Raw genomic sequence first — 57,671 nt, 5'->3', positions numbered from 1 at the left:
TCATGGCAAAGCCATCTGCGGTGTCTATACCGCTGAAGTCGCCGAAACCAAGGTGGCAATGGTGAACCAGTATGCAAGGGAGAACGAGCATCCGTTGCTGTGTACGCTGGAAAAAGCCTGAATAAGGCAATGAAAATTGGGGGAGGTGCCTATGCTCAATCAAGAACTGGAACTCAGTTTAAACATGGCTTTCGCCAGAGCGCGTGAGCACCGACATGAGTTTATGACGGTCGAGCACCTGCTGCTTGCACTGCTCAGTAACCCATCCGCCCGCGAAGCGCTTGAAGCCTGCTCCGTGGATCTGGTGGCGCTGCGTCAGGAACTTGAAGCCTTCATCGAACAGACCACACCTGTACTGCCCGTCAGTGAAGAGGAGCGCGACACGCAACCGACGCTCAGCTTCCAGCGTGTACTCCAGCGTGCGGTATTTCACGTCCAGTCCTCCGGACGTAGCGAAGTCACCGGTGCAAACGTGCTGGTTGCCATCTTCAGCGAGCAGGAGTCGCAAGCCGCCTACCTGCTGCGCAAACACGAAGTCAGCCGCCTCGATGTGGTGAACTTTATCTCTCACGGAACGCGCAAAGACGAATCGAATCCGTCTTCGGATTCCAGCCATCAGGTCAACAGCGAAGAGCAGGCAGGCGGGGAGGAACGTATGGAAAACTTCACCACCAATCTTAACCAGCTTGCCCGTGTTGGCGGTATCGACCCGCTGATAGGCCGCGATAAAGAGCTGGAACGGGCGATTCAGGTGCTGTGCCGCCGCCGCAAGAATAACCCACTGCTGGTGGGGGAGTCTGGCGTCGGTAAAACCGCCATTGCCGAAGGGCTGGCCTGGCGCATCGTGCAGGGCGACGTCCCGGAAGTGATCGCCGACTGCACCATCTATTCGCTGGATATCGGTTCCCTGTTGGCCGGCACCAAATACCGCGGTGATTTTGAAAAACGTTTCAAAGCGCTGCTGAAACAGCTGGAGCAGGATACCAACAGCATCCTGTTTATCGACGAGATCCATACCATCATCGGCGCCGGTGCGGCATCGGGTGGTCAGGTGGATGCCGCTAACCTGATTAAACCGCTGCTCTCCAGCGGCAAGATCCGGGTAATGGGTTCAACCACCTATCAGGAGTTCAGCAATATTTTCGAAAAAGATCGTGCCCTGGCGCGTCGCTTCCAGAAAATCGATATTACTGAACCGTCGGTAGAAGAAACGGTGCAGATCATCAACGGCCTGAAGCCGAAGTACGAGGCGCACCATGATGTGCGTTATACCGCGAAAGCGGTGCGTGCGGCGGTGGAGCTGGCGGTGAAATACATTAACGATCGCCACCTGCCGGATAAAGCGATTGATGTGATCGACGAAGCGGGCGCGCGTGCGCGTCTGATGCCGGTCAGCAAGCGTAAGAAAACGGTCAACGTGGCGGATATCGAATCCGTGGTGGCCCGCATCGCGCGTATCCCTGAGAAGAGTGTTTCTCAGAGCGACCGCGATACGCTGAAAAACCTTGGCGATCGCCTGAAAATGCTGGTCTTTGGGCAGGATAAAGCCATTGAGGCCTTAACCGAAGCCATTAAGATGGCCCGCGCCGGGCTGGGGCATGAGCACAAACCTGTCGGTTCTTTCCTGTTCGCCGGCCCGACCGGGGTGGGGAAAACCGAGGTGACGGTTCAGCTCTCCAAAGCGCTGGGCATCGAGCTACTGCGCTTCGATATGTCCGAGTATATGGAGCGCCACACCGTCAGCCGTCTGATCGGTGCGCCTCCAGGCTATGTGGGCTTTGACCAGGGCGGCCTGCTCACCGACGCGGTGATCAAGCATCCGCACGCGGTACTGCTGCTCGATGAGATCGAGAAAGCGCACCCGGACGTGTTCAACATCCTGCTGCAGGTGATGGATAACGGGACGCTGACCGATAACAACGGGCGCAAGGCGGACTTCCGCAACGTAGTGCTGGTGATGACCACCAACGCCGGGGTGCGTGAAACCGAGCGTAAATCCATCGGCCTGATCCACCAGGATAACAGCACCGATGCGATGGAAGAGATCAAGAAGGTCTTTACGCCGGAGTTCCGTAACCGTCTGGACAACATTATCTGGTTCGATCATCTCTCTACCGAGGTGATTCATCAGGTGGTGGATAAGTTCATCGTCGAGCTGCAGGTTCAGCTGGATCAGAAAGGGGTCTCTCTGGAAGTGAGTCAGGAAGCCCGCAACTGGCTGGCAGAGAAAGGCTACGATCGTGCGATGGGTGCCCGTCCGATGGCGCGTGTGATTCAGGACAACCTGAAGAAACCGTTGGCTAACGAGCTGCTGTTTGGTTCGCTTGTGGACGGCGGCCAGGTGACAGTGGCGCTGGATCAGGCGAAGAATGAGCTGACGTATGATTTCCAGAGTGCGGCGAAACATAAGCCGGAGGCGGCTCACTAACGCTGTTATGTGATGATAAAAACCGGGCAAATGCCCGGTTTTTTTTATGGTTTTTTAGTCGTTGTAGGCCCGTGCAAGCGCAGCGCCGCAGGGCGATGCACGGTGGGTGAGAACATGTGGCGGCTGTGATGGTTCCGTTCACCTTGCGTTCGCTGCTTCTCTGTAAACCACGTCACCGGTGAACGTGTCAGGGGGGCTCGCCGCCGCCCCCTGACCACCCCGGCTCCCGGCCAGGAAAATCGCCGCTTCGCGGTCCCCTCGGCTTTTTCCCTTCGGCTTTCGGGTCGGGCCATGCGCCCCGCCCCGGCCTGCGGTCAACGCCTCAGCGATTTTCAGCCGGACCAGGGTGCCGCTGTGAGTAGAGGGTCTGTCTCTGGCTTTTGTGTTGCTGTAGGGGGGGATGAAAATTTTGCGAGGCGTTATCCAGAATTTAATTATGGGTATTGCTGGATAAAACCACAGTAATAGAATGGCGATGCACCTGCAAAATCAGGTGCCAGGATTGGCGTCCTGAACAAACTTCGGAAATGATGTTGCATGCGCAACATTAGCGGTTTCGTTCACTCTTTTGAAAGCTGCGGATATAATCCGCATGCTCAGATTATGGTGGGCTGGGCCAGGGCTTCTTTGAAGCGCCGATTTTTCCGAGGGTAGTCGGTACGCCAACCTGGTTCAGTCCACCGCCTGAGTTGGCGTTCGGGTGGTCAGCAAAAAATTACTTTCGGAGATTATGATTATGGATAATAACACCATCACCCAGCTTTACAGCGAACTTGAACTAAGCAACCCCGATCTCTCCACCCTTGCCGCGCGCTGCAACCTGCTCACCGAAATCCTGGTCGATTGCGACTCGCTGCCGCAAACGCAGCCTGTCTGCCGCTGCCTGGCGGCCTACCTTGATGCATTCAGCGCTGAGCTGGCAAAATCCATGACCGATTTTCGCGTGCTGGATGAGAACGACATCCCGCCCGTGCACAAACAGGAGTGGCTGCTGGACAGCACCGAAGCCCAGTGCGATTACTGCCGGGCCTTAAACCATGTGCTGCTGGTGTCGCATTTCGACCGCGAGATGCTCCCGCACCTTACCGGGCTGCTGCATGATATTGCGCATACCATGCTGGCGGATCTGACCGTAGTGCGTATCCACTGATACGGGCGGGGCATAAAAAAAGGCCGGGATAACCCGGCCTTTATTATTCTTTGTACGCCATTGCAGGCGAAATACTCTTAGCGACTACGGAAGACAATGCGGCCTTTGCTCAGGTCGTACGGGGTCAGCTCAACAGTCACTTTGTCGCCCGTCAGAATACGGATATAGTTCTTACGCATTTTACCGGAGATATGCGCGGTAACGACGTGACCGTTTTCCAGTTCTACGCGAAACATGGTGTTAGGCAACGTTTCCAGAACGGTACCCTGCATTTCAATATTGTCTTCTTTGGCCATCTAATCCTCTGGGGTATCACTACCAAGTTTTGAACCGGCAAGATAATGCCGAAATTCCTCAATTAAGTAAAGATTTGTGCGTTTAAAACGCAACAAAGCAGTTTCAGCGTATTGCCCGGACGTCACGGTTCAACCGTACGAAAAGCGCATACGTAAAGGGGAGGTGGCAGGATAAACGATAGGGCGTTATCGGATGCGAACTATTCCCAAACGGCGGCGGGGCAACAGGCAGAACCTACTCTGCGGCAGAATTATAGCACCTTGAGGAAAAATATGCGGAAAACATTTATCCCTGAGGCGTAAATAACGTCGTCGGCACCCAGAAATTTTGCGGTAATTTTTGCATGCGCAGGGTCGCCAGCTGCGCCAGATATTCATGGCGCGAGATCTCCACGACACCCAGAGAGGCGGTATGTTCGTTCAGCACCTGGCAGTCAACTAACTTGCCGCCGCTACAGGCAAAGCGTTCGCAGAAGACCAGCAACGCGGTTTTCGAGGCGTTAACCGCGCGGCTGAACATCGACTCGCCGCAAAACAGCGTGCCCTGCGCCACGCCGTACATGCCGCCCACCAGTTCATCCTTATCATCCCATACCTCAATCGAATGGGCGTAGCCCAGCTCGTGCAGGCGATGGTAGGCGACGATCACCTCGGGCGTGATCCAGGTTCCTTCAAAGCGATCGCTGGCGCAGCCCTCGATCACCTGACCAAACGCATGGTTGAGGGTGACGCGATAAGGGGAGCGAGCGTGAAAACGCTTCATGCTGCGGCTGATATGAAACTCCGCAGGCCAGAGAACGGCGCGGGGGTCGGGCGACCACCATAAGATGGGATCGCCGGGAGAGAACCACGGAAAAATCCCCCGCTGGTAGGCCATCAGTAAACGCGACGGACTCAGATCGCCGCCCAGGGCCAGCAAACCATTAGGTTCACGCAGCGCCCCTTCCGGAGAAGGGAACGCAAGAGAGTGACGAGAGAGCTGGACCAGGCGCATGACAACAAAACTCCAGTACGCAAAGTGGGGATCGGTTCAAATATAGACTACAGACGTTGTTTGAACTGGTAGTAGCGGCCCTGTTTTGCCAACAGTTCAGCGTGATTACCTTGCTCAATAATTTGTCCGTTGTCCATCACAATAATTTGATCGAAATCCGCCAGGCCGCGCAGACGGTGCGTCACCATCAGCACGGTTTTGTCCTGCATCTCTTTTTTCAGTAAATCAAGGATTTGCCGCTCGGTAGTGGCGTCCAGCCCTTCGGTTGGCTCATCCAGCAGCATCAGCGGCGCATTGTGAAGCAGCGCACGCGCAATGGCCAGGCGGCGCAGCTCGCCGCCGGATAACTGACGGCCACCTTCGCCAAGCCAGCTGTTGAGCCCTTCATCTTCCAGTAGCTTGTGCAGACCTACTTTTTCCAGCATCCCGCGTAATGCTTCATCGGCAGCGCCGGGCGCGGCTAACAGCAGGTTATCGCGCAGGGTGGCGCTGAAAAGATGAACCCGCTGGGGCACCACGCTTACCTTTTTGCGCAGCGCAGTCTCGCTCATCTGCACCAGAGGCGTGTCGTTAAACAGGATCTGACCCTGCGCCGGGTCCCATGCTCTGGTCAGCAGCTGCAGCAGTGTCGATTTACCGCAGCCTGTGCGACCCAGCACCGCCACATGGGCGCCCGCGGGGATCGTCAGGTTAATGTGGTCCAGCGCGGGCTGCGCCTGACCTTCATAGGCAAAACTGACATCCGAAAGGCACAGGGCCAGCTGCTCAGGGACCGCTGATGCGGTCGTACTGAACTGCACTTCCGGCTGCTGGCCGGTAATCTGGGTGATACGCAGCGCGGAGGCCACCACCTGGCCCAGGTGCTGAAAGGCACCGGTCACCGGCGCCAGGGCTTCAAACGCCGCCAGCGCACAGAAGACAAACAGGGCGATTAACGGGCCTGGCTGCGCGTTATCGCCCACGCCGCCGGAAGCCATCCACAGCATCGCCATGACTGCGCCTCCGCCAATTAACAGCATCAGCGCCTGGGAGAGGGCCGTGAGTTCCGACTGTTTGCGCTGGGCTTCGTGCCAGTTCAGCTCGGTATTTTCCATCTGCGCGCGGTAGCGGCGGCTGGCACCAAAGATCGTCAGCTCCGCCTGACCCTGTAGCCAGCCCGTCAGCTGCTGGCGATACTCGCCCCGCAGACGCGTCAGCTTTTCACCGGTCGGTTTTCCGGCGCGGTAAAACAGCGGGGGTAAGATAAAGAGCGTTGCGAGCATGATCCCGCCGAGCACCAGCGCAATGTGAACGTCCAGCAGGCACAGCCCCAGGGTGACCACCACAATGACCACCAGGGCGCCCACCAGCGGAGAGATCACGCGCAAATAGAGGTGATCGAGGGTATCCACGTCGGCGACGACGCGGTTAAGCAGTTCCCCCTGGCGATAGCGTGCCAGTCCGGCAGGGGAGAGGGGGAGCAGCTTGCTGAAGGTGGTAACGCGCAGGTGTTGCAGCACGCGGAAGGTCGCGTCATGGCTGACCAGACGTTCAAAGTAGCGCCCGGCGGTACGGGTGATGGCCGTACCGCGCACCCCGGCGGCGGGCAACATATAGTTGAAGCTGTAGAGCCCGGCAAAACCGGCGACCGCCGAGGCAGAGAGGAACCAGCCGGAGAGCGTCAACAGGCCGATACTCGCCAGCAGGGTGACGATCGCCAGCACCACGCCCAGCGTCAACATCCATTTGTGGCGCATATAAAGCGCCAGATAAGGCAGTAAAGCGCGCATCAAATCTCCTCCTGACGGTTTGCCAGCAGGGCCGCAAACGGCCCCTGTGCCGCCGCGAGCGTGGCGTAATCGCCCTGCTCAACAAGCTGACCATTGTCCATGACCCAGATCTGATCCCACCGGGAGATGCCCACCAGCTGGTGCGTCACCATCAGCGTGGTTTGCTGCTGCGAGGCGGCATCCAGCGCCATCATCACACGCTGTTCACTGTGCGCATCCAGGCTGGCGGCAGGCTCATCCAGAAGTAAAAGCTGACACGGGTTAAGCAGGGCGCGGGCCACGGCAATGCGCTGCGCCTGGCCGACGGAAAGCCCCGCCGACTGATCGCCCACCACCGTGTCCACGCCGTTCGGCAGCAGGGGCAGGAATTCGCTAACCCAGGCACGGTCGAGCACCGACTGCAGCTCCTCTTCGCTGGCATCCGGGCGCGCCAGCAGCACGTTTTCCCGCAGCGTGGCCGCAGGGAGCTGCGGGTTCTGTCCTACCCAGCTTAAGTGGGTGCGCCACTCGTCAGGATCGAGCGCTGAGAGCTCGGCCTGGTTGATCCGCAGCGAGCCGCTGTAGGCCATAAAGCCAGATAATGCATTCAGCAGGGAGCTTTTACCGGAGCCGCTGGTGCCAACCAGCACCACGCGCTGGCCTGCCGCGAGGGTGAAGGTTAATGGCCCCGCCAGCACCTTACCTTCCGGCGACAGTACGCAGAAATTCTCTGCTTCAATACTGACTGGTCGGGTGGTGTTCAGGGTCACGTCGCCACGCTGCGGATGAGCCAGCGGCGTTTCAAGGAAGGTTTTCAGGCTGTCGGCGGCGCCCACGGCCTGCGCTTTCGCATGATAGAAAGTGCCCAGATCGCGCAGCGGCTGGAAAAATTCCGGCGCCAGAATTAACGCCAGAAAGCCTGCAAAAAGGGTCACGGCGGTACCGTAATGACCGAAATCAAGGGCGCCCAGGTAGGAGAAACCGAAATAGACGGCAACCAGCGCAATCGACAGTGAGGTGAAGAACTCCAGCACCCCGGAGGATAAAAATGCCAGGCGTAACACTTCCATGGTGCGCTGACGGAAATCCTGGGAGGCGTGGCGGATGTTGTCGGTTTCGGCTTCACCGCGACCAAAAATACGCAGCGTTTCCATGCCGCGCAGACGGTCAAGGAAGTGGCCGCTGAGACGTCCGAGCGCCAGGAAATTGCGGCGGTTGGCGTCGGCAGCCCCCATACCGACCATCGCCATAAAGAGCGGGATCAGCGGGGCGGTACCCAGCAGGATCAGCGCGGCGACCCAGTTATAAGGAAAAATCGCGAGCACGATCAGCAGGGGAACGAAAGCCGCCAGCGCCATCTGGGGCAGATAGCGGGCGTAGTAGTCGTGCATGTCATCGATCTGTTCGAGGATCAGCGTCGCCCAGCTTCCGGCGGGCTTGCCCTGGATCCAGGCAGGTCCGGCCTCCTGTAGCCTGTCCAGCACCTGGCGGCGAATTTCATAGCGAATGTTCTGCCCGGCGTGGAAGCCCACGCGCTCGCGCAACCAGACCACCCAGGCACGCAGAATAAAGACCAGAATCAACACAATGAAAGGCAGTAACAGCGCCTCGCGCGGGATATTTTCCATAATCATATGGTTAAGAATGCGGGCCAGAAGCCATGCCTGGCAGACAATCAACAGTCCGCTGATAAACCCTAAAAGACGGGAAATATTCAGCCAGCGGCGGGAAATAACGCTTTGCTTTTTCAGCCAGCGAGTTAACTCTTGTTGACGGGTTTTTTCCATTGCGTGCTTTGCAGGTGATGTTATTAGGTATTGGGCACGGCAATGTTACAACGCAGAGACGATAAAGGCGACTTATCGCCGCCTTTTTTACGTTTGTTGCTGATTTGTAAAAATTATTTACTCTGATCGGCCAGTCCGTCGAGATATCGTTCTGCATCCAGCGCGGCCATACAACCGGTGCCCGCAGAGGTGATCGCCTGACGATAAATGTGGTCCATCACGTCGCCCGCAGCGAACACGCCCGGGATGCTGGTCTGGGTAGCGTTGCCGTGAATACCTGACTGCACTTTGATGTAGCCGTTCTCCAGCTCAAGCTGGCCGTCGAAGATAGCGGTGTTCGGGCTGTGGCCGATGGCAACAAACAGACCTGCCACTTCCAGCGTTTCAACGTTGTCAGTGTTCTGGGTGTCACGGATACGCAGGCCCGCCACGCCCATCTGATCGCCGGTCACTTCTTCCAGCGTGCGGTGGGTGTGCAGCACGATGTTGCCGCTGGCCACTTTGTCCATCAGACGTTTGATCAGGATCTTTTCCGCGCGGAAAGTATCACGGCGGTGAATGAGGTGCACTTCAGAGGCGATATTCGCCAGATAGAGTGCCTCTTCAACCGCGGTATTGCCACCGCCGATGACCGCCACCTTCTGGTTGCGATAGAAGAAACCGTCGCAGGTTGCACAGGCAGATACGCCGCGACCTTTGAACTCCTCTTCTGAAGGCAGACCCAGATAGCGGGCAGAGGCGCCGGTAGCGATGATCAGCGCGTCGCAGGTGTACTCCGCGTTGTCACCGGTCAGGCGGAACGGACGGTTTTGCAGATCGACCTTGTTGATGTGGTCAAAAATGATTTCGGTATCAAATTTGGCGGCATGCTCGTGCATGCGCTCCATCAGCAGCGGCCCGGTCAGGCCTTCAGGATCGCCTGGCCAGTTTTCTACTTCGGTGGTGGTGGTCAGCTGACCGCCTTTTTCCATGCCCGTAATCAGTACCGGTTGCAGGTTAGCGCGTGCAGCGTAGACCGCTGCGGTGTATCCCGCAGGTCCAGAACCAAGAATTAGCAGCTTACTGTGTTTGGCCGTGCCCATGAGATCCTCATTGTTGTTGGCAGACATTTTCCTGGATTGTAGGGAATTTGTTGGCGTAAAAAAAGGGCGCAGCGATTTTGTTAACGATGTGTGTGATAGAAAGGGCCAATCAACGAGAGGTAAGAAAAGGTGATTTTATAACAATAATCATAGGTAATCGGTCGAAACGACGGCGATAAAATGAGGATTAATCGCCGGACGTAATGAATATCCGGCATGTTGTACTAAAAATCGATGTTTTGCTTTGACAATCCCCTGCGCTTTTGCGAAAACATTCAAGGAAGAAAAAAAATGGTCTTTGTGTAACGCATAGTCATGCACAAAATCACCATTTTTACCGGGTCAGCGAAATCTACGCATGGTGTGGACAGATGCCATACGTGATGTTGATGGCCGCCTCTGGGCAACGGTCTTCATACCACATAACCCCAATCGGATCGCGCAAACTATAAAACAGGCGATGCGATTAACCGCGGGGAAAGACTCTGAACAGTGAAGTGCACAGGGTCCTGGCAGGAGTTAGGGAAGGAATACAGAGAGACAATAATAATGGTAGATAGCAAGAAGCGCCCTGGCAAAGATCTCGACCGCATCGATCGTAACATTCTTAATGAACTGCAAAAGGATGGGCGTATTTCCAACGTCGAGCTTTCAAAACGTGTGGGACTTTCCCCGACGCCATGCCTTGAGCGTGTGCGCCGACTGGAAAGACAGGGTTTTATTCAGGGCTATACAGCGCTGCTGAACCCGCATTATCTGGATGCCTCACTTCTGGTATTTGTTGAGATTACTCTGAATCGTGGTGCGCCGGATGTGTTTGAGCAATTTAATGCCGCCGTACAAAAACTTGAAGAAATTCAAGAGTGTCATCTGGTTTCCGGGGATTTCGACTACCTGTTGAAAACCCGCGTGCCTGATATGTCCGCCTACCGTAAGCTGCTGGGCGAAACCCTGCTGCGACTGCCTGGTGTGAACGACACCCGTACCTATGTGGTAATGGAAGAAGTCAAACAGAGCAATCGTCTGGTTATTAAGACGCGCTAATACGGAACAGGTGCAATATCAGCGTACTTTGATTACACTCCTGGTAATCCATACAGCAACAGTGTCGGGCTCCCCGGCACTGTTGTCCGTTTAGCACTCAGGCAGGAATTGCCTGATACCTGGAGAGCCTTTCTTGAGCCAGGAATATACTGAAGACAAAGAAGTCAATTTAACCAAGCTTAGCAGTGGGCGCCGACTCCTTGAGGCGTTACTGATCCTTGTTGCCCTTTTTGCCGTCTGGTTGATGGCAGCCTTACTCAGTTTCAACCCCTCCGATCCCAGCTGGTCACAAACCGCATGGCATGAGCCTATCCATAATTTAGGCGGCGTACCGGGGGCATGGCTGGCGGACACGCTGTTCTTTATCTTTGGCATAATGGCGTACACCCTTCCCGTCATTATTATTGGCGGCTGCTGGTTTGCCTGGCGCCATCGCCAGAACGATGACTACATCGACTATTTTGCTGTCTCGCTGCGCCTGATTGGTGCGCTGGCTTTAATCCTCACCTCCTGCGGCCTGGCGGCGATTAATGCCGACGACATCTGGTATTTTGCCTCCGGCGGCGTGATTGGCAGCCTGCTGAGCACCGCGCTACAGCCGATGCTGCACAGCAGCGGTGGTACTCTGGCGCTGCTCTGCGTCTGGGGGGCGGGGCTGACGCTGTTTACCGGCTGGTCCTGGGTCACCATCGCCGAGAAAATCGGCAGCGTGATCCTCAATATCCTGACCTTTGCCAGCAACCGTACCCGTCGCGACGATACCTGGGTTAACGACGAAGAGTACGAAGATGATTACGAAGACGCGGAGCCGAGCGCTGAGCGTCGTGAATCTCGCCGCGCCCGCATTATGCGCGGGGCGCTGGCGCGCCGTAAGCGTGTGGCAGAGAAATTCGCCAATCCATTAGGCCGCAAAACCGATGCGGCATTGTTCTCCGGCAAACGGATGGATGACGAAGAAGAGGTGGCTTATAGTGCCCGTGGTGTTGCCGCCGATCCGGATGATGTGTTGTTCTCCGGTAATCGTGCGCTGCCGTCCGATTATGATGAGTTCGATCCGCTGCTCAACGGTCACTCAGTAGCTGAGCCCCTTGCTGCCGCTGCCGCCGCAACCACGGCAACCCAGGCCTTTGCTGCGCCGGTTGAACCGGTCACTCCGACGCCTTCTGTGCCAGAGATGCCGCTGCAGCAACATGCGGTTGAATGGCAAGCGGAACCTGCATCGCCGATCCCTGCGCCGGAGCCGGAACCGTATGTCGCCGCGGCACCGCAGGAGTGGCAACCGCCTTATCAGCCTGAACCTGTCTATGCGCAGCCGCAGTATGAGCCGCCGCAGCAGCCTGCCTATCAGCCTGAACCTGTTTATCAGCCTGAAACTGTTTATCAGCCAGAGCCGGTCTATCAGCCGGAGCCTGTTATCACCCCGCCGGTTGTCGAAGAGCCGCCGGTTGAAGAGGTGAAACCGTCCCGTCCGCCGCTTTACTATTTCGAAGAGGTGGAAGAAAAACGTGCCCGGGAACGCGAGCAGCTTGCGGCCTGGTATCAGCCGGTGCCCGAGGCGGCACAAGAGCCAGCCCCGGTTAAGGCCGCTGAAACCCCGACGATTCCAGTTCCCGCTGTGGAACCCGCCTCCGCCGTTGCACCTGTTGCCGCAAGCGTGCAGCAGGCAACAAGCGCAGGCGCCGCGGCGGCGAGCGCTGCCGCGCCGTTATTCAGCCTGGCAACCGGCGGCGCACCGCGTCCGCAGGTAAAAGAGGGGATTGGTCCGCAGTTACCGCGCCCTAATCGCGTACGTGTTCCGACCCGCCGTGAACTGGCCTCCTATGGCATCAAACTGCCTTCCCAACGAATGGCCGAAGAGAAAGCGCGTGAAGCCGGACGTCAGCCGTATGATGAACACTACGACGACGAGGCCGATGAAATGCAGCAGCAGGAGGAGCTGGCCCGCCAGTTCGCTCAGCAGCAACAGCAGCGGTATGGTGGTGATGAGCATCAGGTCCAGCCACAGTCCTTTGAAACGCAGGATGACGAAGATAGTGCCGCCGAAGCGGAGCTGGCTCGCCAGTTCGCCGCCACGCAGCAGCAGCGTTATTCCGGTGAGCAACCGACAGGGGCTAATCCGTTCTCGCTGGCGGACTTTGAATTCTCGCCAATGAAAGATCTGGTGGATGATACGCCGAGTGAGCCGCTGTTCACGCCGGGCGTGATGCCGGAAGCCGAGCCGCCGCGTCAGGCGGTTACGCCGCCACAGCCGCAGCAGCCCGTTCAGCCACAACATGTTGCACAACCGCAGCAGCCAGTTCAGCCGCAGCAGTATGCACAACCGCAGCAGCCTGTTCAGCCGCAGCAGTATGCACAGCCTCAACAGTCCGTGCAGCCGCAGCAGCCTGTACAGCCTCAGCAGTATGCGCAGCCGCAACAGCCGGTGCAGCCACAGCAGCCAGCCGCTCAGCCTCAGCAGAGCCTGATCCATCCGCTGTTGATGCGCAATGGCGACAGCCGCCCACTGCAAAAGCCAACCACGCCGCTGCCGTCGCTGGATCTGTTAACGCCGCCGCCAACGGAAGTCGAGCCGGTCGATACCTTTGCCCTGGAGCAGATGGCTCGTCTGGTTGAGGCGCGTCTGGCCGACTTCCGTATTAAAGCGGATGTGGTGAACTATTCTCCTGGGCCGGTGATCACCCGCTTCGAGCTGAACCTGGCGCCGGGTGTTAAAGCCGCGCGTATTTCCAATCTCTCCCGTGACCTGGCGCGTTCGCTGTCGACCGTGGCTGTGCGCGTGGTTGAGGTGATCCCAGGCAAACCCTATGTCGGTCTGGAGCTGCCGAACAAAAAACGCCAGACCGTTTACCTGCGTGAAGTGCTTGATAACGCCAAGTTCCGCGATAACCCGTCGCCACTGAGCGTGGTGCTGGGTAAAGACATCGCGGGTGAGCCGGTGGTGGCCGATCTGGCTAAAATGCCGCACCTGCTGGTGGCGGGTACCACCGGTTCCGGTAAATCTGTCGGCGTTAACGCCATGATCCTCAGCATGCTCTATAAAGCGCAGCCGGAAGATGTGCGTTTCATCATGATCGACCCGAAAATGCTGGAGCTGTCGGTCTACGAAGGCATCCCGCATCTGCTGACCGAAGTCGTGACCGACATGAAAGATGCTGCCAATGCCCTGCGCTGGAGCGTCAACGAGATGGAGCGTCGTTACAAGCTGATGTCTGCGCTGGGCGTGCGTAACCTCGCCGGGTATAACGAGATCATCGCCGAAGCGGCGAAAATGGGCCGTCCAATTCCGGATCCGTACTGGAAACCGGGCGACAGTATGGACGCCGAACATCCGGTGCTGGAAAAACTGCCGTATATCGTGGTGCTGGTGGATGAATTTGCTGACCTGATGATGACCGTCGGCAAGAAAGTGGAAGAGCTCATCGCCCGCCTGGCGCAAAAAGCCCGTGCGGCAGGGATCCATCTGGTGCTGGCGACCCAGCGTCCGTCGGTGGATGTGATCACCGGCCTGATTAAAGCTAACATCCCGACCCGTATCGCCTTTACCGTGTCGAGTAAAATCGACTCCCGTACCATCCTTGACCAGGGGGGCGCGGAATCGCTGCTCGGTATGGGGGATATGCTCTATTCCGGGCCGAACTCGACTTCGCCGGTGCGTGTTCACGGGGCGTTTGTTCGTGACCAGGAAGTGCATGCCGTGGTGCAGGACTGGAAAGCGCGCGGTCGCCCGCAATATGTCGAAGGCATTACCTCTGACAGCGAAAGCGAAGGCGGCGGCGGTGGCGGCTTTGACGGCGGCGAAGAGCTGGATCCGCTATTCGATCAGGCTGTTAACTTCGTTACCGAGAAACGTAAAGCCTCTATCTCCGGCGTACAACGCCAGTTCCGCATCGGCTATAACCGGGCGGCGCGCATTATTGAGCAGATGGAAGCGCAGGGCATCGTCAGCGAGCAGGGACATAACGGCAACCGTGAAGTGCTGGCCCCGCCACCGTTTGAATAACGGCCTCGATTGCAAAGATGGGTAAAGCTGCAAAAATTAAGCATTTTCTTCTGTCGCCTGCCTGCGGGCAGGTCCAGAATAGTGACAGAAACCCCCATTTCGGGAAGACGCTTTGTAAGGATGAACAATGAAAAAAATCGCAATCACCTGTGCATTACTCACTGGCTTTGTGGCAAGTAGCGTCTGGGCTGATGCCGCCAGCGACCTGAAAAGCCGCCTGGATAAAGTGAGCAGCTTCCATGCCAGCTTCACGCAGAAAGTGACTGACGGCAGCGGCAACGCGGTGCAGGAAGGTCAGGGTGACTTGTGGGTTAAACGTCCGAATCTCTTTAACTGGCATATGACCCAGCCGGACGAAAGTATCCTTGTCTCCGACGGTAAAACCCTGTGGTTCTTTAACCCGTTTGTTGAGCAGGCCACCGCCACCTGGCTGAAAGATGCGACCAGCAACACGCCGTTTATGCTGATTGCCCGTAACCAGTCCAGCGACTGGCAGCAGTACAACATCAAACAGAGCGGCGATGAGTTTGTGCTGACCCCGAAAGGCAGCACGGGCAACCTGAAACAGTTCACCATCAACGTGAGCAGCAACGGCACCATCAATCAATTCAGCGCCGTGGAGCAGGACGATCAGCGCAGCAGCTATCAGCTGAAATCCCAGCAGAACGGTGCCGTCGATGCATCGAAATTCACCTTTACCCCGCCGAAGGGCGTAACGGTGGACGATCAACGTAATAAGTAAGAGGCGTGAGTGAGCAACCTGTCGCTCGATTTTTCAGATAATGCGTTTCAACCTCTGGCCGCTCGTATGCGGCCAGAAAATTTAGCGCAGTATATCGGCCAGCAGCATCTGCTGGCCGCGGGCAAGCCCTTGCCACGCGCGATTGAGGCCGGGCATCTGCACTCGATGATCCTCTGGGGGCCACCGGGCACCGGTAAAACGACCCTGGCGGAAGTGATCGCCCGCTATGCTGATGCAGATGTTGAGCGCATCTCCGCCGTCACCTCCGGCGTGAAAGAGATCCGCGAAGCCATCGAACGGGCGCGGCAGAACCGCAATGCCGGACGCCGCACGATCCTGTTTGTTGACGAAGTCCACCGCTTTAATAAAAGCCAGCAGGATGCCTTCCTGCCGCATATTGAAGACGGCACCATCACCTTTATCGGCGCCACCACGGAAAACCCCTCGTTTGAACTGAACTCGGCGCTGCTGTCCCGCGCCCGTGTCTATCTGCTGAAATCGTTAACCACCGATGATATCGAGCAGGTGCTGACGCAGGCGATGACCGACAAGGCCCGGGGCTACGGCGGCCAGGATATCGTGCTGCCTGACGAGACGCGTCGCGCCATTGCCGAGCTGGTTAACGGTGATGCGCGCCGGGCGCTGAATACCCTGGAGATGATGGCCGATATGGCCGAAACCGACGACAGCGGCAAGCGGGTCTTGCTCCCGGCGCTGCTGACCGAAATCGCCGGTGAACGTAGCGCGCGTTTTGATAATAAAGGCGATCGTTTTTACGATCTGATCTCGGCGCTACACAAATCAGTGCGCGGCAGTGCGCCCGATGCCGCGCTTTACTGGTATGCGCGCATTATCACTGCCGGAGGCGATCCGCTGTATGTCGCCCGCCGCTGTCTGGCGATTGCCTCCGAAGATGTCGGTAACGCCGATCCGCGCGCCATGCAGGTGGCACTTTCCGCCTGGGACTGCTTTACCCGTGTCGGACCTGCCGAAGGCGAACGCGCCATTGCCCAGGCCATTGTCTATCTGGCCTGCGCACCCAAAAGTAATGCTGTCTATACCGCCTTCAAAGCGGCGATGTCCGATGCCCGCGAACGTCCTGATTACGATGTTCCAGTCCATCTGCGCAACGCGCCGACCAAACTGATGAAAGAGATGGGTTACGGTGAGGCGTATCGCTATGCCCACGACGAGCCCAACGCCTACGCCGCCGGGGAGGAGTATTTCCCGCAGGAAATGGCACAAACACGCTACTATCACCCGACAAACAGAGGCCTTGAGGGTAAGATTGGCGAAAAGCTCGCCTGGCTTGCCGGACAGGATCAAAATAGCCCTATAAAACGCTACCGTTAGGGCTATCGTTGCGGTAATGTTGGCAATTGTATCCTTGTGACCGCAGGCTGTGGTCACATTTCCTATTTTAATTCGATAAGCACAGGATAAGCATGCTCGATCCCAATCTGCTGCGTAATGAGCCAGACGCAGTCGCTGAAAAACTGGCACGCCGGGGCTATAAACTGGATGTAGATAAGCTGCGCGCTCTTGAAGAGCGTCGTAAAGTTCTGCAGGTACAAACAGAAAACTTGCAGGCAGAGCGTAACTCTCGATCGAAATCCATCGGCCAGGCGAAAGCGCGCGGGGAAGACATTGAGCCATTACGCCTGGAAGTGAACAAGCTGGGTGAAGAACTGGATCAGGCGAAAGCCGAGCTGGACGTTCTTCAGGCCGAAATTCGTGAAATCGCGCTGGCGATCCCGAATACCCCTGACGACAGTGTTCCTGTCGGTAAAGACGAAAACGACAACGTCGAAGTGAAACGCTGGGGCACGCCTCGCGAGTTCGACTTCGAGGTTCGCGATCACGTTACGCTGGGCGAAATGCACGCGGGGCTCGATTTTGCCGCTGCCGTTAAGCTGACCGGTTCCCGCTTTGTGGTGATGAAAGGGCAGATCGCCCATCTGCACCGCGCGCTGGCCCAGTTCATGCTGGATCTGCACACCGAGCAGCACGGCTACAGCGAAACCTACGTACCGTATCTGGTGAACCACGATACGCTGTATGGTACCGGCCAGCTGCCGAAATTTGCCGGCGATCTGTTCCACACCCGTCCACTGGATGAAGAAGCCGATAGCAGCAACTACGCGCTGATCCCAACGGCAGAAGTGCCGCTGACCAACCTTGTGCGCGATGAGATCATCGACGAAGACGATCTGCCGATCAAACTGACGGCGCACTCTCCATGCTTCCGTTCTGAAGCGGGCTCTTATGGCCGTGATACCCGCGGTCTGATCCGTATGCACCAGTTCGACAAAGTCGAAATGGTGCAGATCGTGCGTCCGGAAGAGTCCATGGCGGCGCTGGAAGAGATGACCGGTCACGCGGAAAAAGTGCTGGAGCTGCTGGGTCTGCCGTACCGCCGCGTGGCGCTGTGTACCGGTGACATGGGCTTTGGCGCCTGCAAAACCTTCGACCTCGAAGTGTGGGTACCGGCGCAGGGAACCTACCGTGAAATCTCCTCCTGCTCTAACGTAGGCGATTTCCAGGCGCGCCGCATGCAGGCTCGCTGCCGCAGCAAATCCGACAAGAAAACCCGTCTGGTGCACACCCTGAACGGCTCCGGTCTGGCAGTGGGACGTACGCTGGTCGCGGTGCTGGAAAACTACCAGCAGGCGGACGGCCGTATCGAAATTCCTGAAGTGCTGCGTCCGTATATGAAAGGCCAGCAGTACATCGGTTAAATTGTTTTTAAGTAAAAAGCGCCTGCGGGCGCTTTTTTTATGCCCCGGTTTTGATGTCAGGCAATATCCCCTCCCTCTAAAGTAGTAATACTTTCCAAACAGTTGGTTAGCGTAAACGTCTGCTAACGCACGGTATCTTTATATAAAAAACTATATAGCGGTTGTTACCGCACCTTTGAACTTTGTGAGCAATCAAAGTGAGAGTCTATGAAAATGAAAACGCCTGAAGCTCTGCTGGCTGCTGAGGTGAGTCGACGTGGATTGATGAAAACCACGGCGATTGGCGGCCTGGCTGTTGCCAGTAGCGCATTCACATTGCCTTTTTCACGTCTGGCATCGGCTGCACAAGCCGCTGAGACCGTTAAACCTGATGAGAAAGTGGTCTGGAGCGCCTGCACGGTAAACTGCGGCAGCCGCTGTCCACTGCGCATGCATGTCGTTGACGGTGAAATTAAATATGTTGAGACCGACAATACCGGGGACGATAATTACGAAGGATTACATCAGGTTCGCGCCTGCCTGCGCGGCCGCTCAATGCGCCGTCGTGTCTATAACCCGGATCGCCTGAAGCAGCCGATGAAGCGCGTGGGTAAACGCGGCGAAGGCAAGTTCGAACCCATCAGCTGGGAAGAGGCCTTTGACACCATCGCCGGTACGATGCAGCGTCTGATTAAAGATTACGGTAACGAATCTATCTACCTGAACTACGGCACCGGCACCCTCGGCGGCACCATGACCCGCTCCTGGCCGCCGGGAAAAACCCTGATCGCCCGTCTGATGAACTGCTGCGGGGGATACCTCAACCATTACGGTGACTACTCAACCGCACAAATTGCCGCTGGCCTGAACTACACCTATGGCGGGTGGGCAGATGGCAACAGCCCGTCGGATATCGAAAACAGCAAGCTGGTGGTCCTGTTCGGCAATAACCCTGGCGAAACGCGCATGAGCGGCGGCGGGGTAACGTACTACGTCGAACAGGCGCGGGAAAAATCGCAAGCCCGGATGATCGTCATTGACCCGCGCTATACCGACACCGGGGCAGGGCGCGAAGATGAGTGGATCCCCATCCGTCCAGGCACCGATGCAGCGCTGATCTCTGCCCTGGCGTGGGTGATGATCACTGAAAACCTCGTCGACCAACCTTTCCTCGACAAATATTGCGTCGGCTACGACGAAAAAACGCTGCCGGAAGGGGCACCGGCGAACGGCCACTATAAAGCCTATATTCTCGGCCAGGGCAATGACGGCATCGCCAAAACCCCGGCCTGGGCCGCGGCCATCACCGGCATTCCCGAGGCGCGCATCATTAAACTGGCACGTGAAATTGCCGGGGCGAAGCCTGCCTTTATCTCTCAGGGCTGGGGGCCGCAGCGTCATGCGAATGGCGAACTGGTCTCCCGCGCTATCGCCATGCTGGCCATTTTGACCGGCAATGTGGGGATTAACGGTGGCAACAGCGGCGCGCGTGAAGGCTCATATTCACTGCCTTTTGTACGCATGCCGACCCTGGAAAACCCGGTTAAGACCAGCATCTCAATGTTTATGTGGACCGATGCCATCGAGCGCGGCCCGGAAATGACCGCCACCCGTGATGGGGTACGCGGCAAAGATAAACTCGACGTGCCAATTAAAATGGTCTGGAACTACGCCGGGAACTGCCTGATCAACCAGCATTCGCAGATCAACCGTACCCATGAGATCCTGCAGGATGATAAAAAATGCGAGCTGATTGTGGTGGTGGACTGCCATATGACCTCCTCGGCGAAGTATGCCGATATTTTGCTGCCAGACTGCACCGCCTCTGAACAGATGGATTTCGCCCTTGATGCCTCCTGCGGCAATATGTCGTATGTGATTTTTGCGGACCAGGCGATCAAACCGCGCTTCGGCTGTAAAACCATCTATGAGATGACCACAGAGCTGGCGAAACGTATGGGCGTTGAGCAACAGTTCACCGAGGGACGCACCCAGGAAGGGTGGATGCGCCACCTGTACGAGCAGTCACGTGAGGCCATCCCGGAGTTGCCGTCATTTGATGAATTCCGCCAGCAAGGCATGTTCAAAAAGCGTGACCCGGAAGGGCACCACGTGGCGTATAAAGCCTTCCGTGCCGATCCTGTTGCCAATCCGCTGACCACCCCGTCAGGCAAAATTGAGATCTATTCCGCTGAACTGGCGCAGATTGCCGCGACGTGGGAGCTTGAGAAAGACGATGTGATCGATCCACTCCCGGTTTACAGCCCGGGCTTCGAAAACTACGACGATCCGCAGGTCAAATCCTTCCCGCTGCAGTTGACCGGCTTCCACTATAAGGCGCGTACGCACTCTACCTACGGTAACGTTGATGTCCTTAAGGCGGCCTGCCGTCAGGAGATGTGGATCAATCCGCTGGATGCTAAGGCCCGCGGGATCGCCAACGGCGACCGGGTACGGATCTTTAACAGTCGTGGCGAAGTGCACATTGAAGCCAAAGTGACGCCGCGTATTCTGCCGGGCGTCGTCGCGCTAGGTGAAGGCGCCTGGTACAACCCGGACGCCAACCGCGTCGATCAGGCTGGCTGCATTAACGTGCTCACCACGCAACGCCCGTCGCCGCTGGCGAAAGGCAATCCGTCTCACAGTAACCTTGTTCAGGTTGAAAAGGCGTAAGGAGTAGCCGATGACCACTCAGTATGGATTTTTTATTGATTCCAGCCGCTGCACCGGGTGTAAAACCTGCGAGCTGGCCTGTAAAGACTATAAGGATCTGACGCCGGATGTCAGCTTCCGCCGCATCTACGAGTACGCGGGCGGTGACTGGCAGGAGGACAACGGCGTCTGGCATCAGAACGTCTTTGCCTACTATCTCTCTATTGCCTGCAACCACTGCGAAGATCCCGCCTGTACCAAGGTGTGCCCGAGCGGCGCGATGCACAAGCGCGACGACGGCTTTGTCGTGGTGAATGAAGATGTCTGCATCGGCTGTCGTTACTGCCATATGGCCTGCCCATACGGCGCACCGCAGTACAACGCCGCCAAAGGCCATATGACCAAGTGCGACGGCTGCCATGACCGCGTGGCGGAAGGCAAAAAGCCGATTTGCGTGGAGTCCTGCCCGCTACGGGCGCTGGATTTCGGTCCGATTGCCGAGCTGCGCCAGAAGTACGGCAAGCTGGCTGCGGTCGCGCCGCTGCCGTCTGCGCACTTTACGAAGCCGAGTATCGTCATTAAACCCAATGCCAACAGCCGACCAACGGGTGATACCACCGGCTATCTGGCCAATCCAAAGGAGGTGTGAGATGGGAAGCGGATGGCATGAATGGCCGTTAATGATTTTTACCGTCTTCGGACAGTGCGTGGCGGGCGGTTTTATTGTGCTCGCGCTGGCGCTGTTAAAAGGTGATCTGAAGGCTGAACAACAGCAGCGTCTGGTGCTGAGCATGTTTGGCCTGTGGGTGCTGATGGGCATCGGCTTTATCGCCTCCACGCTGCACCTGGGCTCGCCGATGCGCGCGTTCAACTCCCTCAACCGTGTGGGGGCCTCATCCCTCAGCAATGAGATTGCCAGCGGGGCGATCTTCTTTGCTGTTGGTGGTCTGGGCTGGCTGCTGGCCGCGATGAAGAAGCTGCCTGCCGGGCTGCGCAGCCTGTGGCTGATTGTTACTATGGTGCTGGGCGTGGTGTTCGTCTGGATGATGGTTCGGGTCTATAACACGATCGACACCGTGCCGACCTGGTACAGCGTCTGGACCCCAATGAGCTTCTTCCTGACGATGTTTATCGGCGGGCCTCTGCTGGGTTTCCTGCTGCTGCGCGTGGCGGGTGTGGATGGCTGGGCCATGCGTTTGCTGCCCGTCGTCTCCCTGCTGGCGCTGGTGGTGAGCGCCATCGTTGCCCTGATGCAGGGGGCGGAACTCGCAACCATCAGCAGCTCCATTCAGCAGGCGTCAGCCCTCGTGCCGGATTACGGCTCGCTGATGGCCTGGCGCGTGGTGCTGTTAGCGGTCGCGCTGGCCTGCTGGATTGTACCGCAGCTTAAAGGCTATCAACCTGCGTTACCGATATTGTCGCTGGCATTTGTGCTGGTGCTGGCGGGCGAATTACTGGGGCGCGGCGTCTTTTACGGTCTGCATATGACTGTTGGGATGGCTGTCGCCAGTTAACGCTGATTTTTGTTATATAAAGCCGGGACATAGTGCCCGGTTTTTTTATTTTCGATCATGAAATTTTTCTTCTGTCGTTTGGCTTTAAGTTTGTCGGTACATAAATAAAAACAAACACATAACTATTATTGATAGCCACCATTCCATTAGCAGGATGAGTTTTTTCAATCGACAGGGACCTTATCGTGCTTGCGGCTCAAGAGGGTGGATTGACTTTGTTTTTGCCAGTGGCATGATGCGCACGAAATCTGAACTTCCTCACGGTTTTTAATCCATGTCGACCTATACCCGGCCAGTGCTCCTGTTGCTCTGTGGCCTGCTTTTGCTGACCCTCGCGATCGCGGTGTTAAACACGCTCGTCCCGCTGTGGCTCGCCCATGAAAATCTACCGACCTGGCAGGTTGGCATGGTCAGCTCGTCCTTTTTTACCGGCAACCTGCTGGGAACATTAATGACGGGAAGCCTGATCAAACGCTTTGGCTTTAACCGCAGCTACTATCTGGCGTCGCTTATTTTTGCTGCCGGCTGTGCCGGGCTGGGGCTGATGGTGGGCTTCTGGAGCTGGATGGTCTGGCGCTTTATTGCCGGCGTAGGCTGCGCCATGATCTGGGTGGTCGTGGAAAGCGCCCTGATGTGCAGCGGTACCTCCCGCAACCGCGGTCGCCTGCTGGCGGCCTATATGATGGTCTATTATGTCGGGACCGTGCTGGGCCAGTTGATGGTCAGCAAGCTTCCGACCGACCTGATGAGCGTCCTGCCGTGGGTGACGGGCATGGTGCTGGCCGCGATTCTGCCGCTGCTCTTTACGCGCATTGTGAACCAGAGCAGCGAGCATCAGGAAGCGACCCACGTCTGGCCGATGCTGAGACTGCGCCAGGCGCGTCTGGGCGTTAATGGCTGCATCATCTCCGGGATTGTGCTGGGTTCGCTGTATGGTCTGATGCCGCTCTATCTCAACCATCAGGGGGTCAGTGATTCCGGGATCGGTTTCTGGATGGCGGTGATGGTCAGCGCCGGGATTGTCGGGCAATGGCCGGTGGGGCGTCTTGCCGACCGCTTCGGGCGTCTGCTGGTGCTGCGCGTACAGGTCTTCGTGGTGATCATGGGGTGCTTTGCCATGCTCAGTAATGCCGCCATGGCGCCTGCACTGTTTATTCTGGGCGCGGCTGGCTTTACCCTCTATCCGGTGGCGATGGCCTGGGCCTGTGAAAAAGTGGAGCATCATCAGCTGGTGGCGATGAACCAGGCGCTGCTGCTGAGTTACACCATCGGCAGTTTGCTGGGCCCGACCTTTACTGCCATGCTGATGCAGAACTATTCTGACAATCTGCTGTTTATAATGATCGCCAGCGTGTCGTTTATTTATCTCTTAATGTTGCTGCGCAAGGCGGGCGAACACCCGACGCCAGTGGCGCATGCCTGAACAAATAAAAGCCTGTCGATGACAGGCTTTTTTGTCTTTGTCACATCTAAGAGTTTTACGCATTGTTTGTTTATCATGCCAGGCGATAATTCAGAGGCGTTCTTCCACTAAAAGGCAGCGATTATGTCTACTCGTCGTTTTACCACTACCGCGCTGGCAGTAGTGTTGTCTTTATCATTTGCAACTGCACCTGTTATGGCTAATCCAGGCAATGGGAATGGAAATGGCCACGGCAATGGCGGCGGGCAAGGTAATAGCGGTAATCATGGTAACGGAAATTCCGGGAAGGGGAATTCCGATAATCATGGTAATAAACAAAATAACGGTAACCACACTTCCGGCAAATCCAATAAAAGCGTAAGAGAGGATGTGGATGCACGTGTCAGTTACGATCATGCCCGTCATCTGGCACTGAACTATGGCTTAACAGGTTATGACTCACTGCCGCCGGGGATTGCGAAAAACCTCGCCCGCGGTAAACCTCTGCCGCCGGGAATTGCGAAAAAGAGTGTACCGGCTTCAATGTTAGGTCAATTGCCTTCTTACCCTGGTTATGAATGGCGGGTAGTCGGCAAGGATCTGGTGTTAATTGCGCTGAGTACGGCAATTGTGACGACCATTATTAATGGTGTCTTTGACTAATAAATAGAACGCCCGGTAAAAACCGGGCGTTTTGCTAATACATGACCTTGTGACCGTACTGCTCCAGAATGCCTTTTACGCGTTCCATGGTCTCTTTCTTCGGCGGCTTCACGCCATCAAGTTTGTATTCTTCGCCCATCGCCACCCATTTATGTTTGCCCAGCTCGTGATACGGCAGCAATTCAATTTTCTCGACATTGCCCATATCACGCGTGAACTCACCCAGACGGTGGGCAGAGTCATCATCATCTGACCAGCCTGGAACGACGACATAACGGATCCAGGTTTTAATGCCTTTGGCGGAGATGTATTTTGCGAACTCCAGAGTGCGATGGTTCGAGACCCCCACCAGGTTCTGGTGAATTTCATCGTTCATCTGCTTGAGATCGAGCATCACCAGATCGGTCACTTCCAGCAGTTCGTCGATCACCGGATCGTAGCGACGGACAAAGCCATTGGTATCCAGACAGGTATGAATACCCTCTTTACGGCAGGCGCGGAACCAGTCGCGCACAAACTCGGCCTGCAGGATCGCTTCCCCGCCAGATGCGGTTACGCCGCCGCCAGAGGCGTTCATAAAGTGGCGATAGGTCACCACTTCTTTCATTAACTCTTCAACGGTGACCTCTTTGCCGCCGTGGGTATCCCATGTATCGCGGTTATGGCAATACATGCAGCGCATCAGGCAGCCCTGGAAGAAGGTAATAAAACGGATGCCCGGGCCATCGACGGTGCCACAGGACTCAAAGGAGTGGATGCGACCAATAGTTGACATTGCGGTGATATCTCCAGGTTCGGCCCTTCCGGGGCCTGTGTATGTGCACAACTCGTTGGCTGTGTCGAGTCTGTTTTGGCTGTTATCCATTTATTATAGATAGCGGGCAAAAGAGACTGCGGAGTGGGAGGTGTTAAAAAGGCCCCACTTGCGTGGAGCCTTTATTGTACGCCTATTACTGCGCGATTTCAGTCAAATCCACTTACATGGACTGAGTGAAAGTACGGGTAATAACGTCTTTCTGCTGCTCTTTAGTCAGCGAGTTAAAACGTACTGCGTAGCCAGATACACGGATGGTCAGCTGCGGATATTTTTCCGGATGTTCCATCGCATCGAGCAGCATTTCACGGTTCATAACGTTCACGTTCAGGTGCTGACCACCTTCGATGGACGCTTCATGATGGAAGTAACCGTCCATCAGACCCGCGAGGTTGGTTTTACGCACTTCGTCATCTTTACCCAGCGCATTTGGAACGATAGAGAAGGTGTAAGAGATACCATCTTTAGCGTAAGCAAACGGCAGTTTTGCAACGGAGGTCAGAGAGGCAACAGCACCTTTCTGGTCACGGCCGTGCATTGGGTTAGCACCTGGTCCGAATGGCGCGCCAGCACGACGACCGTCTGGGGTGTTACCGGTTTTCTTACCATACACAACGTTAGAGGTGATGGTCAGAACAGACTGAGTCGGGATAGCGTTACGGTAAGTAGTGAGTTTCTGAATTTTCTTCATGAAACGTTCTACCAGGTCAACCGCCATGTCATCAACGCGAGCGTCGTTGTTACCAAACTGCGGATATTCGCCTTCGATTTCGAAGTCGATAGCCAGACCGTCTTCGTCACGAATTGGTTTAACTTTCGCATATTTGATAGCAGACAGGGAGTCAGCCGCAACGGACAGGCCTGCGATACCACATGCCATGGTGCGCACGACGTCACGGTCATGCAGCGCCATCAGAGAGGCTTCGTAGCTGTACTTGTCGTGCATGTAGTGAATGACGTTCAGCGCGGTGACATACTGTTTAGCCAGCCAGTCCATGAAGTGATCCATGCGATCCATGACTTCGTCATAGTTCAGCACGTCGCCTTTGATCGGCTCAGACTTAGGACCAACCTGCATTTTCAGTTTTTCATCAACGCCGCCGTTGATTGCGTACAGCATGGTTTTCGCCAGGTTTGCACGCGCACCGAAGAACTGCATTTGTTTACCAACAACCATTGGGCTTACGCAGCAAGCGATAGCGTAGTCATCGTTGTTGAAGTCAGGACGCATCAGATCATCGTTCTCATACTGCAGAGAAGAGGTGTCGATGGAGACTTTAGCGGCGAATTTCTTGAAATTCAGCGGCAGTTTTTCAGACCACAGAACGGTGATGTTCGGCTCCGGAGACGGCCCCATGGTGTACAGGGTGTTCAGGAAGCGGAAGCTGTTTTTGGTTACCAGAGTACGGCCATCTACGCCCATACCACCGATGGATTCCGTTGCCCAGATTGGGTCACCAGAGAACAGCTCATCATATTCTGGGGTACGCAGGAAGCGAACCATACGCAGTTTCATGACCAGGTGGTCAATCATTTCCTGAGCGTCTTGTTCGTTGATTTTGCCTGCTTTCAGGTCACGTTCGATGTATGCATCCAGGAAGGTGGATACACGACCGAAGGACATTGCTGCACCGTTCTGAGACTTAACCGCAGCCAGGTAACCGAAGTAGGTCCACTGGATCGCTTCCTGAGCGTTGGTTGCAGGGCCGGAGATATCGCAACCGTATTTCGCTGCCATCTCTTTGATCTGACCCAGCGCGCGGTGCTGTTCAGCAATCTCTTCACGCAGACGGATAGTGGCTTCCAGGTTTACGCCATTTTCCAGGTCGGACTGCAGAGACTGGAACTGGGCGTATTTGTCTTTCATCAGGAAGTCGATACCGTACAGCGCAACGCGACGGTAGTCACCGATGATACGGCCACGGCCATAGGCATCTGGCAGGCCGGTCAGGACGCCAGATTTACGGCAGTTCAGGATGTCTTTGGTATAAACGTCAAACACGCCCTGGTTGTGGGTTTTGCGGTATTCGGTGAAGATTTTTTTCAGCATTGGGTCCAGCTCGCGATTGTACGCTTTGCAGGAACCTTCAACCATTTTAATACCACCGAACGGGATAATCGCACGTTTCAGTGGCGCTTCAGTTTGCAGACCAACAATCTTCTCGAGGGACTTGTTGATATAACCCGCGTCGTGAGAAGTGATGGTGGACGCGATGGAGGTGTCGAAATCAACAGGCGCGTGAGTGCGGTTTTCCTGCTTAACGCCTTCCATAACGCTATCCCACAGGGCAGTGGTTGCGTCGGTGGCACCGGCCAGGAAGGATTCGTCACCTTCATATGGGGTGTAGTTTTTCTGGATGAAGTCACGAACGTTGACTTCATTCTGCCAATCACCTTTGGCAAAACCTTCCCATGCTGTGGCTAACTTTTCATTAAGTTCGGACATGTAACACCTACCTTCTTAAGTGGATTTTTTATTTACTGCCTGAGACAACCGTTAATGATGGTTATCGCCACGCAGGTAAATGACCCAGTATGTCAACCCAACCAGCAGACCACCGCCGATAATGTTCCCGATTGTGACCGGGATCAGGTTATCAGTAATGAAGTTCATAACGGTCAGGTGAGAGAAATTCTCCGGGCTTGAACCAACTGCGGTCCAGAACTCCGGGCTGGCAAAGTCACGGATTACGATACCGAAAGGGATCATAAACATGTTTGCAATGCTGTGTTCAAAGCCGCTGGCAACGAACATGGCGACAGGCAGAACCATGATCATCGCTTTATCCATCAGGCTGCGACCGGAGTAACTCATCCAGACCGCCAGGCAGACCATCAGGTTCGCCAGGATGCCAAGGGCAACGGCTTCAATAAATGTATGGTGCATTTTATGGTCGGCGGTTTGCAGGACATTCAGGCCCCAGCCGCCGTTGGCTGTCATATACTCCCCGGACAACCACATCAACAGAACAAAGAGTAGGGCACCAATCAGGTTACCGATATAAACGTTGATCCAGTTTTTGGCCAGTTGACCCCAGGTGATTCTACCGCTGGCTTTCGCCACGACGATAAGCACCGTCGAGGTAAAGAGATCGGCGCCGCAAATGACGCAGAGAATCAGGCCCAGCGAGAAACAGATGCCACCAATCAGCTTGGCAATACCGTAAGGCATCGCGGCGGTACCGGTGGTCGCAGTGATATAGAAAACGAAGGCGATGGAGATGAACACGCCGGCGGTAATCGCCAGGAAGAACGTCGTCATCGGTTGTTTCGTTGCTTTATAGACACCCGCTTCTTCGGCAACTTTTGCCATTGCAGCTGGGAGTAAAAGATCAAAAGGGTTGTCAGCTTTCACACTAACTCTCTCTTTATTAAGTCGGCGACGAGATACTAACAAAGCATTATAGAAGAGAAATTGATGTAGATCATATCTCGCCTGGCTTATAGGCCCGCAAAGTGCGTGGTTTTACAGCAAATGCGGAGTAAGTTTTTGATTATCCTGATAAAAATAAATTTTAAAAGTTACAAAATGAGTTGATTTTTTTCTCCTGACGCTTACTCCGACAGTTAATTAAAATGGAGTATTTCATATAAAAAGTAACAATAACTGTCAGGCCGCTATTATTATAGCTACCAATATTTAACTTAATTATTACAACCAAAGATTTATTACCGTAAAAATAAAACGGGGCAATAAAATTGCCCCGTAATATAACGTAGGTGATTGTATTCGCCTACTGTTTGTAATGGTATGTAACGTTATTTAGCCCAGTACGCGCTTTTTGCTTTCTGCAATTTCTCATAGGCCTTCAGCAAGGACTGGTGCGCAGGGAAGGCTTTCAGATCGCTGTCCACCGCCTGCAAGCCATAGAACGGCGCTTCGCCGCTCAGGGCCGCGCTGGCATTCTCTACCGCTTCGGCGCCGTACATACGGGTAAAGGCATTGAGGTACTGCAGCGGCTGACGCTCTTCTTCCTGCGCCAGCAACAGCAGGGTCTGCAGGCAACGGTAGTAGTTTGCACGCTCCGCGCTGAATACCGAGGCGTTGAACTCGATGGTCCATTCGGTCCAGATCAGCGCCTGTTCCAGATCGCCGCCTGCCAGCGCCAGCATCGCCTTCAGCTCGCCAATACGCAGGGTGTACCAGCCATTATCTTTACCCGTTGCCAGCCCCAGCAGCTCGCGTACGCGAGTGAAGTCGTCATGACCTTCGTCGTCCAGCTGGGTAATAAGGTTCAGGTAGTCCTCTTTCTCCCATGTGCTCTCCGGCAGCGCCAGCAGGGTTTCGCGCAGATGGCTGCCCATGCTGTTATTGGCCAGCCACAGATCTTCTACCGGATAGATGTCGGACATGCCCGGCACCAGAATACGGCAGGCGTAGACGCCCAGATGTTCATAATCGGCGATGTACACTTCCTGCCCTTCGGCAGTGAAGATAGCCATCAGCGTGGCGAACTCTTCCTCTGTGGTGCCGGAGAAGCTCCAGTCAACAAACGGATAATCCGCGTCCTGCTTAAACAGATCCCAGGAGATAGAGCCGCTGGAGTCGATGAAGTGCGTTTCCAGGTTGGCATGTTCCGCCACTTCTTCGTCATCAAACGTCGGCGGAGTGAAGACATCGAGATCTTTCAGGCTACGGCCCTGCAGCAGTTCCGTGACGGTACGCTCCAGCGCTACGCCAAAGTCCGGGTGCGCCCCGAAGGAGGCGAAGCAGGTGCCGTTCGCCGGGTTGAACAGCACCACGCAGATAACCGGATACTTCCCGCCCAGCGAGCCGTCATAGGCGAAGATTGGGAAACCTTCTGCTTCCAGTTTGGCAATGGACTCCACCACGCCCGGGTAGCGGGCCAGCACATCAGCCGGGATCTCCGGCAGGCTGATAGATTCCGCGATAATGCGGTTTTTAATATGGCGCTCAAAGACTTCGGACAGACCCTGAACACGCGCTTCGTTGCGTGTGTTACCGGCTGACATGCCGTTGGAGACATACAGGTTGCCGACGATGTTCATCGGAATATAGACGGTTTGCTCGTCAGACTGGCGGGTAAACGGCAGGGCGCAGATACCGCGATCTTCATTACCTGACTGCAAATCAACCAGCATGCTGGCGGTCAGTTGATTCTCCAGATCGTAAAACGCACGCAGGCGATCGTCGAGGATCCCTTCCGGCAGTTCGTCATCTTCGGTCAGTGGGAACCATTTTTCATTTGGATAGTGAACAAACGGGCCATTCGCCACGGTCTCGCCCAGCCAGAAATCGGCAAAGAAATAGTTAGTGGACAGACGTTCAAAATACTCACCCAGCGCAGAGGCCAGCGCCGCTTTTTTGGTTGCACCTTTGCCATTGGTAAAGCACAGCGCGCACTCTTTATCGCGAATATGCACAGACCAGACGTGGGGAACCGGGTTGAGCCAGGAGGCCTCTTCGATGTTAAAGCCCAGGTCGGTCAGTTTTTGCTGGAAGCGAGCGATGGAATCTTCCAGGGCGGCGTCTTTGCCGGGGATAAACGTTTGAGTCATGGGGATCACTTATATCGTACGGAAAGCGCGCAATGATACGGGTTTTGCATGACAGGCGCTATCTCCCCGGCGGTTTCGGCGAAAATAAAAGGCTGGGCTATGCTTATATTCAGTAACCTACTGTAAAGGAATATAAAAAATGAAAGCATTCGATCTTCAACGAATGGCCTTTGATAAAGTACCCGTTGAGTTTTTAGGCGAGGTCGCGCTGCGAAGTCTCTACACCTTTGTACTGGTTTTCCTGTTCCTCAAACTTACCGGACGACGCGGCGTGCGCCAGATGTCGCTCTTCGAAGTGTTAATCATTCTGACCCTGGGGTCGGCGGCGGGGGACGTGGCATTTTATGACGATGTGCCGATGATTCCCGTCTTTGTTGTTTTCATTACCCTGGCGTTGCTCTACCGGCTGGTGATGTGGCTGATGTCGAAAAGTGAAAAGCTGGAAGACCTGCTTGAGGGCAAACCGGTCGCCATTGTCGAAGAGGGCAAGCTGGCCTGGGAAAAAGTAAAGCGCGCCAACATGACCGAGTTTGAGTTCTTTATGGAACTGCGGGTGAGCGGCGTCGAACAGCTTGGGCAGGTTAAGCTTGCCATTATGGAGACCAACGGGCAGATAAGCGTTTACTTTTATGACGATGAGCAGGTCAAGCCCGGGCTGTGCATATTGCCGGATGAATTTGTGGAACGTTTTATGACGATACCGGAAGTCGGGGAATATGCCTGTCGGCGTTGCGGTCATGTTCAGACTCTACAGGCCGGGGCACATCAATTATGTCCACGTTGTACGAATCCGGAATGGACGAAGGTTAGCTGGGCCAAACGCATCCCCTGACAGCAATTTTGTCGGTTTTGTGACAGCCCGCTGGCAGAATGTATTGTGTGATGGCGGGCACATTTTCCGGGGCATGAGTTTTAGACATTGCGGCGCGTGTCACTGAATGATAAAACCGATATCCACAGTTATTACTTATGGCTTTATAGCGTGGTGAGGGGAAATGGCTCAGGTCTTTAATTTTAGTTCAGGTCCGGCAATGTTACCGGCGGATGTGCTCAAACAGGCTCAACAGGAGCTGTGCGACTGGAACGGTCTTGGCACGTCGGTAATGGAAGTCAGTCACCGTGGTAAAGAGTTTATTCAGGTGGCGGAAGAGGCAGAAGCAGATTTTCGTTTCCTGCTGAATATCCCCTCAAATTACAAAGTATTATTCTGTCACGGCGGCGGTCGCGGTCAGTTTGCCGGTATTCCGCTGAACCTGCTGGGCGACAAAACCACCGCCGACTATGTTGATGCCGGTTACTGGGCTGCCAGCGCGGTAAAAGAAGCGCACAAATACTGCTCTCCGAACGTGATTGATGCCAAAGTCACCGTTGACGGCTTACGCGCGGTAAAACCGATGAGCGAATGGCAGCTCTCCCGCGATGCGGCCTATCTGCACTACTGCCCAAATGAAACCATCGACGGCATCGCCATCCACGAAGAGCCAAACTTTGGCGAGGATGTGGTCGTCACGGCGGACTTCTCCTCCACCATTCTCTCTTCGCCGCTGGATGTCAGCCGCTACGGCGTGATCTACGCTGGCGCGCAGAAAAACATCGGCCCGGCCGGCCTGACCCTGGTGATCGTGCGCGAAGATCTGCTGGGTAAAGCGCACAAATCCTGCCCGTCGATTCTGGACTACAGCGTGCTGAACGATAACGACTCCATGTTCAACACCCCGCCGACCTTTGCCTGGTATCTCTCTGGCCTGGTCTTTAAATGGCTGAGAAACAACGGCGGCGTGGCGCAGATGGATAAGATCAATCAGCAGAAATCTGAGCTGCTCTACAGCGTCATCGACGGCAGCGACTTCTATCGCAACGACGTCGCCAAAGCGAACCGTTCCCGCATGAACGTGCCGTTCCAACTGGCCGACAGCAATCTCGATAAGCTGTTCCTCGAAGAGTCCTTCGCTGCTGGTCTGCATGCGCTGAAAGGTCACCGCGTGGTTGGCGGCATGCGCGCCTCCATCTATAACGCCATGCCGCTCGAAGGCGTTAAGGCGTTGACCGACTTCATGACTGACTTCGAACGTCGCCACGGTTAATCACGCCCCTGTTCACCCCCGTAGCCTCGCTGCGGGGTTTTTATTATGTTGAATTGAGACTTAAATTTCATGGAATCCCTGACGTTACACCCTATCGCGCGGGTAGATGGCACCATTAATCTGCCTGGTTCAAAAAGTGTCTCGAACCGCGCCTTGCTGCTGGCTGCGCTGGCAAACGGCACCACTGTTCTCACTAACCTGCTGGACAGCGATGACGTTCGCCATATGCTTAATGCGCTGAAAGCGTTGGGAGTCCACTATACCCTGTCTGCGGATCGTACCCGTTGTGAAGTGACGGGCAATGCCGGTGCGCTGCACTCCGCCGACGCGCTGGAGCTCTTCCTCGGCAACGCCGGCACGGCTATGCGCCCGCTGGCGGCAGCCCTGTGCCTGGGCAGCAATGACATCGTGCTGACGGGCGAGCCGCGCATGAAAGAGCGCCCGATTGGTCATCTGGTTGATGCGCTGCGTCAGGGCGGCGCGCAGATTGACTATCTGGAGCAGGAAAACTATCCGCCGCTGCGTCTGCGTGGAGGTTTTACCGGCGGTGAAGTGGCGGTGGACGGCAGCGTTTCCAGCCAGTTCCTGACCGCGTTGTTGATGACCGCACCGCTGGCGCCACAAAACACCACTATCACCATTAAAGGCGAGCTGGTTTCCAAACCCTATATCGATATCACGCTGCACCTGATGAAGACCTTTGGCGTTGAGGTGGAAAACCACAGTTACCAGCGTTTCGTGGTGCGCGGCGGGCAGCAGTACCAGACACCGGGCAATTACCTGGTAGAAGGCGATGCCTCGTCGGCCTCTTACTTCCTGGCGGCGGGTGCCATTAAAGGCGGTACCGTTAAAGTGACCGGTATTGGTCGCAACAGCGTGCAGGGCGACATTCGCTTTGCTGATGTGCTGGAGAAGATGGGCGCCGTGGTGACCTGGGGCGATGACTACATCTCCTGCACCCGCGGGGAGCTGAACGCCATTGATATGGACATGAACCACATTCCTGACGCGGCGATGACCATTGCCACAGCGGCGCTGTTTGCCAAAGGCACCACCACGCTGCGCAACATCTACAACTGGCGTGTGAAAGAGACCGATCGCCTGTTTGCCATGGCAACCGAGCTACGTAAAGTGGGTGCGGAAGTGGAAGAGGGCGAGGACTATATCCGCGTAACGCCTCCGGCCAGGCTACAGGCGGCGGAAATTGGCACCTATAACGATCACCGTATGGCGATGTGCTTCTCGCTGGTGGCGCTCTCAGATACGCCGGTCACCATCCTTGACCCGAAATGTACCGCGAAAACGTTCCCCGACTACTTCGAACAGCTGGCGCGTATTAGCACTTCTGCATGATATCGCGACGCCGCATCACCTGATGCGGCGTTTCCTTACGCTTCCTGACATCATCATCGTCCATTTCTTCTACACTCAGCTTCAAACATTTCGTAATTTGCACGCAAAGGTAACAGTTGTGCACGTTGACGCGTATAATGCGCGGCGTTTACACATCGGTATGCCTAAATTAAGGAGAAAAAGATGACGGCAATTGCCCCGGTAATCACCATTGACGGGCCGAGTGGCGCAGGTAAAGGCACGCTATGCAAAGCCATGGCGGAAGCACTGCAATGGCATCTTTTAGATTCGGGCGCAATCTATCGTGTGCTGGCGCTGGCTGCCTTGCATCATCATGTCGATGTCGCCTCTGAAGAGGCGCTGGTGCCGCTGGCCGCCCATCTGGATGTACGTTTCATCTCCACCAACGGCAACCTGGAAGTGATCCTTGAAGGGGAAGATGTCAGCGCTGAGATCCGCACCCAGGAAGTGGCGAACGCAGCCTCTCAGGTCGCGGCTTTCCCACGCGTGCGCGAGGCGCTTTTACGTCGCCAGCGCGCGTTCCGCGACGCCCCGGGTCTGATCGCTGACGGACGCGATATGGGAACCGTGGTTTTCCCTGATGCGCCGGTGAAAATTTTCCTTGACGCTTCCTCGGAGGAGCGCGCGCAGCGCCGTATGCTGCAGTTGCAGGAAAAGGGCTTTAGTGTTAACTTTGAACGTCTTTTGTCTGAGATAAAAGAGCGTGACGATCGCGACCGTAATCGCGCCGTTGCACCACTTGTTCCCGCAGATGATGCATTAGTTCTGGATTCTACCAGTTTAACTATTGAGCAAGTGATTGAAAAAGCGCTACAATATGCGCGCCAGAAATTGGCTCTCGCGTAATCGCGACCGATTTAGCAGTACCCCCGCTGCAATGGATTGACGGCGGGTATGTGAAACAACCCCATCCGGCACGGAGCCAGGTGGACGTTAATATTAACCTGAAGATTAAACATGACTGAATCTTTTGCTCAACTGTTTGAAGAATCCTTAAAAGAAATCGAAACCCGTCCGGGTTCCATTGTTCGTGGCGTTGTTGTTGCTATCGACAAAGATATCGTACTGGTTGACGCCGGTCTGAAATCTGAGTCTGCCATCCCGGCAGAGCAGTTCAAAAACGCCCAGGGCGAGCTGGAAATCCAGGTTGGTGACGAAGTTGACGTTGCTCTGGATGCAGTAGAAGACGGCTTCGGTGAAACCCTGCTGTCCCGTGAGAAAGCTAAACGTCACGAAGCTTGGATCACGCTGGAAAAAGCTTACGAAGAAGCTGAAACTGTGGTCGGTGTTATCAACGGCAAAGTTAAAGGCGGCTTCACTGTTGAGCTGAATGGTATTCGTGCGTTCCTGCCAGGTTCACTGGTAGACGTTCGTCCAGTTCGTGACACCCTGCACCTGGAAGGCAAAGAGCTTGAGTTCAAAGTAATCAAGCTGGACCAGAAGCGTAACAACGTTGTTGTTTCCCGTCGTGCCGTTATCGAATCCGAAAACAGCGCAGAACGCGATCAGCTGCTGGAAAACCTGCAGGAAGGCATGGAAGTCAAAGGTATCGTTAAGAACCTCACTGACTACGGCGCATTCGTTGACCTGGGCGGCGTTGATGGCCTGCTGCACATCACCGACATGGCGTGGAAACGCGTTAAGCACCCAAGCGAAATCGTGAACGTGGGCGACGAAATCACTGTTAAAGTGCTGAAGTTCGACCGCGAGCGTACTCGTGTATCCCTCGGCCTGAAACAGCTGGGCGAAGATCCATGGGTAGCTATCGCTAAACGTTACCCAGAAGGTACTAAACTGACTGGTCGCGTTACCAACCTGACCGACTACGGCTGCTTCGTTGAAATCGAAGAAGGCGTTGAAGGCCTGGTTCACGTTTCCGAAATGGACTGGACCAACAAAAACATCCACCCATCCAAAGTTGTTAACGTTGGTGATGTAGTGGAAGTTATGGTTCTGGATATCGACGAAGAACGTCGTCGTATCTCCCTGGGCCTGAAGCAGTGCAAAAACAACCCATGGCAGCAGTTCGCGGAAACCCACAACAAGGGCGACCGTGTTGAAGGTAAAATCAAGTCTATCACTGACTTCGGTATCTTCATCGGCCTGGACGGCGGCATCGACGGCCTGGTTCACCTGTCTGACATCTCCTGGAACGTTGCAGGCGAAGAAGCAGTACGTGAATACAAAAAAGGCGACGAAATCGCAGCAGTTGTTCTGCAGGTTGACGCAGAGCGTGAGCGTATCTCCCTGGGCGTTAAACAGCTCGCAGAAGATCCGTTCAACAACTGGGTTGCACTGAACAAGAAAGGCGCAATCGTAAACGGTAAAGTGACTGCAGTTGACGCGAAAGGCGCAACCGTAGAGCTGGCTGACGGCGTTGAAGGTTACCTGCGCGCTTCTGAAGCTTCACGTGACCGCGTTGAAGATGCAACTCTGGTTCTGAGCGTAGGCGACGACGTTGAAGCTAAATTCACCGGCGTTGATCGTAAGAACCGTGCAATCAGCCTGTCTGTTCGTGCTAAAGACGAAGCTGATGAGAAAGATGCAATCGCAACTGTTAACAAACAGGAAGATGCAAACTTCTCTAACAACGCAATGGCTGAAGCTTTCAAAGCAGCTAAAGGCGAATAAGTTACTCGTAGAGTGACTTGACAGATTGCAGAATTCGTCCTGTAATCAATAACAAAGGGCGGCTACGGCCGCCCTTGTTTAAGCTGTTTAGCTAATTGGTTTGAAGGAACCGGAGGAATCATGACCAAGTCAGAATTGATTGAAAGACTTGCCAGCCAGCAATCGCATATACCTGCGAAAGCAGTGGAAGATGCCGTAAAAGAGATGCTGGAGCATATGGCTACCACTCTTGCACAGGGCGAGCGCATTGAAATCCGCGGTTTCGGTAGTTTTTCTCTGCACTATCGTGCTCCACGTACCGGGCGTAACCCGAAGACTGGTGACAAAGTAGAGCTGGAAGGTAAATACGTTCCGCACTTTAAGCCGGGTAAAGAGCTGCGCGATCGCGCCAATATTTACGGCAACTGAGTTTCGCCTGCGGGCAAAACTGAGTGACCACAAGAAAAGCACCTGCGGGTGCTTTTTTTGTTTTTCTCCTTTTTATCCGGAAGCTACGCCGCAAATTGCACGGCTTTTTGCTGCATGCCGTCGATTTATGCCAGCCTGCGTCGCAACCGCCTGATTTCACACCTGACAGACGTAACGTCTGAACGCACACTGCCCTGACACAGGGAGGTGTAAATGCGTTTAACGTCGTTAGCGACATGTCTGATCCTGGCTATCCTGCCGCTTCTGTGGCTGCCCGCTCTGCCAGCGCTGCCGTTTATCCAGGCCATAGCGGTTGCCGGATTTCTGCTCGCCTTAATTCGTCATAACGTGGCCCGCTACAGTGGTTTCTGGCTGCTCTTCTTCGCCTGGGGAGCGCTGGCCGCGCAAAGTGCGGTCTGGCCAATGCAGCATCTGACCCGGGGTCCGCAGAAAGCGGAGATAGAGATCGTAGCGGTTGAAAACGACGCGGCCTATCGGGCCCGTATTACCCAGCTCAACGGCAAAGCGATGGTGCCAGCAGTAGGCGTCACGCTGTATGGCAACACGCTGCCGCAACCGGGCTGCGCCGGGCAGCGGTGGTCGATGACCTTATCGTTACGCGCCGTTCATGGGCAACTCAACGATGGCGGGTTCGATTCCCAGCGCTATGCCCTGGCACAGCATCAGCCCCTGACCGGGCGTTTTACCCATGCCGATGTAACAGATGCTCGCTGTAGCTTACGCGCCCGCTATCTCACCTCGCTGATGGCCACACTTTCTCCCTATACCCAGGGGCCGGTTCTGCTGGGGCTGGGGATGGGGGAGCGGCTGGCGGTAACGCCAGAGATAAAAAATCTGATGCGGGAAACCGGCACCGGGCATCTGATGGCGATCTCGGGTTTGCACATAGCCCTGGCGGCGTCGGTTGTCTGGCTGCTGGTGCGGGGCATACAGTTTTTCATTCCGGGGCGTTGGGTAAGCTGGCGAGCCCCGCTGGTGGCAGGGTTCTGCTTTGCCGCCTTTTACGCCTGGCTTACCGGAATGCAGCCTCCTGCGTTGCGTACCGTCGTCTCACTGGGCGCTTGCCTGGCGTTGCAATTGAGCGGTCGTCTCTGGTCGCCCTGGCAGGTATGGCGCGTCTGCATTGCTGCCATTTTACTGGCCGATCCGCTGGCCGTGCTGTCGCACAGTCTTTTACTGTCCGCTTTTGCCGTGGCGGTGCTGATTTTCTGGTATCAGTGGGTGCCTGCTCCGCGCTTTTCTGGCCCGTGGGTCGTCAGGGCCGTGGTTAGCTTGCTGCACCTGCAGCTTGGCATGCTGTTGCTGTTGCTGCCGGTACAGATTGTCGTCTTCCATGGTTTCAGCCTCTCTTCACTGGTCGCGAATCTGGTGGCGGTGCCGCTGGTAACCTTTATTTCGGTGCCGTTGATCTTATTGGGAATGGGGCTGCATCTCTGGAGGTGGCCGGGGGCGGAAAATATGGTCTGGACGCTGGCGGATGGCTCACTGTCGCTGCTGTTCAGATTTTTAACCGCGCTGCCTGACGGTTGGATCCCGGTCGATAAACGCTGGCTGTGGCTGACCCTGCTGCCCTGGGCCGCCATTGTCGCCTGGCGTCTGCGCGGGGCGCGTACCTGTCCGGTGGTCTGTGTCTCGGCACTGGTGCTGGCAAGTAGTCCGCTATGGCGGGCTGATAAAACCGAGGGCTGGGCGGTGCATATGCTGGATGTCGGACAGGGGCTGGCAATGGTGATCGAGCGGCAGGGGAGAGCGATCCTTTATGACACCGGCCCCGCCTGGCCGGGCGGGGACAGTGCGCAACAGCTGATCATTCCCTGGTTACGGTGGCACCATTTACGCCCGGAGGGGGTGATTATCAGCCACGAACACCTCGACCATATCGGCGGGCTGGTATCGCTACGTAAGGCGTGGCCGTCTATGTGGATAAGAAGCCCGCTGCGCTGGGCCGGGCATGGCCCGTGTGTGCGCGGAGAGCGCTGGCAGTGGCGAGGGCTGACCTTCAGCGCACACTGGCCCCTCGCCAACAAACCGCAGCGCGGCAATAACGGTTCCTGCGTGGTTAAAGTTGAGGACGGTACCCATAGCGTGTTGTTAACCGGCGATATTGAAGCGAAGGGAGAAAAAGCGATGCTCAGTCGTCACTGGCAATATCTTGCGTCTACACTTATCCAGGTGCCGCACCATGGCAGTAATACCTCCTCGTCACTCCCTCTGGTGCAGCGCGTGGGTGGGCAGATCGCTCTGGTGTCTGCCTCCCGCTATAACGCGTGGCGACTGCCTTCGTTTAAAGTGGCTCGCCGCTACCAAAAGGAGGGGTATCGCTGGCTAACAACACCCCGACTGGGACAACTTACCGTTTCTTTTTCGCAACATGGCTGGCAAATCCATAGCTTACGGGATCAAATTTTGCCCCGTTGGTATCATCAGTGGTTTGGCGCGCCCGGAGATAACGGGTAGAATATGCGGCTATTTCAACAAATGCTGGTTTTTTGAATGCATAACGACAAAGATCTCTCCACGTGGCAGACCTTCCGCCGACTCTGGCCGGTGATTGCACCCTTCAGAACGGGCCTAATCGTGGCGGGCGTAGCGTTAATCCTCAACGCAGCCAGCGATACCTTCATGTTATCGCTCCTCAAACCGTTACTGGACGACGGTTTTGGTAAAACGGATCGCTCAGTGTTGCTATGGATGCCGCTGGTGGTTATCGGCCTGATGATTTTACGCGGCATCACCAGCTATATCTCCAGCTACTGCCTCTCCTGGGTTTCGGGCAAAGTGGTGATGACCATGCGCCGCCGCCTGTTCAGCCATATGATGGGCATGCCGGTCGCGTTTTTTGACAAGCAGTCGACCGGCACCCTGCTGTCGCGCATTACTTACGACTCCGAGCAGGTGGCTTCCTCCTCCTCCAGCGCGCTGATCACCGTTGTGCGTGAAGGGGCGTCGATTATTGGTCTGTTCGCCCTGATGTTCTGGTACAGCTGGCAGCTGTCGCTGATCCTGATTGTGCTGGCGCCGATTGTGTCGATTGCGATTCGCGTCGTCTCGAAGCGTTTCCGCAGCATCAGTAAGAACATGCAGAACACGATGGGGCAGGTGACCACCAGCGCCGAGCAGATGCTGAAAGGCCATAAAGAGGTGCTGATTTTTGGTGGCCAGGAGCTCGAAACCAAGCGCTTCGATAAGGTCAGCAATAAGATGCGTCTGCAGGGGATGAAGATGGTGTCTGCTTCCTCCATCTCCGATCCGATCATTCAGCTCATCGCCTCCCTGGCGCTGGCGTTTGTGCTCTATGCCGCCAGCTTCCCGAGCGTGATGGAAACCCTCACCGCCGGTACCATTACCGTGGTCTTCTCGTCGATGATTGCCCTGATGCGCCCGCTGAAATCGTTAACCAACGTTAACGCCCAGTTCCAGCGCGGGATGGCAGCCTGCCAGACGCTGTTTGCGATCCTTGATTCCGAACAGGAAAAAGACGAAGGCAAACGCGTGATTGAGCGCTCAACCGGCGACGTGGAGTTCCGCAATGTGACCTTTACCTATCCGGGTCGTGATACGCCTGCTCTGCGCAATATCAATCTGAAAATTCCGGCAGGCAAGACCGTGGCCCTGGTGGGCCGTTCTGGCTCGGGTAAATCGACCATCGCCAGCCTGATCACCCGCTTCTACGATATTGATGAGGGTGAGATCCTGATTGATGGCCACGATCTGCGCGAGTACACCCTGCGGTCGCTGCGTAATCAGGTCGCGCTGGTCTCCCAGAATGTGCATCTGTTCAATGACACCGTGGCCAACAACATCGCCTATGCCCGGAATGAAGAGTACAGCCGTGAGCAGATCGAAGCGGCGGCGCGGATGGCCTACGCCATGGACTTCATCAATAAGATGGATAACGGCCTGGACACCATTATCGGTGAAAACGGTGTCCTGCTCTCCGGCGGTCAGCGCCAGCGTATTGCCATTGCGCGCGCGCTGCTGCGTGACAGCCCAATCCTGATCCTCGATGAAGCCACCTCGGCGCTGGATACCGAGTCCGAACGCGCTATCCAGTCTGCGCTGGATGAGCTGCAGAAGAACCGTACCTCACTGGTGATTGCCCACCGCCTGTCGACTATTGAAAAAGCCGACGAAATCGTGGTGGTGGAAGATGGCTACATCGTCGAACGGGGCAGCCACGCCGACCTGCTGGCGCACCAGGGCGTATATGCTCAGCTTCATAAAATGCAGTTTGGCGAATGATCGCTCGTATCTGGTCCGGTGAGTCTCCGCTCTGGCGGTTGCTGTTGCCGCTCTCCTGGCTGTATGGCCTGGTCAGCGGCCTGATCCGCCTGAGTTATAAAGTGGGGCTCAAACGGGCCTGGCGCGCGCCGGTGCCGGTGGTGGTGGTAGGCAATCTCACCGCTGGCGGTAACGGTAAAACGCCGGTGGTGATCTGGCTGGTGGAACAACTGACAAAACGCGGGATTCGCGTGGGGGTCGTCTCCCGGGGATATGGCGGCAAGGCGGAGCGCTATCCGTTGCTGCTGACCGCGCAAACCACCACGGCGCAAGCGGGGGATGAACCGGTGCTAATCTTTCAGCGTACCGGAGTGCCGGTAGCGGTTTCGCCGGTGCGCAGCGAGGCGGTGCAGGCTCTGCTGAACCAGACGGATGTCCAGATCGTGATTACTGACGACGGACTACAGCACTACGCGCTGGCCCGGGATAAAGAGATCGTGGTGATTGATGGCGTCCGCCGCTTTGGTAACGGCTGGTGGTTACCTGCCGGACCGATGCGCGAGCGCGCGTCGCGTTTGCGGTCCGTGGATGCGGTTATCGTCAATGGTGGTACGGCGCAGGCGGGGGAGATACCGATGCAGCTGCACCCAGGACTTGCCGTGAATCTTCTGACCGGCGAACGGCGCGACGTTGCTGAGCTTAACTATCTGGTGGCGATGGCCGGTATCGGTCATCCTCCGCGCTTTTTCTCTACCCTCGAAGCCTGCGGCGCCAAACTTCAGCGTAGCGTGCCGCTGGCCGACCACCAGGCGCTGAGCCTGGAGCAGGTTGCGGCGTTTACTGGGCCTGGTCAGACGTTGATCATGACCGAAAAAGATGCGGTGAAATGCCGCGCCTTTGCCCGGGATAACTGGTGGTATTTACCGGTTGATGCCCAACTGCAGGGTGAACAGCCTGAACAACTGCTCCAGGCGCTTATCGCCCTTGCTGGGCAGGTAAAAGAGGTTTCGCCCGCGCACTAACTGACAGGAAAAGGCATGGCTTTACCGCAACTCACGCTTTCAGCCGCACGTCATCTGCATCTTGCCGCCCAGGGGCTTTTGAAAAAGCCCCGTCGTCGCGCCCGACCCGCCGATATTCTTACCACCATCAAGCGCATGTCGCTGCTCCAGATCGACACCATCAATATCGTCGCCCGCAGTCCTTACCTGGTGCTCTTCAGCCGTCTCGGCCCCTATTCACCCGACTGGCTGGATAACGCCCTGCGTCAGGGAGAGTTGATGGAGTACTGGGCGCACGAGGCGTGTTTCCTGCCGCGCAGCGACTTTGCGCTGGTGCGTCACAGAATGCTCGCGCCCGATAAAATGGGCTGGAAATATAGTCAGGCCTGGATGCAGGAACATGCGGATGAAATAGAAAAGCTTATCGCCCATATTCAGGAGAAAGGCCCTGTCCGTTCCGCCGATTTTGAACATCCCCACAAAGGAACGAGCGGATGGTGGGAGTGGAAGCCGCATAAACGCCATCTTGAGGGATTATTCACCGCTGGCAAGGTGATGGTGGTCGAAAGGCGTAACTTTCAGCGCGTTTACGATCTCACGCATCGGGTGATGCCCCAGTGGGATGACAGCCGGGATATGCTGACCCAGGCGGCGGCAGAGGCCATAATGCTGGAAAACAGCGCCCGCAGCTTAGGCATTTTCCGCCCCCAGTGGTTGGCCGACTATTACCGCCTGCGTCAGCCCGCGTTGGCTCCCTTGCTTGAGCGCTGGCAGGCGCAGCAGCAGGTGGTCCGCGTCGAGGTGGAGACGCTGGGGGAGATGTGGCTGCATGCCGATCTGCTGCCTTTGCTTAACGAAGCGCAGGAAGGGAAGCTCACCGCAACCCATAGCGCCGTTCTCTCACCCTTCGATCCGGTGGTCTGGGATCGCAAGCGTGCGGAACAGCTCTTTAACTTCAGCTACCGGCTGGAGTGTTATACCCCGGCGCCGAAACGCCAGTACGGCTATTTCGTTCTGCCGCTGTTGCATAGAGGGCAACTGGTAGGGCGGATGGATGCCAGGATGGACCGCAAAACCGGCGAGCTACAGGTTATCGCCCTTTATCTTGAAGAGGGTGTTCGGATAAGCGTCGCGCTGGAGAAAGGGCTCGCCACGGCAATCAGTGATTTTGCGGGCTGGCAGGGGGCGACACGCATCGCGCTGGGCCATCTTCCTGACGGACTTTTTCACGCCTGTCGAACGGGCTGGGAAATAGACGCGGTCTGAAAAAGGAATATGGTAAACTTTACCGATTATTGATACGGAGGAACTATGGATCACCGTTTACTGGAAATTATTGCCTGCCCGGTGTGCAACGGCAAACTCTACTACAGCCAGGATAAGCAGGAGCTGATTTGCAAAGTGGATAGCCTTGCCTTCCCTCTGCGCGACGGCATTCCCGTCCTGCTGGAAACCGAAGCCCGCGCCCTGGCGCCAGAAGAGAGCAAACCATGAGTTTTGTTGTCATTATTCCGGCGCGCTTTGCCTCCACGCGTCTGCCGGGTAAACCGCTGGTCGATATCAACGGCAAGCCGATGATCGTGCATGTGCTTGAACGTGCCCGTGAGTCCGGCGCGGAGCGGATCATTGTCGCCACCGATCATGAAGAGGTGGCGCGTGCGGTCGAAGCGGCGGGCGGCGAAGTCTGCATGACCCGCGCCGATCACCAGTCCGGCACTGAGCGCCTGGCCGAAGTGGTGGAAAAATGCGGTTTCAGCGACGACACGGTGATTGTTAACGTCCAGGGCGATGAGCCGATGATCCCGGCGGTCATTATTCGTCAGGTGGCGGAAAACCTGGCCCAGCGTCAGGTGGGTATGGCGACGCTGGCCGTGCCGGTTCATAGCGCAGAAGAGGCATTCAACCCTAATGCGGTGAAGGTGGTACTGGATGCTGAAGGCTATGCGCTCTATTTCTCCCGCGCCACCATCCCCTGGGATCGCGATCGCTTTGCCGAATCCCGGGATAACATTGGTGACAGCATCCTGCGTCATCTGGGTATTTATGGCTATCGTGCAGGCTTTATCCGCCGTTACGTCAACTGGCAGCCGAGCCCGCTGGAGAACATCGAAATGCTCGAGCAGCTGCGCGTGCTGTGGTACGGCGAAAAGATCCACGTCGCTGTCGCGCATGAGGTCCCGGGCACAGGCGTCGATACGCCAGACGATCTGGCCCGCGTTCGCGCTGAACTTCGCTAATCCCCGTCATCCCCTCTTTTGAGGGGATTTTTTTGTCTCAATTTTCTGAATTTCTGCTACAGAATCTTCTCATGAGGGTGACATCCGCCTGCCAGACGCTCATTATAAAAGCAGTAGTCTTAATGGGGGTAATCTCAAATGGAACAGCTGCGAGCCGAACTCAGCCATCTGCTGGGTGAAAAACTGAGCCGTCTGGAATGTGTGCATGAAAAGGCGGATACTACGCTATGGTCGCTGTACGACAGCCAGGGAAACCCCATGCCGTTACTGGCGCGAAGCTTCTCTTCACCGGATGTGGCCCGACAGCTGGCGTGGAAAATCTCCATGCTGGCCCGCAGCGGCACGGTAAGAATGCCGACCGTTTATGGCGTGATGACCCACGAAGAACATCCGGGCCCGGATGTCCTGCTGATTGAGCGTCTGCGCGGTGTCCCGGTGGAAGCGCCAGCCCGCACGCCTGAACGCTGGGAGCAGCTAAAAGATCAGATAGTTGAAGCGCTGCTGGCCTGGCACCGGCTGGACAGCGGAGGGCTGGTCGGCTCGGTGGACAGCACCCAGGAAAATCTCTGGCCCCTCTGGTACCGCCAGCGGGTCGAGGTGCTGTGGGGGACGCTAAACCAGTATCACAACACCGGCCTGACCATGCAGGATAAACGGATCCTGTTTCGTACCCGCGAGTGCCTGCCCACCCTGTTTGAAGGATTCAATGACAACAGCGTGCTGATCCACGGTAATTTTACGCTGCGCAGTATGCTCAAAGATCCCCGCAGCGATCAGCTGCTGGCGATGGTCGGGCCCGGCGTGATGCTGTGGGCCCCCCGGGAGTATGAACTGTTTCGCCTGAGCGAGAGCGGGCAGGCGGAGGATTTACTCTGGCATTACCTGCGGCGCGCGCCGGTCTCAGAGTCGTTCCTCTGGCGGCGCTGGCTCTATACGCTGTGGGACGAAGTGGCGCAGCTGGTGAATACCGGGCATTTTAGCCGCGCCAACTTCGATCTGGCCTCGAAATCACTGCTCCCCTGGCTCGCCTGACAGGCCCTTCAGCCACTGCCAGACGCGCCCAAGCGTTTCATAGCCCACGCGATCGCTGTGCATCAGCCATACCGGGGACGGAATGATCCGTTCCCAGGGGTTAAGCGGGGCGCTAATCGCCAGCTGGTTCGCGGGCGCGGGCAGGGGATGCAGACCCTGGCGTTCAAAGAAGATCATCGCCCGCGGCAGATGGGAGGCTGAGGTCACCAGCAGGAAGGGCGCATCGCCTATCGCCTGCTTCACCGCGGCGGCTTCCTCTTCGGTATCCTTTGGACTGTCGAGAGTGATGATCGCCTCGCGCGGCACGCCCAGCGACTGCGCCACGCGCGCGCCCGCTTCGGCGGTGCTCACCGGATTGCTTTGTGCTGCCGCCCCGGTGAAGATCATCTTCGACCCGGGATTTGCCAGCCACAGCCGCATGCCTTCATTGAGGCGCGGCAGGCTGTTATTGATCAGATTGGAGCTGGGAGCCCATTGTGGATCCCAGGTGTAGCCCCCGCCGAGCACCACGATGTACTTAACCTTCTCATTTCCCTGCCAGGTGGGGTATTTGTCTTCGACCGGGCGTAACAGCCCATCCGCGACCGGCTGCAGGCTCAGCAGCGTCAGCGCCAGCCAGCCTGCCGTAACCAAAATTTTGCCGCTTTTCTGATGGCGGCTGAACCATAGCAACCCCAGCCCCAGTGCGATACACAGCAGAAGAAGAGGGAGGGGAAGCATCATGCCGCCAATATATTTTTTTAGGGTGAAAAGCATCCTTTCTGGCTCCTTTTTTAACCATATAGCTGATGATTGTCAGCGATATTACACCAGAGAGGTTCATTCTCCGCCCGGCTGTGACAAAATAGCGGTTTTGTTGTGAGTGGGTGGAGCTCTCCCAATGCGGGATCGCAATTTTGATGACATCGCGGAAAAGTTTGCCCGCAATATTTACGGCACGACTAAAGGCCGTCTGCGGCAGACGATCCTCTGGCAGGATCTGGACATCCTGCTGGATGGGTTTGGCGACAAGAAACTGCGTGTCCTCGACGCTGGCGGCGGTGAAGGCCAGACGGCGATAAAAATGGCTGAGCGTGGGCACCACGTTATCCTCTGCGATCTCTCCGCTGAAATGATCGCCCGCGCTGAACAGGCCGCGGTGGAGAAAGGTGTGAGCGATAACATGCAATTTATACATTGTGCCGCTCAGGAGATCGCTCAACATTTGGAAAGCCCGGTTGATCTGATATTGTCTCATGCGGTGCTGGAATGGGTAGCCGAACCCCAGGCGCTGCTGAAGACGCTCTGGTCGATACTGCGCCCCGGCGGCGCGCTGTCGCTGATGTTTTACAACGCTAACGGCCTGTTAATGCGTAATGTGCTGGTGGGTAATTTCGGTTATGTACAGCAGGGTATGTACAAGAAGAAACGCCGTACGCTGTCACCGGACTTTCCGCGCGACCCGCAGCAGGTTTATGGCTGGCTGGAAACTTCCGGCTGGCAGATTACCGGGAAAACCGGCATCAGGGTGTTTCATGATTATCTGCGTGATAAACAGAAGCAGCATGAGTGCTTTGACGCCCTGACAGAATTAGAGACGCGGTACTGTCGCCAGGAGCCTTATATTAGCCTTGGCCGCTACATTCACGTCACCGCGCGCAAGCCGCAGAGCAAGGATAACTTATGAGTGAATTTTCCCAGACAGTCCCCGAACTGGTTGCCTGGGCCCGAAAAAACGATTTCTCCCTCTCGCTGCCGGTAGACAGACTCTCTTTTCTGCTGGCGGTCGCCACGCTGAACAGCGAACGGCTGGATGGAGAAATGAGCGAGGGCGAACTGGTGGATGCGTTCCGCCATGTCAGTGATGCGTTTGAGCAAACCAGCGAAACCATTAATGTGCGTGCCAATAACGCGATTAACGATATGGTGCGTCAACGTCTGCTGAACCGCTTTACCAGCGAGCTGGCAGAAGGGAATGCCATCTATCGTCTGACGCCACTGGGCATCGGCATTACCGACTATTACATTCGCCAGCGCGAATTCTCGACCCTGCGCCTCTCGATGCAGCTCTCCATTGTGGCGGGCGAACTGAAGCGTGCAGCCGATGCCGCAGATGAGGGCGGTGACGAGTTCCACTGGCACCGTAACGTCTATGCGCCGCTGAAATATTCAGTAGCCGAGATTTTCGACAGCATCGATTTGACGCAGCGCATCATGGATGAGCAGCAGCAGCTGGTGAAGGACGACATCGCCCAGCTGCTGAACAAAGACTGGCGGGCGGCAATCTCCAGCTGTGAAATGCTGCTGTCAGAAACCTCCGGCACCCTGCGTGAACTGCAGGATACGCTGGAGGCTGCGGGCGACAAGCTGCAGGCCAACCTGCTGCGCATTCAGGATGCCACCCTGGCCCAGGACAATCTGCATTTTGTCGATCGCCTGGTCTTCGATCTGCAGAGCAAGCTGGACCGTATTATCAGCTGGGGCCAGCAGGCGATTGACCTGTGGATCGGCTATGACCGCCACGTGCATAAATTTATCCGAACCGCTATCGATATGGATAAAAACCGCGTGTTTGCCCAGCGTCTGCGCCAGTCGGTACAGACCTATTTCGATGCGCCGTGGGCGCTGACCTACGCCAGCGCTGACCGCCTGCTCGATATGCGTGACGAAGAGATGAGCCTGCGCGACGAAGAGGTCACCGGCGAGCTGCCAGCCGATCTGGAATATGAAGAGTTTAACGAAATACGGGAACAGCTTGCCGCGATGATCGAGGAGCAGCTGGCGATCTTCAAAACCAAAAACAAACCACTCGATCTCGGTCTGGTGGTGCGCGACTACCTCGCACAATACCCGCGTGCCCGCCATTTCGATATCGCCCGCATCGTGGTCGATCAGGCGGTACGCCTGGGCGTCGCGCAAGCAGATTTCACCGGCCTGCCGCCGAAGTGGCAGCCGATCAACGATTACGGAGCCAAGGTACAGGCGCATGTCATTGACAAATATTGAACACGTGATGCCAGTTAAGCTGGCCCAGGCGCTGGCAAATCCGATCTTTCCGGCGCTGGACAGCCAGCTGCGTGCCGGTCGTCACATTGGTCTCGACGAGCTGGATAATCACGCTTTTTTAATGGATTTTCAGGAGTACCTGGAAGAGTTTTACGCCCGCTATAACGTGGAGCTGATCCGCGCGCCGGAGGGGTTCTTCTATCTGCGCCCGCGCTCCACCACGCTTATCCCGCGCTCGGTGCTCTCCGAGCTGGACATGATGGTCGGCAAAATTCTCTGCTATCTCTACCTCAGCCCGGAGCGTCTGGCGAACGAAGGCATCTTCACCCAGCAGGAGCTCTATGACGAGCTGATGACCCTGGCGGACGAAGGCAAGCTGCTGAAGCTGGTAAACAACCGCTCCACCGGCTCGGACGTTGACCGTCAGAAGTTACAGGAAAAAGTGCGCTCCTCCCTGAACCGTCTGCGCCGTCTGGGGATGGTGTGGTTTATGGGCCATGACAGCAGCAAATTCCGCATCACTGAATCTGTGTTCCGCTTCGGTGCCGACGTGCGCGTGGGTGATGACGCCCGCGAAGCGCAGCTGCGCATGATCCGTGATGGCGAAGCGATGCCGGTGGAAAACCATCTGCAGCTCAATGACGAGCATGAAGACAATCAGCCGGATAGCGGGGAGGAAGAGTAATGATTGAACGCGGTAAATTTCGCTCACTGACGCTGGTTAACTGGAACGGTTTCTTTGCCCGCACCTTTGATCTCGATGAGCTGGTGACCACGCTCTCGGGCGGTAACGGGGCAGGGAAATCCACCACCATGGCGGCCTTCGTCACGGCGCTGATCCCGGACTTAACCCTGCTGCACTTCCGTAACACCACCGAAGCTGGCGCGACCAGCGGTTCCCGCGATAAGGGTCTGCACGGTAAGCTGAAGGCGGGTGTCTGTTACTCCGTGCTGGACGTGATCAACTCCCGCCATCAGCGCGTGGTGGTTGGCGTCCGCTTGCAGCAGGTCGCCGGTCGCGACCGTAAAGTGGATATCAAACCGTTCGCCATTCAGGGGCTGCCAACCTCCGTTCAGCCCACCGCGCTATTGACGGAAACCCTGAACGAACGCCAGGCGCGCGTGCTGACGCTGCAGGAGCTGAAAGACAAGCTGGAAGCCATCGAAGGCGTGCAGTTTAAGCAGTTCAACTCCATCACCGAATACCACTCGCTGATGTTCGATCTGGGCATCGTCGCCCGTCGTCTGCGCTCCGCCTCGGACCGCAGTAAATATTATCGTCTGATCGAAGCCTCGCTCTACGGCGGGATCTCCAGCGCCATTACCCGCTCTCTGCGTGATTACCTGTTACCGGAAAACAGCGGTGTGCGTAAGGCGTTCCAGGACATGGAAGCGGCGCTGCGTGAAAACCGTATGACGCTGGAAGCCATTCGCGTCACGCAGTCTGACCGTGACCTGTTCAAGCACCTGATCAGCGAAGCCACCAACTATGTGGCGGCGGACTACATGCGCCATGCCAACGAGCGCCGCATTCATCTCGATCAGGCTCTCGAGTATCGCCGTGAGCTCTTCACCTCCCGCCAGCAGCTGGCCTCTGAGCAGTACAAGCACGTCGAGATGGCCCGCGAGCTGTCCGAGCATAACGGGGCAGAAGGGGATCTGGAGGCCGACTATCAGGCCGCCAGCGATCACCTGAACCTGGTGCAGACCGCGCTGCGTCAGCAGGAAAAAATCGAGCGCTACGAAGCGGATCTCGATGAACTGCAAATTCGTCTGGAAGAGCAGAACGAAGTGGTGGCGGAAGCTGCCGACAAGCAGGAAGAGAACGAAGCCCGGGCCGAAGCCGCCGAGCTGGAAGTGGATGAGCTGAAAAGCCAGCTTGCTGACTATCAGCAGGCGCTCGACGTCCAGCAAACCCGCGCCATTCAGTACAATCAGGCGTTGCAGGCGCTGGAACGTGCAAAAGCGCTTTGCCACCTGCCGGACCTGACGCCAGAGAGCGCGGATCAGTGGCTGGAGACTTTCCAGGCCAAAGAGCAGGAAGCTACAGAAAAACTGCTGAATCTCGAGCAGAAAATGAGCGTGGCGCAAACTGCGCACAGCCAGTTTGAACAGGCATACCAGCTGGTGGCCGCGATTAACGGCCCGCTGGCGCGCGCCGAAGCGTGGGAAGTGGCCCGCGAGCTGCTGCGTGATGGCGTTAACCAGCGCCACCTGGCGGAACAGGTTCAGCCGCTGCGTATGCGCCTGAACGAGCTGGAGCAGCGCCTGCGTGAACAGCAGGAGGCGGAACGCCTGCTGGCTGAGTTCTGCAAGCGTCAGGGTAAACGGGTCGATATTGACGATCTGGAAAGCCTGCATCAGGAGCTGGAAGCCCGTATCGCGTCGCTGTCCGACAGCGTATCCAGTGCCAGCGAACAGCGTATGGCGCTGCGTCAGGAGATGGAGCAGCTACAGTCGCGTATTCAGACGCTGATGCAGCGCGCCCCAGTCTGGCTGGCCGCCCAGAGCAGCCTCAGCCAGCTCAGCGAGCAATGCGGCGAAACCTTCGAATCCAGCCAGGAGGTCACGGAGTATCTGCAGCAGCTGCTGGAGCGTGAACGCGAAGCAATTGTTGAACGTGACGAAGTGGGGGCGCGTAAGCGCGCCGTCGACGACGAAATCGAACGTTTAAGCCAGCCGGGTGGTGCGGAAGATGCCCGTCTGAACACCCTTGCAGAGCGTTTTGGCGGTGTGCTGCTGTCAGAGATTTATGACGACGTCAGCCTGGAAGATGCCCCGTACTACTCGGCGCTGTATGGTCCATCCCGCCACGCGATTGTGGTGCCGGATCTGTCGCTGATCGCGGACCAGCTCGAAGGGCTGGAAGATTGCCCGGAAGATCTCTATCTGATCGAAGGGGATCCGCAGTCGTTCGATGACAGCGTCTTTGGCGTCGACGAGCTGGAAAAAGCGGTGGTGGTGAAAATCGCCGATCGCCAGTGGCGCTATTCGCGCTTCCCGGCGCTGCCGCTGTTTGGCCGCGCGGCCCGTGAAAGCCGTATTGAGAGCCTGCATACCGAGCGCGAAGCGCTGTCAGAACGTTTTGCGACGCTCTCGTTCGACGTGCAAAAAACCCAGCGTCTGCACCAGGCGTTCAGCCGCTTTATCGGTAGCCATCTGGCCGTGGCCTTTGAGGCCGATCCGGAAGCCGAGATCCGCAAGTTCACCACCCGTCGTACCGAGCTTGAACGCGCGATTTCAGCCCACGAAAATGATAACCAGCAGAGCCGCCTCCAGTTCGAGCAGGCTAAAGAGGGCGTCGCTGCCCTTAACCGCATTCTGCCGCGCCTGAACCTGCTGGCAGATGACACCCTCGCCGATCGGGTGGATGAGATCCAGGAGCGTCTCGACGAAGCGCAGGAAGCCGCGCGCTTTGTCCAGCAGTACGGCAATCAGCTGGCGAAGCTGGAGCCGATGGTCTCAGTGCTGCAGAGCGACCCGGAACAGTTCGAACAGCTGAAAGAAGATTATGCCTGGTCCCAGCAGGTCCAGCGCGAAGCGCGTCAGCAGGCGTTTGCCCTGACCGAAGTTTCCCAACGCCGGGCGCACTTCAGCTACTCCGACTCGGCGGAGATGCTGAACGGCAACAGCGACCTGAACGAGAAGCTGCGCCAGCGTCTGGAGCAGGCGGAAATGGAGCGTACCCGCGCCCGTGAGGCGATGCGTAGCCATGCCGCGCAGCTGAACCAGTACAATCAGGTGCTGGCGTCGCTGAAAAGCTCGTTTGATACCAAGAAAGAGCTGCTGACCGACCTGCATAAAGAGCTGCAGGATATCGGCGTGCGGGCCGACAGCGGGGCGGAGGAGCGGGCGCGCATTCGTCGCGACGAACTCCATGCCCAGCTCAGCAATAACCGCGCCCGCCGCAACCAGCTGGAAAAAGCGCTCACCTTCTGTGAAGCGGAGATGGACAACCTGACCCGCCGTCTGCGCAAGCTGGAACGTGACTACCACGAGAAGCGCGAGCAGGTGGTGACCGCCAAAGCGGGCTGGTGCGCCGTGATGCGAATGGTGAAAGACAATGGTGTTGAACGCCGTCTGCACCGCCGCGAGCTGGCCTATCTCTCCGGCGATGAGCTGCGTTCTATGTCGGATAAGGCGCTGGGTGCGCTGCGTCTGGCGGTGGCGGATAACGAACACCTGCGCGATGTGCTGCGCATGTCGGAAGATCCGAAGCGCCCTGAGCGCAAAATTCAGTTCTTCGTGGCAGTCTATCAGCACCTGCGCGAGCGTATTCGCCAGGATATTATTCGCACCGATGACCCGGTTGAAGCCATTGAACAGATGGAGATTGAACTGGGCCGTCTGACGGAAGAGCTGACCTCACGTGAGCAGAAGCTGGCGATCAGCTCCCGCAGCGTGGCCAATATCATCCGTAAGACGATCCAGCGCGAGCAGAACCGTATTCGTCAGTTGAACCAGGGGCTGCAGAGCGTCTCCTTCGGTCAGGTTAACAGCGTGCGGCTGAACGTCAACGTGCGTGAAGCCCACGCCACGCTGCTTGACGTGCTGGCCGAGCAGCACGAGCAGCATCAGGATCTGTTCAACAGCAACCGCCTGACCTTCTCCGAAGCGCTGGCGAAGCTGTATCAGCGTCTGAACCCGCAGATCGACATGGGCCAGCGCACGCCGCAGACCATCGGTGAGGAGCTGCTGGACTACCGTAACTATCTCGAGATGGAAGTGGAAGTTAACCGTGGTTCTGACGGCTGGCTACGCGCGGAATCGGGCGCCCTGTCGACCGGGGAAGCGATCGGTACCGGGATGTCGATTCTGGTGATGGTGGTCCAGAGCTGGGAAGATGAATCCCGCCGTCTGCGCGGCAAGGACATCTCTCCATGCCGCCTGCTGTTCCTTGATGAGGCGGCGCGTCTGGATGCCCGTTCGATCGCCACGCTGTTTGAGCTGTGCGATCGTCTGGATATGCAGCTGATTATCGCGGCGCCGGAAAATATCAGTCCGGAGAAAGGCACCACCTATAAACTGGTGCGTAAGGTCTATCAGAACAGCGAGCATGTCCACGTTGTGGGTTTGCGCGGCTTTGCCCCGCAGCCGCCTGAGTCCTTGCCCGGAACGGCTGACGCCTCCTGAGGAATCTGAAAATTAGCGATGGCGGCCCCCGGGCCGCCTTTTTTTATTCCTTGAGCTTGTACTGGCGGCTGCGTTAACTTTAAACTTCTTTACATAAGGTAAGGCTGGTGCCGGTCTGCCTTTCTATAATGAAGTGAAGCCCCGGTGATGAGGGCGTGACGTATAGCAAACAGGGGGCAAGGGATGTTGCTGAATAATATGTATGGTCGTCAGCTGTCGGCACTCAGTTTGTGTCTGACGGTGTTAGTTGCTCCGCTGTTTAGTGCGCGGGCGGATGAGCCCGAGCTGGTTCCTGTCGATAGCTCCGCCACGGTGGGCGCGCAACCGACTGCGCTGTCCCAGCCGCTTGAACAATCGCCCGCCACCGCCATAATGGCCGGTATCCGGCCGCTGCCTGCGGATATCAATGCAGAGCAACGCCGTCAGGAACTGCTTGCGGCGCTGCCTGCCGGCTACACCCCGGCCTATCTCAATCAACTTACGCTGCTGTATGCCGCGCGTGACATGAAGCCGATGTGGGACGATCGTGAAGCCGTGCGCGCGTTCCAGCAGCAGCTGGCTGAAGTCGCCATCGCCGGATTTCAGCCGCAGTTTACTGCCTGGGTCGAGTTGCTGACCCAGCCTGCCGTCACCGGAATGGCGCGTGACGTGGTGCTGTCGGATGCGATGATGGGCTATCTGCAGTTTGTGGCGGGGATCCCGGTCAACGGCAACCGCTGGCTCTACAGCAATAAGCCTTACAAGCTGGCGACACCGCCGCTGTCGGTGATTAACCAGTGGCAGCTGGCGCTGGATAACGGCACGGTGCCGCACTTCATTGCCGGGCTGGCCCCGACGCATCCGCAATATGCTGTGATGCACCAGTCGCTGCTGGAGCTGGTGGCTGACACGCAGCCCTGGCCCCGGATCCAGAGTACCGCTAAGCTGAGCCCGGGGCAGTGGAGCAGCGACGTACCCGCGTTGCGAGAAATCCTCAAACGTTCCGGCGTGATTGACGGCGGGCCGAAAATTGCCCTGCCGGGTGACGATCCGCAAAGCGTGGTCGTCAGTCCATCGGCTCCGTCTGTCGAAAAGAAGAAGTCTGTTTCCAGCAAGCCGGCCTCCTATGACCGCAGCCTGGTTGAAGCGGTAAAAGCCTTCCAGACCAGCCAGGGGCTGGGCGCTGATGGCGTTATCGGCCAGGCGACGCGTGAGGCGCTAAACATGACTCCTGCGCAGCGTGCCGGGGTGCTGGCGTTGAATATCCAGCGCCTGCGTTTGCTGCCCGGAACACTCTCGACGGGCATCATGGTGAATATCCCGGCCTTTTCGCTGGTCTATTACCAGAATGGCAGCGAAGTGCTGGCCTCCCGCGTGATTGTGGGCCGCCCGGATCGTAAAACGCCGATGATGAGTAGCGCGCTGAATAATGTGGTGGTTAACCCGCCGTGGAATGTGCCGCCGACGCTGGCGCGCAAAGATATTTTGCCGAAGGTGTGGAATGACCCGGGTTATCTTGAACGCCATAACTATACCGTGCTGCGCGGCTGGAACAGTAAAGAGGCGATAGATCCGTGGCAAGTCGACTGGGCAACCATCACGCCGGCGAATTTACCCTTCCGTTTCCAGCAGGCACCGGGTGCACACAACTCGCTGGGTCGGTATAAATTCAATATGCCAAGCTCGGATGCCATCTATCTGCACGATACGCCGAACCACAACCTGTTCCAGAAAGATGCGCGTGCGCTCAGCTCCGGTTGTGTGCGCGTCAATAAAGCGTCAGAACTGGCAAATATGTTGTTACAGGATGCAGGCTGGAACGACACACGTATCTCGGATGCGCTGAAGCAGGGTGACACGCGATATGTGAATATCCGCCAGAATATTCCGGTTAATCTGTACTATCTTACCGCCTTCGTCGGCAAAGACGGTCGAACGCAGTACCGTACAGATATTTACAATTATGATGAGACTGCCCGGTCCAACACACAAATTCTGCCCAAAGCAGAGCAATTGATCAGATAAATGAAGAAGTTCGGAAAATTCCGGTAGTCTAAGTGGGAAAATAAACGGGGTCTTGCGGTTGCAAGCCCCGTCTTTCCTGGGTTGTGGTGCCTTGACGATGACAGGTTTGCCCGGTAATGTGCCCTTCGTGCGCTGTAAAGCATCTATACGATAACATTGACCTGTAGACCTGATTACCATGGACAAATTCGACGCTAATCGCCGTAAGTTGTTGGCGTTAGGTGGCATTGCGCTGGGCGCGGCCATCTTACCTACGCCATCATTTGCCACGCTCTCTACCCCTCGACCACGTATTTTGACGCTTAATAACCTGCACACAGGTGAGTCAATCAAAGCTGAGTTTTTTGACGGTCGGGGCTATATTCAGGATGAATTAGCCAGGCTGAATCACTTTTTCCGTGATTTCCGCGCCAATAAAGTAAAAACCATCGATCCGGGATTATTTGACCAGCTTTACCGCCTGCAGGGTTTGCTTGGCACCCGCAAACCGGTACAGCTCATTTCCGGCTATCGCTCCCTTGATACCAATAATGAATTGCGTGCCCACAGCCGCGGTGTAGCCAAAAAGAGCTATCACACCAAAGGGCAGGCGATGGATTTTCATATTGAAGGCATTTCGTTAGCCAATGTTCGCAAAGCTGCGTTATCTATGCGCGCAGGTGGTGTAGGATATTACCCACGTAGCAACTTTGTGCATATTGATACCGGGCCATTGCGGCACTGGTAATAACAAATCAGGAGCAGTATGAACTATCGTATTATTCCGGTCACCGCCTTCTCCCAGAACTGTTCGCTTATCTGGTGTGAACAAACCAAACTGGCAGCCCTGGTCGATCCCGGTGGCGATGCAGAGAAGATCAAACAGGAAGTCGCTGCCGCTGGCGTGACCTTAATGCAGATCCTGTTGACCCACGGCCATCTCGATCATGTGGGGGCGGCGGCTGAACTGGCACAGCATTATGGCGTGCCGGTGATTGGCCCGGAAAAAGAAGATGAGTTCTGGCTGCAGGGATTGCCGGCGCAAAGCCGCATGTTTGGCCTTGATGAATGTCTCCCTCTGACGCCGGATCGCTGGCTGAATGAGGGCGAGAGCGTCAACGTGGGCAATGTGACATTACAGGTCTTGCATTGTCCAGGGCATACTCCAGGCCATATTGTTTTCTTTGATGACCAGTCGCGCCTGCTGATTTCCGGTGATGTGATCTTTAAAGGCGGCGTAGGGCGCAGTGATTTCCCCCGGGGCGATCACGGCCAGCTGATCCGCTCGATCAAAGAGAAGTTATTACTGCTGGGCGACGATGTGACCTTTATTTCAGGTCATGGACCGATGTCTACCCTGGGATACGAACGGCAGCATAATCCGTTCCTGCAGGATGAACTGCCGGTCTGGTAATCACCATTAAAAAAGCCTGCTTTAAGCAGGCTTTTTTAATTGCCCGGTGGCGCTACGCTTACCGGGCCTACACGTAGGCCGGGCAAACGCAGTGCCGCCCGGCTTACCGTTTTTACAGCACTGCGACAATCGCTTCGCACAGTGGCGCCATGTTATCCGGCGTCATCCCCGCCACGTTAACACGACCTGATGCCACCGCATAGACGCCAAACTCTTCGCGCAGACGCAGAACCTGCTCTTTGGTCAGGCCGCTGAATGAGAACATGCCATTCTGTTTGATGATAAAGCTGAAGTCGCGATCCGCCCCTTTTTCTGCCAGGGTGTTCACAAACAGCTGACGCATGCGCTGAATACGCTGACGCATGTCGTTCAGTTCCTGCTCCCAGATAGCGCGCAGGGCGTCATTACTGAGGATAGTCGCCACTACAGACGCACCGTGAGCCGGCGGGTTAGAGTAGTTAGCACGAATAACGGATTTCATCTGGCTGAACGCACGGTCAACGGTCTGCTCATCAGACGCCACCAGCGTACAGGCACCAACGCGCTCATTGTAGAGGCCGAAGTTCTTGGAGTAGGAGCTGGCAACAATCAGCT

Annotated in this window: 44 protein-coding genes (2 of these 44 cut by a window edge); 33 read left to right on the top strand and 11 right to left on the bottom strand. The window is 56.4% G+C overall.

Annotation, left to right across the window (positions count from 1 at the left end; all coding sequences use genetic code 11):
- From clpS to ACT3IC_RS01705, 3 genes are all read left to right on the top strand, one after another.
- Positions 1-121, top strand: partial view of an ATP-dependent Clp protease adapter ClpS gene (gene clpS / locus ACT3IC_RS01715; protein ID WP_103178900.1) — the 3' end only. 200 nt of this gene lie to the left of the window's left edge; the window shows 121 of its 321 coding nt (coding positions 201-321); the start codon falls outside the window, past its left edge; the stop codon is at positions 119-121.
- A 30-nt stretch (positions 122-151) separates the two neighbouring features.
- A complete protein-coding gene (gene clpA / locus ACT3IC_RS01710; protein ID WP_263951040.1) occupies positions 152-2,428 on the top strand; it encodes an ATP-dependent Clp protease ATP-binding subunit ClpA in 2,277 nt (758 codons plus the stop codon).
- Positions 2,429-3,164: 736 nt separating this feature from the next.
- Complete coding sequence (locus ACT3IC_RS01705; protein ID WP_420193110.1) at positions 3,165-3,578, top strand: hypothetical protein; 414 nt, start codon at positions 3,165-3,167, stop codon at positions 3,576-3,578.
- A 77-nt stretch (positions 3,579-3,655) separates the two neighbouring features.
- On the opposite strand, the gene infA is transcribed toward ACT3IC_RS01705, so the two are convergent.
- The 5 genes from infA to trxB form a co-directional block, all read right to left on the bottom strand.
- Positions 3,656-3,874 carry a translation initiation factor IF-1 gene (infA, locus tag ACT3IC_RS01700; protein ID WP_001040187.1) on the bottom strand — a complete coding sequence of 73 codons (219 nt, stop codon included), beginning with the start codon at positions 3,872-3,874 and terminating at the stop codon, positions 3,656-3,658.
- 286 nt (positions 3,875-4,160) lie between these two features.
- Positions 4,161-4,868 (bottom strand): leucyl/phenylalanyl-tRNA--protein transferase, encoded by a 708-nt coding sequence (gene aat, locus ACT3IC_RS01695; RefSeq protein WP_156654202.1) that lies wholly within the window; start codon positions 4,866-4,868, stop codon positions 4,161-4,163.
- Between the two features lie 47 nt (positions 4,869-4,915).
- Positions 4,916-6,637 (bottom strand): heme ABC transporter ATP-binding protein/permease CydC, encoded by a 1,722-nt coding sequence (gene cydC / locus ACT3IC_RS01690; protein ID WP_473475950.1) that lies wholly within the window; start codon positions 6,635-6,637, stop codon positions 4,916-4,918.
- The gene (gene cydD / locus ACT3IC_RS01685; RefSeq protein WP_473475947.1) at positions 6,637-8,403 is read right to left on the bottom strand and encodes a heme ABC transporter permease/ATP-binding protein CydD; all 1,767 of its coding nucleotides are present in this window, start codon (positions 8,401-8,403) and stop codon (positions 6,637-6,639) included. The genes cydC and cydD overlap by 1 nt, the downstream gene beginning before the upstream one ends.
- A 113-nt stretch (positions 8,404-8,516) precedes the next feature.
- Positions 8,517-9,485, bottom strand: coding sequence for a thioredoxin-disulfide reductase (gene trxB / locus ACT3IC_RS01680; RefSeq protein ID WP_103178905.1), 969 nt, complete (start codon positions 9,483-9,485; stop codon positions 8,517-8,519).
- A 549-nt stretch (positions 9,486-10,034) separates the two neighbouring features.
- Here trxB and lrp point away from each other — a divergent pair.
- From lrp to ACT3IC_RS01630, 10 genes are all read left to right on the top strand, one after another.
- Complete coding sequence (lrp, locus tag ACT3IC_RS01675) at positions 10,035-10,529, top strand: leucine-responsive transcriptional regulator Lrp (RefSeq protein WP_000228469.1); 495 nt, start codon at positions 10,035-10,037, stop codon at positions 10,527-10,529.
- Between the two features lie 133 nt (positions 10,530-10,662).
- A complete protein-coding gene (gene ftsK, locus ACT3IC_RS01670) occupies positions 10,663-14,529 on the top strand; it encodes a DNA translocase FtsK (protein WP_263951036.1) in 3,867 nt (1,288 codons plus the stop codon).
- A 127-nt stretch (positions 14,530-14,656) separates the two neighbouring features.
- A complete protein-coding gene (gene lolA / locus ACT3IC_RS01665) occupies positions 14,657-15,271 on the top strand; it encodes an outer membrane lipoprotein periplasmic chaperone LolA (protein ID WP_159339207.1) in 615 nt (204 codons plus the stop codon).
- Positions 15,272-15,280: 9 nt separating this feature from the next.
- The gene (gene rarA / locus ACT3IC_RS01660) at positions 15,281-16,624 is read left to right on the top strand and encodes a replication-associated recombination protein RarA (protein WP_103178908.1); all 1,344 of its coding nucleotides are present in this window, start codon (positions 15,281-15,283) and stop codon (positions 16,622-16,624) included.
- A 92-nt stretch (positions 16,625-16,716) separates the two neighbouring features.
- Positions 16,717-18,009, top strand: coding sequence for a serine--tRNA ligase (serS, locus tag ACT3IC_RS01655; protein ID WP_103178909.1), 1,293 nt, complete (start codon positions 16,717-16,719; stop codon positions 18,007-18,009).
- Between the two features lie 207 nt (positions 18,010-18,216).
- The gene (gene dmsA / locus ACT3IC_RS01650; RefSeq protein WP_159339206.1) at positions 18,217-20,661 is read left to right on the top strand and encodes a dimethylsulfoxide reductase subunit A; all 2,445 of its coding nucleotides are present in this window, start codon (positions 18,217-18,219) and stop codon (positions 20,659-20,661) included.
- A gap of 10 nt (positions 20,662-20,671) precedes the next feature.
- Positions 20,672-21,289: a DMSO/selenate family reductase complex B subunit gene (locus ACT3IC_RS01645; protein WP_156654207.1), complete on the top strand. Its 618-nt coding sequence runs from the start codon at positions 20,672-20,674 to the stop codon at positions 21,287-21,289.
- A gap of 1 nt (position 21,290) precedes the next feature.
- Positions 21,291-22,154, top strand: coding sequence for a dimethyl sulfoxide reductase anchor subunit family protein (locus ACT3IC_RS01640; RefSeq protein WP_156654208.1), 864 nt, complete (start codon positions 21,291-21,293; stop codon positions 22,152-22,154).
- Between the two features lie 274 nt (positions 22,155-22,428).
- Positions 22,429-23,577 (top strand): MFS transporter, encoded by a 1,149-nt coding sequence (locus tag ACT3IC_RS01635; protein WP_103178912.1) that lies wholly within the window; start codon positions 22,429-22,431, stop codon positions 23,575-23,577.
- Between the two features lie 123 nt (positions 23,578-23,700).
- Complete coding sequence (locus ACT3IC_RS01630; protein ID WP_103178913.1) at positions 23,701-24,219, top strand: anti-virulence regulator CigR family protein; 519 nt, start codon at positions 23,701-23,703, stop codon at positions 24,217-24,219.
- A gap of 34 nt (positions 24,220-24,253) precedes the next feature.
- Here the strand turns inward: ACT3IC_RS01630 and pflA are convergent, their stop codons facing one another.
- The 4 genes from pflA to ycaO form a co-directional block, all read right to left on the bottom strand.
- Complete coding sequence (gene pflA, locus ACT3IC_RS01625) at positions 24,254-24,994, bottom strand: pyruvate formate lyase 1-activating protein (RefSeq protein ID WP_114315454.1); 741 nt, start codon at positions 24,992-24,994, stop codon at positions 24,254-24,256.
- A 202-nt stretch (positions 24,995-25,196) separates the two neighbouring features.
- Positions 25,197-27,479, bottom strand: a complete 2,283-nt coding sequence (gene pflB / locus ACT3IC_RS01620) for a formate C-acetyltransferase (protein WP_103178915.1) — start codon at positions 27,477-27,479, stop codon at positions 25,197-25,199.
- Positions 27,480-27,530: 51 nt separating this feature from the next.
- Positions 27,531-28,388: a formate transporter FocA gene (gene focA / locus ACT3IC_RS01615; protein WP_139156327.1), complete on the bottom strand. Its 858-nt coding sequence runs from the start codon at positions 28,386-28,388 to the stop codon at positions 27,531-27,533.
- 404 nt (positions 28,389-28,792) lie between these two features.
- On the bottom strand, positions 28,793-30,553 hold the full coding sequence (ycaO, locus tag ACT3IC_RS01610; RefSeq protein WP_156654210.1) for a 30S ribosomal protein S12 methylthiotransferase accessory factor YcaO: 1,761 nt from the start codon (positions 30,551-30,553) through the stop codon (positions 28,793-28,795).
- Between the two features lie 139 nt (positions 30,554-30,692).
- On the opposite strand from ycaO, the gene ACT3IC_RS01605 reads away from it, so the two are divergent.
- From ACT3IC_RS01605 to ACT3IC_RS01545, 13 genes are all read left to right on the top strand, one after another.
- The gene (locus ACT3IC_RS01605; protein WP_156654211.1) at positions 30,693-31,385 is read left to right on the top strand and encodes a DUF421 domain-containing protein; all 693 of its coding nucleotides are present in this window, start codon (positions 30,693-30,695) and stop codon (positions 31,383-31,385) included.
- Between the two features lie 163 nt (positions 31,386-31,548).
- A complete protein-coding gene (gene serC, locus ACT3IC_RS01600; protein WP_159339204.1) occupies positions 31,549-32,637 on the top strand; it encodes a 3-phosphoserine/phosphohydroxythreonine transaminase in 1,089 nt (362 codons plus the stop codon).
- 69 nt (positions 32,638-32,706) lie between these two features.
- Positions 32,707-33,990 (top strand): 3-phosphoshikimate 1-carboxyvinyltransferase, encoded by a 1,284-nt coding sequence (gene aroA, locus ACT3IC_RS01595; protein ID WP_103178920.1) that lies wholly within the window; start codon positions 32,707-32,709, stop codon positions 33,988-33,990.
- Positions 33,991-34,173: 183 nt separating this feature from the next.
- On the top strand, positions 34,174-34,857 hold the full coding sequence (gene cmk / locus ACT3IC_RS01590; protein WP_103178921.1) for a (d)CMP kinase: 684 nt from the start codon (positions 34,174-34,176) through the stop codon (positions 34,855-34,857).
- A 111-nt stretch (positions 34,858-34,968) separates the two neighbouring features.
- Complete coding sequence (gene rpsA, locus ACT3IC_RS01585; RefSeq protein ID WP_032617357.1) at positions 34,969-36,642, top strand: 30S ribosomal protein S1; 1,674 nt, start codon at positions 34,969-34,971, stop codon at positions 36,640-36,642.
- Between the two features lie 120 nt (positions 36,643-36,762).
- Entirely contained in the window at positions 36,763-37,050 is a 288-nt protein-coding gene (ihfB, locus tag ACT3IC_RS01580; protein WP_039029484.1) for an integration host factor subunit beta, read from the top strand.
- 213 nt (positions 37,051-37,263) lie between these two features.
- Entirely contained in the window at positions 37,264-39,528 is a 2,265-nt protein-coding gene (locus ACT3IC_RS01575) for a ComEC family protein (protein ID WP_473475933.1), read from the top strand.
- Between the two features lie 36 nt (positions 39,529-39,564).
- Positions 39,565-41,313, top strand: coding sequence for a lipid A ABC transporter ATP-binding protein/permease MsbA (gene msbA, locus ACT3IC_RS01570; RefSeq protein WP_103178923.1), 1,749 nt, complete (start codon positions 39,565-39,567; stop codon positions 41,311-41,313).
- On the top strand, positions 41,310-42,314 hold the full coding sequence (gene lpxK / locus ACT3IC_RS01565; RefSeq protein WP_103178924.1) for a tetraacyldisaccharide 4'-kinase: 1,005 nt from the start codon (positions 41,310-41,312) through the stop codon (positions 42,312-42,314). Before msbA ends, lpxK begins: the two co-directional genes overlap by 4 nt.
- 15 nt (positions 42,315-42,329) lie before the next feature.
- The gene (locus ACT3IC_RS01560) at positions 42,330-43,559 is read left to right on the top strand and encodes a winged helix-turn-helix domain-containing protein (protein WP_103178925.1); all 1,230 of its coding nucleotides are present in this window, start codon (positions 42,330-42,332) and stop codon (positions 43,557-43,559) included.
- A 45-nt stretch (positions 43,560-43,604) separates the two neighbouring features.
- The gene (ycaR, locus tag ACT3IC_RS01555) at positions 43,605-43,787 is read left to right on the top strand and encodes a protein YcaR (protein WP_103178926.1); all 183 of its coding nucleotides are present in this window, start codon (positions 43,605-43,607) and stop codon (positions 43,785-43,787) included.
- Positions 43,784-44,530 carry a 3-deoxy-manno-octulosonate cytidylyltransferase gene (gene kdsB, locus ACT3IC_RS01550; protein WP_180209723.1) on the top strand — a complete coding sequence of 249 codons (747 nt, stop codon included), beginning with the start codon at positions 43,784-43,786 and terminating at the stop codon, positions 44,528-44,530. Before ycaR ends, kdsB begins: the two co-directional genes overlap by 4 nt.
- Positions 44,531-44,668: 138 nt before the next feature.
- A complete protein-coding gene (locus ACT3IC_RS01545) occupies positions 44,669-45,562 on the top strand; it encodes a YcbJ family phosphotransferase (RefSeq protein ID WP_103178928.1) in 894 nt (297 codons plus the stop codon).
- On the opposite strand, the gene elyC is transcribed toward ACT3IC_RS01545, so the two are convergent.
- On the bottom strand, positions 45,539-46,318 hold the full coding sequence (gene elyC, locus ACT3IC_RS01540) for an envelope biogenesis factor ElyC (protein WP_114315443.1): 780 nt from the start codon (positions 46,316-46,318) through the stop codon (positions 45,539-45,541). The genes ACT3IC_RS01545 and elyC overlap by 24 nt on opposite strands.
- 124 nt (positions 46,319-46,442) lie before the next feature.
- Here elyC and cmoM point away from each other — a divergent pair, with 124 nt between their 5' ends.
- The 7 genes from cmoM to ACT3IC_RS01505 all read left to right on the top strand — a co-directional run bounded on the left by cmoM (position 46,443) and on the right by ACT3IC_RS01505 (position 57,077).
- Positions 46,443-47,228, top strand: a complete 786-nt coding sequence (gene cmoM / locus ACT3IC_RS01535; protein ID WP_103178930.1) for a tRNA uridine 5-oxyacetic acid(34) methyltransferase CmoM — start codon at positions 46,443-46,445, stop codon at positions 47,226-47,228.
- Entirely contained in the window at positions 47,225-48,547 is a 1,323-nt protein-coding gene (gene mukF, locus ACT3IC_RS01530; RefSeq protein WP_103178931.1) for a chromosome partition protein MukF, read from the top strand. The genes cmoM and mukF overlap by 4 nt, the downstream gene beginning before the upstream one ends.
- Entirely contained in the window at positions 48,528-49,232 is a 705-nt protein-coding gene (mukE, locus tag ACT3IC_RS01525; RefSeq protein ID WP_103178932.1) for a chromosome partition protein MukE, read from the top strand. The genes mukF and mukE overlap by 20 nt, the downstream gene beginning before the upstream one ends.
- Positions 49,232-53,680, top strand: a complete 4,449-nt coding sequence (mukB, locus tag ACT3IC_RS01520) for a chromosome partition protein MukB (RefSeq protein ID WP_103178933.1) — start codon at positions 49,232-49,234, stop codon at positions 53,678-53,680. Before mukE ends, mukB begins: the two co-directional genes overlap by 1 nt.
- Positions 53,681-53,863: 183 nt before the next feature.
- A complete protein-coding gene (ldtD, locus tag ACT3IC_RS01515; protein WP_159339199.1) occupies positions 53,864-55,684 on the top strand; it encodes a L,D-transpeptidase in 1,821 nt (606 codons plus the stop codon).
- Positions 55,685-55,862: 178 nt separating this feature from the next.
- The gene (mepK, locus tag ACT3IC_RS01510) at positions 55,863-56,411 is read left to right on the top strand and encodes a peptidoglycan L,D-endopeptidase MepK (RefSeq protein WP_103178935.1); all 549 of its coding nucleotides are present in this window, start codon (positions 55,863-55,865) and stop codon (positions 56,409-56,411) included.
- A gap of 18 nt (positions 56,412-56,429) precedes the next feature.
- Positions 56,430-57,077: an MBL fold metallo-hydrolase gene (locus tag ACT3IC_RS01505; RefSeq protein WP_473475924.1), complete on the top strand. Its 648-nt coding sequence runs from the start codon at positions 56,430-56,432 to the stop codon at positions 57,075-57,077.
- 112 nt (positions 57,078-57,189) lie between these two features.
- Here the strand turns inward: ACT3IC_RS01505 and ACT3IC_RS01500 are convergent, their stop codons facing one another.
- Positions 57,190-57,671 carry the end of an amino acid aminotransferase gene (locus tag ACT3IC_RS01500; RefSeq protein ID WP_103178937.1) on the bottom strand. It continues 709 nt past the right edge of the window, so the window shows 482 of its 1,191 coding nt (coding positions 710-1,191); its start codon lies beyond the right edge, outside the window; its stop codon occupies positions 57,190-57,192.

Source organism: Leclercia sp. GHBNCSD (assembly GCF_055805075.1).
This window is presented reverse-complemented; position numbering and strand designations above follow the sequence as displayed.

Coding starts and splice junctions, on each gene's coding strand:
- msbA (WP_103178923.1), top strand. CDS start 39,565: ATGCATAACGACAAAGATCTCTCCACGTGGCAGACCTTCCGCCGACTC.
- ACT3IC_RS01630 (WP_103178913.1), top strand. CDS start 23,701: ATGTCTACTCGTCGTTTTACCACTACCGCGCTGGCAGTAGTGTTGTCT.
- clpA (WP_263951040.1), top strand. CDS start 152: ATGCTCAATCAAGAACTGGAACTCAGTTTAAACATGGCTTTCGCCAGA.
- ACT3IC_RS01635 (WP_103178912.1), top strand. CDS start 22,429: ATGTCGACCTATACCCGGCCAGTGCTCCTGTTGCTCTGTGGCCTGCTT.
- mukB (WP_103178933.1), top strand. CDS start 49,232: ATGATTGAACGCGGTAAATTTCGCTCACTGACGCTGGTTAACTGGAAC.
- lrp (WP_000228469.1), top strand. CDS start 10,035: ATGGTAGATAGCAAGAAGCGCCCTGGCAAAGATCTCGACCGCATCGAT.
- cydD (WP_473475947.1), bottom strand. CDS start 8,403: ATGGAAAAAACCCGTCAACAAGAGTTAACTCGCTGGCTGAAAAAGCAA.
- lolA (WP_159339207.1), top strand. CDS start 14,657: ATGAAAAAAATCGCAATCACCTGTGCATTACTCACTGGCTTTGTGGCA.
- ACT3IC_RS01560 (WP_103178925.1), top strand. CDS start 42,330: ATGGCTTTACCGCAACTCACGCTTTCAGCCGCACGTCATCTGCATCTT.
- ACT3IC_RS01505 (WP_473475924.1), top strand. CDS start 56,430: ATGAACTATCGTATTATTCCGGTCACCGCCTTCTCCCAGAACTGTTCG.
- ACT3IC_RS01705 (WP_420193110.1), top strand. CDS start 3,165: ATGGATAATAACACCATCACCCAGCTTTACAGCGAACTTGAACTAAGC.
- ycaO (WP_156654210.1), bottom strand. CDS start 30,553: ATGACTCAAACGTTTATCCCCGGCAAAGACGCCGCCCTGGAAGATTCC.
- aroA (WP_103178920.1), top strand. CDS start 32,707: ATGGAATCCCTGACGTTACACCCTATCGCGCGGGTAGATGGCACCATT.
- dmsA (WP_159339206.1), top strand. CDS start 18,217: ATGAAAATGAAAACGCCTGAAGCTCTGCTGGCTGCTGAGGTGAGTCGA.
- cmk (WP_103178921.1), top strand. CDS start 34,174: ATGACGGCAATTGCCCCGGTAATCACCATTGACGGGCCGAGTGGCGCA.
- ACT3IC_RS01545 (WP_103178928.1), top strand. CDS start 44,669: ATGGAACAGCTGCGAGCCGAACTCAGCCATCTGCTGGGTGAAAAACTG.
- pflB (WP_103178915.1), bottom strand. CDS start 27,479: ATGTCCGAACTTAATGAAAAGTTAGCCACAGCATGGGAAGGTTTTGCC.
- aat (WP_156654202.1), bottom strand. CDS start 4,868: ATGCGCCTGGTCCAGCTCTCTCGTCACTCTCTTGCGTTCCCTTCTCCG.
- cydC (WP_473475950.1), bottom strand. CDS start 6,637: ATGCGCGCTTTACTGCCTTATCTGGCGCTTTATATGCGCCACAAATGG.
- kdsB (WP_180209723.1), top strand. CDS start 43,784: ATGAGTTTTGTTGTCATTATTCCGGCGCGCTTTGCCTCCACGCGTCTG.
- ihfB (WP_039029484.1), top strand. CDS start 36,763: ATGACCAAGTCAGAATTGATTGAAAGACTTGCCAGCCAGCAATCGCAT.
- mukF (WP_103178931.1), top strand. CDS start 47,225: ATGAGTGAATTTTCCCAGACAGTCCCCGAACTGGTTGCCTGGGCCCGA.
- infA (WP_001040187.1), bottom strand. CDS start 3,874: ATGGCCAAAGAAGACAATATTGAAATGCAGGGTACCGTTCTGGAAACG.
- trxB (WP_103178905.1), bottom strand. CDS start 9,485: ATGGGCACGGCCAAACACAGTAAGCTGCTAATTCTTGGTTCTGGACCT.
- rpsA (WP_032617357.1), top strand. CDS start 34,969: ATGACTGAATCTTTTGCTCAACTGTTTGAAGAATCCTTAAAAGAAATC.
- serS (WP_103178909.1), top strand. CDS start 16,717: ATGCTCGATCCCAATCTGCTGCGTAATGAGCCAGACGCAGTCGCTGAA.
- lpxK (WP_103178924.1), top strand. CDS start 41,310: ATGATCGCTCGTATCTGGTCCGGTGAGTCTCCGCTCTGGCGGTTGCTG.
- ACT3IC_RS01640 (WP_156654208.1), top strand. CDS start 21,291: ATGGGAAGCGGATGGCATGAATGGCCGTTAATGATTTTTACCGTCTTC.
- serC (WP_159339204.1), top strand. CDS start 31,549: ATGGCTCAGGTCTTTAATTTTAGTTCAGGTCCGGCAATGTTACCGGCG.
- mukE (WP_103178932.1), top strand. CDS start 48,528: ATGTCATTGACAAATATTGAACACGTGATGCCAGTTAAGCTGGCCCAG.
- ldtD (WP_159339199.1), top strand. CDS start 53,864: ATGTTGCTGAATAATATGTATGGTCGTCAGCTGTCGGCACTCAGTTTG.
- ycaR (WP_103178926.1), top strand. CDS start 43,605: ATGGATCACCGTTTACTGGAAATTATTGCCTGCCCGGTGTGCAACGGC.
- elyC (WP_114315443.1), bottom strand. CDS start 46,318: ATGCTTTTCACCCTAAAAAAATATATTGGCGGCATGATGCTTCCCCTC.
- ACT3IC_RS01575 (WP_473475933.1), top strand. CDS start 37,264: ATGCGTTTAACGTCGTTAGCGACATGTCTGATCCTGGCTATCCTGCCG.
- pflA (WP_114315454.1), bottom strand. CDS start 24,994: ATGTCAACTATTGGTCGCATCCACTCCTTTGAGTCCTGTGGCACCGTC.
- mepK (WP_103178935.1), top strand. CDS start 55,863: ATGGACAAATTCGACGCTAATCGCCGTAAGTTGTTGGCGTTAGGTGGC.
- cmoM (WP_103178930.1), top strand. CDS start 46,443: ATGCGGGATCGCAATTTTGATGACATCGCGGAAAAGTTTGCCCGCAAT.
- ACT3IC_RS01605 (WP_156654211.1), top strand. CDS start 30,693: ATGAAAGCATTCGATCTTCAACGAATGGCCTTTGATAAAGTACCCGTT.
- ACT3IC_RS01645 (WP_156654207.1), top strand. CDS start 20,672: ATGACCACTCAGTATGGATTTTTTATTGATTCCAGCCGCTGCACCGGG.